The organism is Streptomyces sp. SID10853 (genome assembly GCF_010548145.1).
Taxonomy (GTDB): domain Bacteria; phylum Actinomycetota; class Actinomycetes; order Streptomycetales; family Streptomycetaceae; genus Streptomyces.
Map to the genome: position 1 here is coordinate 1 of NZ_JAAGLN010000028.1, position 46,371 is coordinate 46,371.

Here is a 46,371-nt window from a genome sequence, read left to right on the forward strand (position 1 = left end):
CGGCCCGGGGCGCGGCCGCGCCGGCCGGTGCGGCAAGCGGCAGGGTGAGCGTGGCGGCGCACGCGACGGCGATCGAGGCGGAGAGCACAGAGGCAGTCATAGGAGCACGCATAGCTACGATTTGGACATACCCTCCGGTCCCTGTCCATCCCGGAACTGACGCCGCATCGGCCCGGCGGGACGGCCGTCCCGCCCGGGAATCCGCGGCGGCGGCCGTCCCCGGCCGGGCCCGCGACGTACGCTTCCCGCATGACTGCCAGCGACCACACCCCCGCCGACCTGCTGCTATCCGCACTCGCCTTGGAACCGGCGCGTCCCCTTGTCACGTTCTACGACGACGCGACCGGCGAGCGCGTCGAACTTTCCGTGGCGACCTTCGCCAATTGGGTGGCCAAGACCGCGAATCTGCTCCAGGGCGAGCTGTCGGCCGAGCCGGGCGACCGGCTCGCTCTGCTGCTCCCGGCGCACTGGCAGAGCGCCGTGTGGCTGCTCGCCTGTTCCTCGGTCGGCGTGGTCGCCGACGTCGGCGGCGACCCGGCCGAGGCGGACCTGGTGGTGAGCGGCCCCGACACCCTGGAGCAGGCGCGTGCCTGCGGCGGGGAGCGGGTGGCACTGGCGCTGCGCCCCCTCGGCGGCCGCTTCCCGCAGCCGCCGGCCGGCTTCGCCGACTACGCGGTCGAGGTCCCGAGCCAGGGTGACCGCTTCGCACCGTACGCGCCGGTCGACCCGGACGCGCCCGCGCTCGCGGTCGGCGGGACCGAGCTGTCCGGCGCGCAGGTGGTGGAGCGGGCCATGCACGATGCGGCGGGCGTCGGACTCGCCCCGGGCGCACGGCTGCTGTCGGGGCGGCCGTACGACAGCTGGGACGGCCTGTCGACCGGGCTGTACGCCCCGCTGGCGGCCGGTGCCTCGGTGGTGCTCTGCCGCAATCTCGGCCTGCTGGCCGACGGCGGCCTCGAAAAGCGCGTCGAGAGTGAGCGGGTCACCCACTCCGTCACGCACTGATGGGCCACTCGTCTGGCCCACCCCAGGACGAGCCCCCGGGAACAGGCGCGCTCCGAGGTACATGATCGGGAGAAATCACCACCAAGCGCGCGGTTCAGTCGTCTGTCCGTTCCGGTCGGCGGCCCAGCGCGTCGCCGACTCCGTGAAGGATGGACGCAGACGTGACGGACAGTGCTGGCACTCCGGACGACGAGCCGCAGACGGGCGGCCCGGACGAGGATCCGTCGAAGTCCGCCCCCGAGCCGCCGGCCGGGCGCAAACGGCACTGGGTGCGCTGGACCGCACTGGGCGTCGCGTTCGTCGTGCTCGTCGCCGCGGGCGTCGGCTGGTGGCTCTACAACAAGCTCGACCACAACATCAGGACGGACAACACGGCGACCGCCGAACTGCGGGCGTACGAGAAGGAGCGCCCCCCGCCCGTCGCGAACGGCGCCGAGAACATCCTGCTCATCGGGTCCGACTCGCGGGCGGGCGACAACAAGAAGTACGGCAGGGACGAGGGTTCGCAGCGCTCCGACACCACGATCCTGCTGCATCTGTCCACCGACAAGAAGAGCGCGACGGCGGTCTCCCTGCCGCGTGACCTGATGTCGCACGTGCCGAGTTGCATGAAGGCGGACAAGAGCCGTACGAAGAAGCAGTTCGTGCAGTTCAACTGGGCGTTCGAGTACGGCGGCACCGCCTGCACCGTCCGCACCGTGGAGAACATGACGGGCATCCGGATCGACCACTACATGGTGGTCGACTTCGAGGGCTTCAAGGGCATGGTCGACGCGGTGGACGGCGTCCAGGTGTGCCTCAAGAAGCCGGTGAACGACAAGGACGCCCATCTCAAGCTGCCCGCGGGCCGGCAGACGCTCAACGGGGAGCAGGCCCTCGGTTACGTACGCGTCCGGCACTCCATCGGCAACGGCAGCGACACCGAACGCATGCAGCGCCAGCAGGAGTTCCTCGGTTCGCTGGTGAAGAAGGTGCAGAGCAACGGCGTTCTGCTGAACCCGACGCGGCTGTACCCGGTGCTGGACGCGGCGACCAAGTCGCTGACCACGGACCCCGGCCTTGACACGCTCAAGGACCTGTACAACCTGACGCGGCGGTTGCGGGACATCCCCACGCACAGGGTCCAGTTCCTGACGGTGCCGCGTGAGCCGTACGTCAACAACCGCAACCGCGACCAGCTCGTGCAGCCGGCCGCCGACCGGCTCTTCAAACGGCTCCGTGACGACGACCCGGTCACCGTGACGAAGGGCGGCACCGGGACCGCCGCCGGGGACCAGGGCACGCAGAGCGCGGGAGGCACGTCGGGTACCGGCGGAAAAGGCAAGCCGTCGCCCTCGCCGCAGGCCACTTTCCCGGGGACGAATGCGGCTTCGGCCGCCTGCGGGTAAAACAATTCTCAAACCCGTATCCGCAGGGCATGTGGATTGGGTGGTATGCCCAGTTGTAAGCGCCAAGGAATGTGTCCTGGACGTCGCTCGGCATTGATCCGGGCAGATAGTGTGACGCGATCCGGTGCATCCGGCCATGCGGCCGTGCACCGGAGGACGAAAGACCGAGCGCTCGGGGGGAGAGCGCCTCGCGTGGCACCGACGGAGGACACAGGCAACCGTGGACGCGCATAGCCGTGGGCGGGACGATATCGACCCCGCAGACCAGTGGGTGCTCAACCCGGAAACCGGCAATTACGAACTGCGACTGAACCCCTCCGGAACGCAGTCGGGAGACAGATCGCCTTCGGATTCCGCATCCGCTCCCGGCCGCTCACGGCGCAGGGACTCGGTGCCCGAACAGTCCGCCGGCAGACGCTCGCAGCAGCAGTCACCTCCGCAGTCACCGCGCCGTGACGTACCGGGCCAGCGCAGCCGCCGGGCGTCGGGCAACGGCCAGGACGGCCGCGCCGGGGGCGGGCCGCAGACGCAGGCCGGCCGCCGCAAGCGCAAGCAGCAGAAATCGCGCCGGAAGAAGGCGCTGATGTGGACCGGCGGTGCGGTGGCCTTCGTCCTGGTCGCCGGGTCCACCGGGGCGTATCTGCTCTACCAGCACTTCAACGGCAACATCAACAAGATCGATGTGGTCGGCGGCACGTCGGGATCCACCAAGGACCGGGCCGTGAACATCCTGTTGATCGGTACGGACAAGCGCACCGGCAAGGGCAACGAGGGCTACGGCGACAAGGGGAGTGTCGGCCATGCCGACACCAACATCCTCTTCCACGTCTCCAAGGACCGGACCAACGCGACCGCGCTGTCCATCCCCCGTGACCTGATCACCGACATCCCGGACTGCCAGGTCAAGGAGCCGGACGGATCGACGAAGACGATCCCCGGCACCCAGCAGGTCCGCTTCAACACCAGCCTGGGGCAGGACTCGCGCGACCCGGGCTGCACCATGAAGACGGTCAAGGAGATCACCGGCCTGACGGTCGATCACTTCATGATGGCCGACTTCAACGCCATCAAGACGCTCAGCACCGCGGTGGGCGGCGTCGATGTCTGTGTGGCGCACGCGGTGGACGACAAGGAGTCCCATCTCAAGCTCCCTGCCGGGAAGTCCAAGGTCGAGGGCGAGCAGGCGCTGGCCTTCGTCAGGACCCGGCACAGCTTCGGCAACCAGGGCGACCTGGACCGCATCAAGGTGCAGCAGCAGTTCCTGGCCTCGCTGATACGCAAGATGACCTCGGGTGACACGCTCACCAGCCCCACCAAGCTCTACAGCCTGGCGAATTCGGCGACCAAGGCGCTCACCGTCGACAGCGGCATCGGCAGCATCGACCGCCTCAAGAGCCTCGCGATGGACCTGAAGTCGGTGAACCCGAAGAACGTCACCTTCACCACGCTGCCGGTCCTCGACAACCCGGCGGAGAAAATACACGCCACGGTCGTCGTGAACCCCACCCAGGCCGACCCGCTGTTCTCGATGATGCGCGACGACGTCTCGCTCACCGAGGTCAAGAAGAAGAAGAGCGAGGCCGCGAGCAAGCAGGAGGCGCTCCTCAAGGGGAAGCAGGCGAACGCATCCGACGTGCGGGTGAAGGTGCTCAACGGCGGGGCCCAGGCAGGATCGGCGCAGACCACGCTGACCTGGCTGCAGAACACCGAGGGCGTACTGAAGTCGGAGAACGGCGGCAACTACAAGCCCGATCTGGCCAAGACGACCCTCACCTACGGGCCGAACCAGGCCGACCAGGCCCGCAAGCTCGCCGACATCATGGGCCTGCCCGCGTCGGCGCTCAAGCCGGGTACGAAGGACTCCGTCGGGCTCGCCCCGATGACCCTCGTCCTCGGTGCGGACTTCAAGGCCGCCGGCACACCCATCACGGCGCCGACCAAGGCGCCGGCCGATATCCAGAAGGTCGAAGCCGACAAGACCGTGTGCTCCAAGTGACACCAGGTCACCGGGGAATACGCATACCTGAGTAGCAGGGGGGACCTGGTGGGACAGAGCAGCACGCGAGGGGAGGGGACTCGGCCTCGCGTTCCGGGAGCGAGGCAACCCGGCCGGCACGACAGCGCGTCCACCGCGCCGTCGGGGGCCGGCCGGAGGGCCCCGGACAGCGCTCCGGGCGGCGGGCGCGGGAACCGCAGACAGCAGACGTCGCGGCGGCGGGCCCGGCGCGGGAAACGCCGAATACTCCGCTGGGTGGCGGGAACCGTGGCACTGCTGGTCATCGGCACCGCGGGCGCGGGATATCTCTACTACCGCCACCTGAACGGAAATCTGCAGAAGAGCGCCCTCAACCTCGGCTCCCACCAGGCCCCGAAGCCGACGGCCAACGCGGCGGGCCAGACCCCGCTGAACATCCTGCTGATCGGCTCGGACGCGCGGGACTCCAAGGAGAACCAGAAGCTCGGCGGCGCCAAGAACACCTTCGGCGGCGCCCCCCTGGCCGATGTGCAGATGCTGCTGCACGTCTCGGCCGACCGCACCAACATGTCGGTCGTCAGCCTGCCGCGCGACACCGTACTGAAGATCCCCCAGTGCACCGCCGAGGACGGCAAGACCTACCAGGCGACGGGCTGGACCCTCGCCAACGAGTCGCTCGGCCGCGGTGGCCCCGGCTGCACGGTGGCCACCTGGGAGTCCCTCACCGGCATCCACATCGACCACTTCATGAAGATCGATTTCTCCGGTGTGGTCTCCATGGCGGACGCGATCGGCGGGGTGCCGGTCTGTGTGGACGCCAATGTGTACTCGCACACCCATGACGGCCACGGCTCGGGGCTCAAGCTGAAGAAGGGCACCACGTCGGTCAAGGGGCAGCAGGCGCTCCAGTGGCTGCGGACACGGTACGGATTCTGGCCGGACACCGACGTCATACGGACCAAGGCCCAGCACGAGTACATGAATTCGATGGTCCGCCGGCTGCGCGAGGGCACCAAGCTCACCGACCCCGGTGAGCTCATGGACCTCGCCGAGTCGGCCACCAGAGCGCTCAAGGTCGACGACGGGATCGACACGGTCAAGAAGCTGTACGACCTGGCCGGGGAGCTCAAGAAGGTCCCGACGTCGCGGATGACCATGACGACCATGCCGAACGTGAACTCCACCCGGCCCGGGTTCGAGGAGAAGGTCGACCCGAAGCCGGGCGACGCGGAGAAGCTGTTCGCGATGGTCAGGAACGACACCCCGCTGGACGGCAAGGGGGCGAAGAAGAAGCCCGCCGAGAAGGTCTCCGACGACCCCGCCGCGCCCAAGGCCGACATCGGTGTCACGGTGCGGAACGGCACCGGGGGCGACGGCGGGCAGCCGGCGCCCGGCCGGGCCGGCTCGGTCGCGGCGCTGCTGACCGGGCAGGGCTTCACCCGGGCCGTCGCCGATCAGACGCTTGATCCGCAGAAGACGACCGAGGTGCTCTTCCCCAGCGCCGATCTGGAGGGTGACGCCCAGGCGGTGGCGAAGGCGCTGGGTGTGCCGCTGAAGTCCGTGAAGAAGTCCACCGATGTCAGCGGGGTCACGATGGTCGTGGGAAGCGACTGGCGTGAGGGCACGACGTACCCCAAGTCCACGGCGGACGACGGCAAGACACCGGACTCGGCCAACGCTCTCCACGGGGACGACAAGTCGGCGTGCATGCATGTCGACCCCGCCTACACCTGGACCTCGTAGGCCGGGAGCGCACACCGGAAAGGGCCGGACCTGCTGCCTCGCGGCGGCGGGTCCGGCCCTTTCCCGGAGTTTTGACGGTGTCGCCGGCCGGGACCGGGAAGGCCCGGCGGGCGACACCATGGCGGACCGGCATGATCGCAGAAACAGCGGGCGCGGCGCCCGTGGGACGGTGACGTTACCGCGAACGAGGGACACCGGGCGCGGCGGCCGGGCGGCCTGCCCGGGATGTTGATCACAGCGGCTTACCGTGGTCGCTTCCCCTGTCCGCCCCTCGCGGAGGTGTCCCAGTTTCCCCCGTGCCCCCGCCTCCCCGCCGCAGAAGGCCGCCGCCGCGCCGCCCGCCCCGCCCCCGCTGGGGCATGCGCATCACCACCGCCCTGTCCGTCCTGGTGCTCGGCGCCGGCGGGATCGGCCATGCCCTCATCGGTGAGCTGGACGGGATCGGGCGCATCGACCCGTTCAAGGACATGAAGAACCGGCCGGCGCCCGGCCGCGGCATGAATGTGCTCCTCGTCGGCACCGACGGCCGCGACAAGATCACGCCCGCGGAGAAGAAGAAGTACCACCTGGGCGGCGCCCCCTGTCACTGCACCGACACGGTGATGCTCGTCCATGTCTCGGCCGACCGCTCCAGGGTGAGCGTCGTGAGCCTGCCCCGGGACAGCTACGCGGTGGTGCCCGAGCACACCGACCCGGCCACCAGGAAGCGCGTCAGCGCCCATCCGGTCCGCCTCAACGCCGCGTACGCCCAGGGCGGGCCCCAGCTCACGGTGCAGACCGTGGAGAAGATGACCGGCGTGCAGATCAACCACTATCTGGAGGTCGACTTCACGAGCTTCATGAAGACGGTGGACGTGCTCGGCGGCGTCGACATCTGCACCGCCCGCCCGCTGAAGGACTCCTACACCGGGCTCGACCTGCCGGTGGGGACCAGCAAGCTCAACGGCGGCGAGGCCCTCCAGTACGTACGCTCCCGCCATCTCGACGCGGCGTCCGACCTGGGCCGGATGCAGCGCCAGCAGCGGTTCATGGCCTCGCTCATCGCCAAGACGACCAGCAGCGGTGTGCTGCTGAACCCGGTCAAGTTCCGCGATGTGGCGTCCACGGTCTTCGGCTCGGTCCGGGCGGACAAGGGGTTCGGCCCCGACGAGATGCTCTCGCTGGGGCAGGCGATGCGGGGCTTCAAGCCGTCGTCGTCGGAGTTCACCTCCGTACCCATCGGGCAGATGAACTACCGGGTGCCGGGCATCGGCTCCACGGTGAAGTGGGACCCGGCGAAGGCAGGGAAGCTCTTCAAGGAGATCCGCGAGGACGTGCCGATCGCCGTGCACAAGTCGGCCGGGACGAAGGCCCGGAAGGTCGACGTGCCCCCGAACCAGATCCGGGTGCAGGTCGTCAACGGCACATCGACCACCGGTCTTGCCGCCCGCGCGGACAAGAGCCTGCGTGCCACCGGCTTCCTCTCGTCGGTCGCGGCCGCGGTTCCCGGCAAGCCGGTGCCGTCGGACACCAAGCGCACGGTCATCGAGTACGACCCGCGCTGGAACCGGTCGGTGCGTTCGCTCGCCGCGGCGCTGCCGCACGCGGAGCTGCGCTCGGTCCCGGGGATCGGCTCCACGCTGAAGGTGACACTCGGCCCCGACTTCACGTCGGTGACGCCGGTACGGGCCGACGAACCGGATCCGAGCAGCGCCGGGGCGGTCACGGGCGACCAGGTGGTCTGCAAGTAGGCGGCCGCCCGCTCAGTCGTCGATGCCGTCGGCGACGCGCTGCTCGCGGAGCTCCTTGATCGCGCGGCGCCGGGCCAGCCGGTGGGTGCGGCGGATCTGTGCCTCCTCGTAGCGGCGCTTGTCGCGCTCGCTGCCGGGGACCACGGGCGGCACGGCCCGCGGCTTGCCGTCCGCGTCGACCGCGGCGAAGACGAGGTACGCGGTGCCGACCTGCTGGGCCGGGGACGACTCGTTCCACCGCTCGGCCAGGACCCGTACACCGACCTCCATCGAGGACCGGCCGGTCCAGTTCACCTGGGCCTTGACATGGACCAGGTCTCCGACGCGGACCGGCTCCAGGAAGACCATCTCGTCCATCGACGCGGTGACCGCGGGCCCGCCGGAGTGCCGCCCGGCCACGGCGCCCGCCGCGTCGTCCACCAGCTTCATGATCACACCACCGTGCACGGTACCGAGGAGGTTGGTGTCATTGCCCGTCATGATGTGACTCAGGGTGGTACGTGAGGCCGAGGTGGGCTTGCCCGGAAGATCTGTCATACGTGCCAGCTTAGAGCCGCCCCGCACCACGGCACTTTGCATCAGGTCTGCAACAGCACTGCCCCGATTCCACACCCGCCCTGTAATACATACGCACCGTGACGGCACACTGGTCCACATGGACGACAGGGACCGCTACGGACGTGGCAGCGAGAACGCACAGCCCGAGGGCGCTCGGGTCATGCGGCACGTGCAGCGTCCGACGCCACCTGCCCAGCGGCAGTACGGCGGACAGCAGCAGGGCCAGGGTTACGACGACGGCTACGGCGACGCGTACGACAGTGGCTACAACACCGGCCAGGTCTACGGGCAGGGTGGCCCCGGTGTGCCCGGCGCCCGCAGAGGCCAGGGCGGTCAGGGCACCGGAGGCCCGCGCCCCGCCACCCGCCCGGGCACCCCGCCGAACTGGGGCCGCCGCATCAGGATCGGTGCGCTGGTCCTGGTCATCGCGATCCTGGGCGTCTCCATCGGTACGTACTTCTGGGCCGACGGAAAGCTGCGCCGCGAGGTCGACCTGTCCAAGGTCATCGACCGCCCCGCCGCGGGCAAGGGCACGAACTACCTGATCGTCGGCTCGGACAGCCGCGACGGCATGTCCGCGGCCGACAAGAAGAAGCTGCACACCGGCTCCGCCGAGGGCAAGCGCACCGACTCCATGATCATCCTGCATGTCGGTGACCACGGGGACACGATGGTCTCGCTGCCCCGCGACTCGAACGTGACGATCCCTTCGTACAAGGGCTCCGACTCCGGGAAGCTCTACCCGAACACCGGCCGGCAGACGAAGCTGAACGCCGCGTACGCGGAGGACGGCCCGGAGCTGCTGGTGCGCACCATCGAGTACAACACCGGGCTGCACATCGACCACTACGCGGAGATCGGCTTCGACGGCTTCGCGAGCATCGTGGACGCGGTCGGCGGGGTCCAGCTGGACATTCCGCAGGCGTTCAAGGACAAGGACTCGGGCGCCGACTTCCCGGCGGGCAAGCAGACCCTCAACGGCAGCCAGGCCCTGGCCTTCGTCCGCACCCGGCACGCCTTCGCGGCCAGCGACCTGCAGCGCACGAAGAACCAGCAGAAGTTCCTGTCGGCCCTGGCCTCGCAGACGGCCACCCCGTCCACGGTCCTGAACCCGTTCAAGCTCTACCCGGTGATGGGCGCGGGCCTGGACACGGTGATCGTGGACAAGGACATGAGCCTGTGGAACCTGGCGTCCATGTTCTGGGCCATGAAGGGTGTGCAGGGCGGCGACGGCAAGCAGATGAACATGCCGATCTCGGGCTCCACCGGCGGCAACCTGGTCTGGGACAAGACCAAGGTCAAGCAGCTGGTGCAGGAGCTGAAGGACGACGACACGGTGACGGTCTCGGGCAACTGAGCCCCTCTCGTCCCGTCTCGTCCCGGACCGGAAGAGGCCCCCGGAGCTGCCGCCGAGCCCCGGGGGCCTCCGCTGTCCCCTGCCGCTGTCGGCGCCGCTACTCCGCGTGCGTGATGGTGCCCCACTCGTCCATGGTGGGGCGGATCTTCATGGGCTCCTGGATGTCCGTGTCCGACCGCCGCGGCGGCTCGGGGCCGTCAGGACCGATGCGCATCATGCGCTCCACCCGGACGATCTGGAAGCAGCGCCCCCGCACCCGCAGCTCATTGGGCCTGATCTGCTGGGTGAACCGCTCGGCCGCCCGCGCGTACACCGCGGCGTCCCGTTCGCCGATGTCCCCGAACATCGGCAGCGACTCGGTCAGATAGCTGACGAGCCGGCGCCGCGCCTCCTGCGGGGTGTCGCACTGCACGCCCACCATCGACCAGGACTGCTCCTTGTGCTCCATGATCCGGAAGGTGACGGGCAGCAGCACCAGACCGGGGTGGGTCGTCACCGCACGCCGGGAATCCGCCAGTACGTCGGGCGGGAAGCGCCGTGAGGTGTACGAGAGCGACAGCAGGCCGACCCGGTCCAGGCCCTCGGTCAGCCCGACCGCCGCGCTGTGGTCGATGACGAAGCCCCTGGTACGCGCCCCCTGGCGGACGGGCGTCTCGTCCCAGCCGTCCGTGTCGACGTCGGTGGGCCGCGGCGGCTCCAGCCGGCCCCCGCCGATCCTGGCGAACTCGTCGGCGCGCACGATGCGGTAGCGGGTGCCGCAGGCGGACACGGCGTTCACCGGTTCGGTCTCCAACCGGGCCACGGCGGCGAGGAGTTCGCGCCGCTCCAGGTGGTCGTCGGTCTCGTCCTTCGCCTTGAGCCAGAGGTGCGAGTTGAGCTCGTCCCTGGCGTCCTGCGGATACCCGGTGTCCATCCCGCCGAGCAGCCGCCACCGCGGCCGCTCACCGCGCCGCTGCTCCGCGAAGCCGAAGAGCGGCCCCCTGACCACGATCTCGCCGTAGGTGCGCGCCGCGGCTATCGCGTCCAGCTCGGTGACTTCGGAGACGGGGTCGTCCCGGCGCTGCACATTGATGAAGAACCGCCCGGGCGTCTGCGTCTGCTGCTCCTGCTCCTCCATGGCGACAGTGTGCAGGCGTCCGGTCACACCGGGCGAGCGAAATGCGGAAACCGGTCCGCTCCGGTGCGTGCTGCCGTATACCTGTACGTTTCGCGGCAGCGCGGACCGGGGCAGAACCGGGACAGCGCGAGGGGAGCCCCGGCGGCGGCCGGGGCTCCCCTCGTTCCGGGGTGGAACCGGTGGTGATTACGGCAGGTTGCGGGCCATCACGATCCGCTGGACCTGGTTCGTGCCCTCGTAGATCTGGGTGATCTTCGCGTCGCGCATCATGCGCTCCACGGGGTAGTCGCGCGTGTAGCCGTACCCGCCGAGGAGCTGGACCGCGTCCGTGGTGACCTCCATCGCGACGTCCGAGGCGAAGCACTTGGCGGCCGCGCCGAAGAACGTCAGGTCGCCGTCGAGGCGCTCGGACTTGGCGGCGGCCGAGTAGGTGAGCTGGCGGGCCGCCTCCAGCTTCATGGCCATGTCGGCGAGCATGAACTGGATGCCCTGGAAGTCACCGATCGGCTTGCCGAACTGCTTGCGCTCCTGGACGTACCCCTTGGCGTAGTCGAGCGCGCCCTGGGCGATGCCGATGGCCTGGGCGGCGATCGTGATGCGGGTGTGGTCCAGGGTCTTCATCGCCGTGGCGAAGCCGGTGCCCTCCTCGCCGATCATGCGGTCGGCGGGGATCCGGACGTTGTCCAGGTAGACCTCGCGGGTCGGGGAGCCCTTGATGCCGAGCTTCTTCTCGGGGGCGCCGAAGGAGACGCCCTCGTCGGACTTCTCGACCACGAAGGCGCTGATGCCCTTCGAGCGCTTGGTGGGGTCGGTGACCGCCATCACCGTGTAGTACTCGGAGACGCCCGCGTTGGTGATCCAGCGCTTCACACCGTTGAGCACCCAGAAGTCACCGTCGCGCACCGCCCTGGTCTTCATGCCCGCAGCGTCCGAACCGGCGTCGGGCTCACTCAGGCAGTACGAGAACATGCCCTCACCCTTGGCGAGGCGGCTCATGTACTTCTTCTTGAGGTCCTCGGAGCCGGAGAGGATCACCGGGAGCGAGCCCAGCTTGTTCACGGCCGGGATCAGCGAGGAGGAGGCGCAGACACGGGCGACCTCCTCGATGACGATGACCATGGCGAGGGCGTCGGCCCCGGCGCCGCCGTACTCCTCGGGCACATGGACGGCGTGCAGGTCGGCGGCGGTCAGCGCGTCCAGCGCCTCCTGCGGGAAGCGGGCCTCCTCGTCGACCGCGGCGGCGAAGGGTGCGATCTTCGCCTCGGCCAGGGCACGGACCGAGTCGCGGAGCATGTCGTGCTCTTCGGCCGGGCGGTACAGGTCGAAATCGGGCGAACCTGCCAAGGTCACTCACTCCCCAAGATGCTAACTACCGTTAAGTAACCCAATTTTAGGGGCTGCCCGCCCCCAGGGATACGTGAGGTTGGCGACAGGAGCGGGGCAGGGTGTCGAACAGCCCGACTATGCTCGGGCGCGCACCCGATCCCGCAGGCACCCTGGAGCTCCCCGATGGCCCTGAAAATCACCGTGATCGGTACCGGCTATCTCGGTGCCACCCACGCCGCGGCCATGGCTGAGCTGGGATTCGACGTGCTCGGTCTCGACATCGTCCCCGAGAAGATCGAGATGCTCTCGCAGGGCCGCGTCCCCATGTACGAGCCCGGTCTCGAAGAGATCCTGCACCGGCACGTCGCGGGGATCGAGGGGTCGACCGGGCGGCTGCGCTTCACCACATCGTGGGAGGAGGCCGGCGAGTTCGGCGATGTGCACTTCGTCTGCTGCAACACCCCGCAGAAGCACGGCGAGTACGCCTGCGACATGTCGTACGTCGACAACGCCTTCCGCTGGCTCGCACCGCATCTGAAGCGGGACGCGCTGGTCGTCGGCAAGTCGACCGTGCCGGTCGGCAGCGCGGCCAGGCTCGCGGGGATGCTCAGGGAGCTGGCCCCCGCCGGCGAGGGCGTGGAGCTGGCGTGGAACCCGGAGTTCCTGCGCGAGGGCTTCGCCGTCAAGGACACCCTGCACCCCGACCGGATCGTCGTCGGCGTGGAGAGTGAGCGCGCGGAGAAGCTGCTGCGCGAGGTGTACGCGGGACCGGTGGGTGAGGGGTCGCCGTTCGTGGTGACCGACTTCCCCACGGCCGAGCTGGTGAAGACCGCGGCGAACTCCTTCCTCGCCACGAAGATCTCCTTCATCAACGCGATGGCCGAGGTCTGTGAGGCCGCGGACGGCGATGTCGCGAAGCTGGCGGAGGCACTCGGGCACGACGAGCGCATCGGCAGGAAGTTCCTGCGGGCCGGGATCGGCTTCGGCGGCGGCTGTCTGCCCAAGGACATCAGGGCCTTCATGGCCCGCGCGGGCGAGCTGGGCGCCGACCAGGCGCTGACCTTCCTGCGCGAGGTGGACTCGATCAACATGCGCCGCCGCGGCCACATGGTGGAGCTGGCCCGGGAGGCCGTGGGCGGCGGCTCGTTCCTCGGCAAGCGGGTGGCCGTGCTGGGCGCGACCTTCAAGCCGGACTCGGACGACGTACGGGACTCCCCCGCGCTGAACGTCGCGGGCCAGATCCACCTCCAGGGCGGCCAGGTCACGGTCTACGACCCCAAGGGCATGGAGAACGCCCGCCGGCTCTTCCCGACGCTCGGTTACGCGGAGACCGCACTGGACGCGGTACGCGGCGCGGATGTCGTCCTGCACCTGACGGAGTGGCGCGAGTTCCGCGAGCTGGACCCGGCGGCACTGGGCGCGGCGGCATCCGAGCGGATACTGCTTGACGGCCGGAACGCCCTGGACCCGGCGGCGTGGCGCGAGGCCGGCTGGGTGTACCGGGCGATGGGACGCCCGCGGGCCTAAGGGCTGGCCGGCGGATCAGGCCGGGCTCGCGTCCGTACGGTCCGGGCCGGCCGGTGCGGTCGGGCTGTCCGTACGGCCTGCCGTTCTGCGGGCACGGTAGCTGCGCATCTTGGCGCGGCTGCCGCAGACCGCCATCGTGCACCAGCGGCTGCGGCCCGCCGGGCTGCGGTCGTAGTACGCCCAGTGGCAGTCCTCCGCCTCGCACGCCTTGAGCCGTTGCCAGGTGCCCTCCGTGACAGCTGTCGCGACAGCCACCGCGACACGGGAGGCGAGCGAGGCCGCGTCCGCGGGGACCAGGGCCGCCGTGCCTTTCTCGTCCACCGAGAGCAGCAGCGGCGCCCGGGACAGCAGACGGGTCAGGGTGACGCTCCGCCCGGGCGGCATGTCCCGGCCCGCGTGGGCGAGGCAGGCGGCCCGCAGCGCCTCCCGCAGCTCCTGGGCGTCGGCCAGCGCCGCTCCGCTCAGTCCGAACTCCGCGGCCAGCCGGTCCTCGCCCGTGTCGAGGCTCACCGTGTTCACCAGCGCCTCCACGAGCGCGAGACCCCCCGGCGCGACTGCTCTCTCACTCACCCTTGCGACGTTACCCCTCATGGGGGAGCATGAGGTAACCGTTACCGGTTGAAGCCATATACCGGTAATCAAACCGACCGGGGAGATCGCCATGGCCGTAGCCAAGCTCGGTGCCATCGTTCTGGACTGTCCCGACCCGCGCGCGCTTGCCGCCTTCTACGCGGGGATCATCGGCGGCGCGGCCGAGGACGGCGACCCGGACTGGGTGGACCTCAGGGGACACCAGGGCACACCGCTCGCGTTCCAGCGGGCGCCGGAGTTCGTGCCGCCGCGCTGGCCCGCGGGCGAAGGCTCGCAGCAGTTCCATCTGGACCTGGCCGTCGAGGATCTGGACGCGGCCGAGAAGGAGGTCCTGGCGCTCGGGGCGACGGTGCTCGACGCGGCGGACCGGACGCGGACCTTCCGGGTGTACGCGGATCCCGCGGGGCATCCGTTCTGCCTCTGCGCCTGCTGAGTACGGCTGCCGCGGCAGGTACGGGCCGGGTGACCCGGACCTGCCGCTTCCGGTACGGCTGTCAGCCGTCCAGCTCGGCCAGGGTCGCGTTGGACGGGCCGCGCCCGGCCTGGATCCCGCGGGCCGCGTCCTCCGCCGCGCGCAGCACCCGTACCGCGTTCTGCCAGGTCAGCTTGGCCAGGTCAGGCTTCGACCAGCCGCGGCCGATCAGCTCACCGATCAGGTTCGGGTAGCCCGCCACATCCTCCAGGCCCGCCGGGGTGAAGGCCGTGCCGTCGTAGTCGCCGCCGATACCGATGTGGTCGATGCCCGCGACCTCGCGCATATGGTCCAGGTGGTCGGCGACCGTCGACACGGTGGCCATCGGGCGGGGGTGCGCCTCCTCGAAGGCGCGCTGGACCTTCAGCCCCGCGGGCGTGGTGTTCAGGTGGTGCAGCCCGTGGGTGCGCATGTTCTCGTCCGCGCGGGCGGTCCAGGCGACCGCCTCGGGGAGGATGAACTTCGGGACGAACGTGGCCATCGCGACGCCACCGTTGGCGGGGAGCAGCGCCAGGACGTCGTCCGGGATGTTGCGCGGGTGGTCGCAGACCGCACGGGACGAGGAGTGCGAGAAGATCACCGGCGCCGTCGATGTCGCCAGCGCGTCACGCATCGTGGACGCCGCCACGTGCGAGAGGTCCACCAGCATGCCGGTGCGGTTCATCTCGCGGACGACCTCGTGGCCGAAGGCGGTCAGCCCATGGGCCTTCACGACGTCGGTCGCGGAGTCCGCCCAGGCGATGTTGTCGTTGTGCGTGAGCGTCATGTAGCGCACGCCCAGCGCGTACAGGGCGCGCAGCGTGCCCAGCGAGTTGTTGATGGAGTGGCCGCCCTCGGCACCCATCAGTGAGGCGATACGGCCCTGGCTCCTGGCCTTCTCCATGTCGTCGGCGGTCAGCGCGCGCACCAGGTCGTTGGGGTAGCGGGTGAGCAGCTGGTCCACGGCGTCGATCTGCTCAAGCGTCGCGCTGACGGCGTCCTCGCCCGCCATGTCGCTGCGGACGTAGACCGACCAGAACTGCGCGCCGACGCCGCCCTTGCGCAGCCGGTGCAGGTCGGTGTGGAGGTGGCCGGTCTGGTCGCGGGCGATGTCCAGCGCGTCGAGGTCGTACCGTACGTTCTCGCGCAGTGCCCAGGGCAGGTCGTTGTGGCCGTCCACGACCGGGTACTCGGCGAGCAGGTCCAGCGCTTCGGTGAGGTGATGGCTCATGACGACCGCCTACTTTCCGAATCCGAAGGTGTCCGCGCCCGATGCCCTGGCGCGCAGCCGGGTGCCCTTCTCCGTCGCTTCGTCGTTCAGCTTCTGCTGGAAGTCCCGCATCCTGTCCTGGAGTCCGGGGTCGGAGGCGGCCAGGATGCGGACGGCGAGCAGCCCCGCGTTGCGCGCGCCGGCCACCGAGACCGTCGCCACCGGGACGCCGGCCGGCATCTGCACGATGGAGAGCAGCGAGTCCATGCCGTCCAGGTACTTCAGCGGCACCGGGACGCCGATGACCGGCAGCGGGGTCACCGAGGCCAGCATGCCCGGCAGATGGGCGGCTCCCCCGGCGCCCGCGATGATCGCCCGCAGCCCCCGGCCCGCGGCCTGCTCGCCGTACGCGATCATCTCGCGCGGCATCCGGTGCGCGGAGACGACGTCCACCTCGTACGCCACCCCGAACTCGTCCAGGGCCTTGGCCGCTGCCTCCATGACGGGCCAGTCGGAGTCGGAGCCCATCACCAGGCCGACGGCGGGGGCCTCGGATGCTGCGGAAGCTGACGGAGAGGTCATTCGGTGATCGTCCCTCGCAGGTATCCGGCGGCGTGACGGGCGCGCTCCAGCGCTTCGTCGAGGTCGTCGCCGTAGGTGTTGACGTGGCCGACCTTGCGTCCCGGCTTCACGTCCTTGCCGTACATGTGGATCTTGAGCTGGGGGTCGCGGGCCATGCAGTGCAGATACGCCTGGTACATGTCCGGGTAGTCGCCGCCCAGGACGTTGCACATGACCGTCCAGCGGGCGCGCGGGCGCGGGTCGCCCAGCGGCAGGTCGAGGACCGCGCGCACGTGGTTGGCGAACTGCGAGGTGATCGCGCCGTCCTGGGTCCAGTGGCCCGAGTTGTGCGGGCGCATCGCCAGTTCGTTGACGAGGATGCCCGGTGTGCCGTCGGGGCCGCGGACCTCGAAGAGTTCGACGGCGAGGTGGCCGGTCACGTCCAGCTCGGCGGCGATCCGCAGGGCGAGCTGCTGGGCCTCGCCCGCCAGCTCCTCGGCGATGCCGGGCGCGGGGGCGATCACGGTGTCGCAGACGCCGTCGACCTGCTGGGACTCCACCACCGGATAGGCCACGGCCTGGCCGTGCGGGGAGCGTACGACGTTGGCCGCCAGCTCCCGTACGAAGTCGACCTTCTCCTCGGCCAGGACCGGGACGCCCGCCTTGAAGGGGGCTTCGGCGTCCGCGAGGGAGCGTACGAACCAGACGCCCTTGCCGTCGTAGCCGCCCCGGACCGTCTTGAGGATGACGGGGAAGCCGCCCACCTCTCCGGCGAAGGCGACCGCGTCGGCCGGGTCGGAGACGATGCGGTGGCGGGGGCAGGGGGCGCCGATCGCCGTGAGTTTCTCGCGCATCACCCCCTTGTCCTGGGCATGCACCAGCGCGTGCGGGCCGGGGCGTACGGGGATACCGTCCGCCTCCAGGGCGCGCAGATGCTCGGTGGGCACATGCTCGTGGTCGAAGGTGATCACGTCGCAGCCGCGCGCGAACGCGCGCAGCGTGTCCAGGTCGCGGTAGTCGCCGACGACGACATCGCTGACCACCTGGGCCGCCGAGTCCTGCGGGGTGTCACTGAGCAACTTGAATCTGAGGCCGAGGGGGATACCCGCCTCGTGGGTCATCCGGGCGAGCTGTCCGCCACCGACCATGCCGACTACGGGGAACGTCACGTACCCCAGGGTATCCGCAGGCCCGTAGCCCGCATGCCAGCACGTCACGGCCTTGACCGGGCACCCGAACGGAGCACTGGCTAGCATGGTCGCGTTGACTCACCGAAGCGATCCGAACCAGACCGAAGCGAACGCCGGCCAACCAGAGCGAACGGGGCTATCGACCACCATGAGCGATTCCGGCGGGATGCGGACGCGGGTGCAGCGGCTCTGGCGCGAGGTCGCCAAGTTCGGCGCGGTGGGGGCGCTGGGCCTGCTGGTCAACATGGCGGCGTTCAACCTGCTCCGCCACACGACCTCCCTGCAGGTGGTACGGGCCAGTGTGCTGGCGACCGTCATCGCCGTCGTCTTCAACTACATCGGCCTGCGCTACTTCGCCTACCGGGACCGCGAGAAGAGCGGACGGGCCAGGGAGATGGGGCTGTTCCTGCTGTTCAGCCTGGTCGGCGCGGTGATCGAGAACGGGATCCTCTACGCGGCGACCTACGGCGCCGACTGGAACTCCCCGCTGCAGAGCAACTTCTTCAAGTTCCTCGGTATCGCCGTCGCGACGCTCTTCCGCTTCTGGTCCTACCGCACCTGGGTGTTCCGGACGCTGCCGGCGTCGGACCCCGCCCCGGCACCGACGCTGGTGGAGGCGGGCCCGGAGTAGGGCCCGCCCGGGACCCACGCCCCCCCCGGTCACCGGATGGTCGGCTGCGGCGGCTCCTCCGGGCCGGGCAGGCTGTTCTGCTTCAGCGGGTCCTTCGACACCCGGCTCAGGAAGAGCGCGAAGACCGGCGGGTGCTGCTGGAGCATTTCGAGCCGCCCGCCGTCCGCCTCCGCCAGATCGCGGGCCACCGCGAGACCGATACCGGTGGAGTTGCGCCCGCTGATGGTCCGCTCGAAGATCCGGGCCCCGAGGTCGGGCGGCACACCCGGCCCCTCGTCCGTCACCTCGACGACCGTCTGGGTACCGGTGACCCGGGAACGGACCGCGACGGTGCCGCCACCGTGCATCAGCGAGTTCTCGATCAGCGCCGCCATCACCTGGGCCACCGCGCCCGGTGTGCCGATGGCCCGCAGCCCGCGCTTCCCCGACCGTACGATCGCCCGCCCCGCGCTGCGGTACGCCGGGCGCCACTCCTGGAGCTGCTGGGTGACGACCTCGTCCAGGTCGAAGGTGACGGCGGAGCCGGTGCGCGGGTCGCGGGAGTTGGTCAGCAGCCGCTCCACGACGTCCGTCAGCCGCTCGACCTGGGTCAGCGCGATGGTCGCCTCCTCCTTCACCGTGTCCAGATCCTCGGTGAGGGTGATCTCCTCCAGCCGCATGGAGAGCGCGGTCAGCGGCGTACGGAGCTGGTGCGAGGCGTCGGCGGCCAGCCGGCGCTCGGCGGTCAGCATCCGGGTGATCCGCTCGGCCGACGCGTCCAGCACATCGGCGACCCGGTCCAGCTCCGGCACCGCGTACCGCTTGTGCCGGGGACGCGGGTCGCCGGAGCCGAGACGTTCGGCGGTCTCGGCGAGGTCGGTGAGCGGCGAGGTGAGCTTGTTGGCCTGGCGTACGGCGAGGAGCACCGCCGAGACGATCGCGAGGAGCGCCACCCCACCGATGATGAGCAGGGTCCGGCCGACCTCGCGGGTCACCGTGGAGCCCGCTTCCTCGACGGTGACCTGCTCACCGTCGGCGCCGGTCGCCTTGCCCCTGATGACGCTGCCCTGCGGCTCGGTGCCGAGCCTGATGGTGTCCCGGCCGGGGATCTTGATCACCGAGTAGCGGTGGGCGTCGACCTGGTCGTGCAGGATCGACTCGGTGACCCGTTCGTCGCCGAGGATCCGGCTCTCGACGATGCTCGCGAGGCGCAGCGCCTCGGAGTCCACGCTCTCCTGGGCACTGCTGCTGATGGTGCGTGTCTCGACGATGACGAGCGAGACGCCGAAGACGGCGATCACGACGAGTACGACGGCGAGCGTGGAGTTGATGAGTCGGCGGCGCATGCGGCAAGTGTCGCAGTCGCGCCGCGGGCCTCAGCTCTTCTCGAAGCGGAAGCCGACACCCCGCACGGTGGCGATGTAGCGCGGGTTCGCCGCGTCGTCACCGAGCTTCTTGCGCAGCCAGGAGATGTGCATGTCGAGGGTCTTGGTGGACGACCACCAGGTGGTGTCCCAGACCTCGCGCATCAGCTGGTCCCGGGTGACGACCCGGCCCGCGTCCCTGACCAGGACCCGCAGCAGGTCGAACTCCTTCGCGGTGAGCTGGAGTTCCTCGTCGCCCATCCAGGCGCGGTGCGACTCGACGTCGATCCGCACGCCGTGGGTGGCGGGCTGCGGGGCGGTCTCGGCGGCGCCGCGCCGCAGCAGCGCCCGTACGCGCGCCAGCAGCTCGGCGAGCCGGAACGGCTTGGTGACGTAGTCGTCGGCGCCGGCGTCCAGGCCGACCACCGTGTCGACCTCGTCGGCGCGGGCGGTGAGCACCAGGACCGGCACCGTGTGCCCGTCGGCGCGCAGCCGCCTGGCCACCTCGAGACCGTCCATGCCGGGCAGCCCCAGGTCCAGGACGACCAGGTCGATCCCTCCTTGAAGGCCGGCGTCGAGCGCGGTCGGTCCGTCTTCCCGCACCTCGACCTCGTAACCCTCCCGACGCAGTGCGCGGGCCAGCGGCTCCGAGATGGATGCGTCGTCCTCGGCGAGCAGTACACGGGTCATGAAGGTGATGGTAGACCGCGACGGGTCATGCTCGTGAGGTGATCGCCAAGGGCTACAGGTCTGGGTGGCTATCGGGATTACCGCCTTCGAATACAGTGGCCAGTTCCGGCATTCACCTGTGATCCATGTCTCAACCCCTTTCAAATGCCGCAGCTGCCTCTTTATGGTGGCGATACGCCTGTAGCAGTACTTGGGGTCCTTTGGCCTGCCTTGATGCGCCAAAGACCCTTTATCTGTGCGCGGTTGGTACCCCGGCCGCGCGGACAGTGAATGACCTAGCGGCCGGGCCCTGTGCGCGAGGAAGCGCACGGAGCGTGGATCCCGGCGTGGTCTCCCCCCTCGGTACGGAACCCATCCGGCTGGCCCCTCTGGCGTGGGGCGGGGACGGACCACGCCGGTGCCGGCCACCCCCCACCGGGCGCGTCACCGATCTGCGGCGCGTCCCGAAAAGCAAGGAACGACCATGGCGTCAAGCCTGACGAAGGCTCCGGACACCCCGGAAAAGACCTTCTTCGGCCACCCCCGCGGCCTGGCACCGCTCTTCATGACGGAGATGTGGGAGCGTTTCAGCTTCTACGGCATGAGGGCTCTGCTCCCGCTGTACCTGGTGTCCAGCGACGGTCCGCATCTGAGCATGGCCACCGCGACGGCGATCTACTCGATCTACCTGGCGATGGTCTACCTCCTCACCATGCCGGGCGGCTGGTTCGGCGACCGCGTCTGGGGGGCCCGCAAAACGGTCACCATCGCGGCCTCGGTCATCATGGTCGGGCATCTCACACTGGCGCTGCCCGGTACGGGCTCGTTCTTCGCGGGTCTGGCGCTCGTCGCGTTCGGTTCCGGACTGCTGAAGGCCAACATCTCGACGATGGTCGGGCATCTGTACAAGGGCCCCGACGACCCGCGCCGTGACGGTGGCTTCACCGTCTTCTACATGGGCATCAACATAGGTTCCTTCTTCGCGCCGCTGGTCATCGGTACGGTCGGCGAGAACGTGAACTGGCACCTCGGCTTCGCCCTCGCGGCGGTCGGCATGGCGCTCGGTCTGCTGCAGTTCCTCATCGGCACCCGCCACCTGAACGAGCGCAGCAGCATCGTCCCGAAGCCGCTGTCGGCGCAGGAGCGCAGCTCGGTCCTGACCAAGGGCCTGATCTGCCTGATCATCGCCGCGGTCTTCTACGGCATCGTGGTCTTCAGCGGCGCCTTCACCCAGAACTGGGCGCTCTACCCGATCACCGTGCTCGGTCTGCTCATCCCGATCGGTGTCCTGGTGCGCATGAAGCGCGACCGGGAGCTGTCCGGCCTGGAGCAGAAGAAGATCTCCGGGTACATCTGGTTCTTCGTGGCCGCGGCCGTCTTCTGGATGATCTACGACCAGGGCGGCTCCACGATGTCGCTCTTCGGCGAGAACTCCACGACGAACAGCCTGCTCGGCTTCCACTTCCCGACGTCCTGGTACCAGTCGGTGAACCCGGTCTTCGTCATGGCGCTGGCCCCGGTCGTCGCCTGGATATGGCTGGCTCTCAACAAGAGGGGCAAGGAGCCGAGCACGGTCGTCAAGTTCGTCTCGGGTCTCTTCCTGATAGGCGTCTCCTTCTTCGTCTTCATGCTGCCGCTGATGTCGACGACGGACGGCTCGCGGGTCAGCCCGATGTGGCTGGTGGCGATCTACTTCGTCCAGACCGTCGGTGAGCTGTGCCTCTCGCCGGTCGGCCTCTCGGTGACCACGAAGATGGCTCCGGCGAAGTACGCCAGCCAGATGATGGGTGTCTGGTTCCTCGCCGTCACGGCCGGTGACTGCGTCACCAGCCTGATGTCGCTCTCGGGCGTCAACCTCAACAAGTCCGGCATGGTCGGGCTCGAAGCGGCGCTCGCCGTGGTCGCGGCCGTGGCGATCTGGATGTACCGCGGCAAGGTCAGGGAGCTCATGGGCGACGTCCGCTGACGCCGTTCCCGCCTGCTGTACGACGAGGGCCCCGCCGCACCGGTCAGGTGCGGCGGGGCCTTTCTCGTAGGCGTTCTCGTGCGGGTTCCCGTAGGCGTTCTCGTGCGGGTTCCCGTACGCGCTCCCGTACGCGCCGGGAGCCTGCCGGGGGTGTGCGCCCGGGGCAGGGGTCAGCGGGTGCCGCGCAGCCTCCTCCACGGGGTGAAGGTGAACACGGCGCCGCCCAGCAGGATCACGGTGCCGGCCACCAGGCCGAGCGCCCGCAGACCGCCGTTGTCGCTCGCGCCGGTCTCGGCGAGCCCGCCGCTGCTGCTGGTGCTGCCGCCCGCGCCGCCGGCCGCCGTACCGCCGGTGGTGCCACCGGTCGATGTGCCGCCGGACGCGCCGCCCGGCTGGGCCGATGTGTCGAGCTGCAGGGAGACCGCGACGTTCGCCGGCGGGGTGCAGGTGGTAGTCGTACCGAGCGCCTTGACCGTCAGTACGCCGGGGCTGAGCGTCGCCTTGCCGTCCGCGCCCGGCTTGTACGTACCGGTGAGGTCGGGGATCTCGATCGGTGCGCCCGACTTGATGGCCGACTTGTTGGCCGGGCCCACCACATGGACCGTTCCCTTGTCGGCGCCGCCGAGCTTGACCTCCATGGACGGGACGACCGAACCCGCGGGGATGTCGGCCGGGCTGTCCATCACGGACTTGCTGAACTTCACGTCGAGGCCGTAGTCCCCGCCGCTCTTCTTCGCGTTGATCTGCACCGGAGATGTGGCGTTCTTGTCGCCGATGGGCGTCTTGCAGGCGTAGGCGACGGAGACCTGCTTGCCGGTGAAGTCCGTCGCGCCCCCGGTGCCGCCCGTGGTGGTCCCACCGGTGCTGGTGCCGCCCGTGGTGGTCCCGCCGGTGGTCGTCCCTGCGGTCGTGCCGCCGGTGGTGGTGCCCCCGGTCGTGGTGCCGGCCGTCGTGCCGCCGGTGGTGGTGCCGCCCGTGGTCGTACCGGCCGTCGTGCCCCCCGTGGTGGTGCCGCCGGTGGTCGTACCGCCGCCGTCCGTGACCTTGATGGTGGCCGACGACTTCACCGTCTCCTTCGGCGAGCACTTGGTGTCCGTGGAGATCGGCTTGCTGACGTTGATGTTGTACTTGTCGGCCGTCAGCGTGACGTCACCGGCCTTGGTGAGCTTCAGCTTGCCCGTCATGTCCGAGAGGATCATGGGGGCGCCCTTGGGGATGGCCGGATTGGTCCTGGGCCCCTGCATGTCCAGGTCCGCGGTCTGCGCGCCCGCCACCTTGACCGTGCCGGTCGGCTGCACGGTGTTGGCGTCCAGATCGAGGATGTCCGGGTTCTTGGAAGCGGCCGAGACCGTCTTCCACACGACGTCGACCTCGTCGCCCACCTTCGCCGTGGCGGGCGCCGTGATCGCCACCTCGGTCGTGCCCTCGATGGCCGGCAGGCCGGAAATCGCGGGCGGTATGCACTCGGTCTTGTACGAGACGTCCGCGGCCTGGGCGGGGCCCGCGGCCAGCATGATTCCCGCACCGCCGAGCATCAGCGCCAATCCCGCCGCGCTCATCCTCCGTTGTCTGATCACGAGTTTCCCTTCGTCGTCGGGTGCTTCTCGGCCGGGTGGTGCTCAGACGGTGCGGTGTCCGGGGTGAACCACGGCAGAGCCGTGGCCGTCGGGGGCTGCGGCCCGTCGGCGGGCGGCGCCGCCCGCTCGGGCCTGCGGAGCGAGGGCATGCGCACGGCGAGTCCTGGCAGCAGCGCGTTCCGGTGGCGGCCGGCGCCACCGGCCGTACCGCGCGCGGACCGGGGCCTGACCTTGTCGACGACGGCCATGCCGATACGGAACACGGCGGCCGGCACGACCACGCACAGCAGCAGCCAGAAGAACGTGACACCCCAGGGGCGCCCCACCCCCCAGGGCTGCTCGATCAGCACCTTGCCCGCGTACTTGACCGCGATCTGGTAGTCGCCGTGTGCCCCCGTGGTCAGTTCGGCGTCCAGCTTGATCCGCGCCTTCTTGCCGGGTGCGATCGTGCCGTGCCACTGCCGGTCCTCCCACTGCGGGGCGAACACGCCGTGCGAGGTGCCGAGGGAGAAGAGCGGGTCCTTGACCGGCGTCGAGCCGAGATTGCCCACGGTGAAGACGACGGTCCTGCCGGGCGGCGCCCCGAACCAGGTGAGCACTCCGCTCGACCCTTCGAGGCGGGCGCCGGACAGCACCGCGAGCCGGCCGCCGGGCGGCGGCTTCGGCAGCGCCGCGACCGGATGGCCCGCGACCTTGAACTCGACGTCGGTGGCCGCCTGTTCACCGGTCACCGTGGCGATGTGCACCACGCACGGGCAGGGTTTGGGCGGCTCGGCGACCGGCAGCTTCTTGCTGAAGGCGCCCTTGGAGTCGGTGGTGACGGCGCGCCCCTCGGAGTTGGCGCAGGCGTTGGTGCCGCCGATCACGCCGCGGGCCGGGCTGGACTGACCGCAGATCAGCATCATGAGCAGCGCGTCGGGGCGCCAGCCGGTGCCCTTGACGGTGATGTCGCCGCCCTTGCCCGCCTGTTGCTGGGAGAGCGTGGCGCCCGGCTTGCCGGCCGCGACCGCGGCGGCGCCGGTGGCCGGGGCCGGCGCCAGGGCGGGGACGAGCGCGAGGAGGAAGGCCAGTGCCGCTCCCCGGCTGCCGATGGCCCGCAGCCACCGGGCGGGTTCGATCTTCACGTTGCCGCTCCCGCCGTCGCCGGTTCGCTGTCGGTGTGCCTGGTGTCGGTGTGCCTGGTGTCGCCGCTGTGTCCGGTGTCGCTGTCCCTCATGTGCGGGTCAGGTCCCGCCCCGGTCCCCCGGGCGCGTCTGCGCCGTACGGCGAACCAGCCGGCCGTACCGGCCGACACCAGGGCCAGGAGCCCGGCCATCCGCCACCACGGCACGAACACCGCCGAAGCGGAGCCCGTCCCGCGCGCTCCGCCCCCGGCCGTCACCACGAGGTGCACGGACGCCGAATCGAGCGCCGGCGCATGCGGCCACTTCTCCGTGAGCTGTACGCGCCGCCCCGGCAGCAGTTCCACCGGCAGCGTGCGCCCCGCGATGTGGTGGGCGCCGCTGACGAGCCCGTCGGCGCGTACGTCGAGGTGCGGGGTGAGGGTGGTGTTGCCGCGGTTCACGAGTGTGTAGCGGATCAGCCCCGGCCCCTTGTCGACCCGGACGTCCTCCACGGTCAGCGCCGAGAGTGTCGGCCCGCTGACCCGCAACTGCACCCGTACCCCGGCCTGGTGCCCGCCGGACGACGCCACGATCGCGGCCGGGTGGTCGCCCGGTTCTGCGGTGGCGGGGACCGTGACGCTGAAGGGCACCCGGGCGCTGGTGCGCGCCGGGACCTTCACCGTGCGGGCGGCCGGCGTGATCCAGGTGTTGTCCGCGGCGCGGAGCGCGGACCCGCCCGACGCCGTGTTGTACGCCTCGGCGCCCCGCAGCCGTACGGTCACCGCCTTCCTGCCCGGATTGGTCAGCGCCAGGGTGTCCTCCAGGACGGTGCCCGGCGCCCCCTCCAGATAGAAGTACGGCCGGCCGTCCGCGCTGGGCCTGGTCCCGCCGCCGGTCGCGGGCGCGGCCGTCCACCCCGGCCCGCCGGACGCCGGCTCCGCCGCGGACGCGGGTACGAGCGCGGGTCCGGCGGAGCAGAGCAGTACGGCAGCCGTGAGCACGGCGGAACGGATGGTGCGCGTGAGCATGAAAGGACTCCCTGTTGCCCTGTGGCCCTGGTGTTCAGCCCGCCTGCCTGTTTCCGGCAGGTCTCACGCGGACCGCTGGCCCCGCCTGGTCAGCCACAGCACCCCCGCGGCCCCGCTGAGCAGCACGGTCCCGCCGAGCGTGCCGAGCGCCATCGTCGAGTCGAGCGGCCCGGTCTTCGGCAGGCTGCCGCCCGATGTGCTCGACGTACCGGAGCCACCGCTCGTACTGCCGCCGGCGGATCCGCCGGTGGAGCCGCTGCCTCCGCTCGTACCGCCGCCGCCCGATCCGGCGACCGTCAGCTCCAGTGAGGGCTTGGGGCTGTTGGACGGGGTGCAGGTGGTGGTCGTACCGAGCGCCTTGATGGTCAGCGTCGACGCGGTGAAGGTGACCTTGCCGCTCTTCTTGGGCGTGTAGGTGCCCGACAGGTCGCTGATCTTGATGGGTGAGTTGGCGGGTATGGCCGCCGAGTTGGTCGCGCCCGAGACCGGGACCGTCCCGCTCTCGGCGCCGCCCAGCTTGATGAGCGCGCTGGGCTTCATGGCTCCCTTGCCCAGTTCGACCGGGCTGGACGAGACGCCCTTCTGGAAGGACATGGTGAGGGTGTAGCCGCTGCCGCTCTTGACGCCCTTGATGTCGATGGGCGAGACGGCTCCCTTGTTCCCGATCGGCGTTTTGCACTGGTAGTTGACGTCCACTACGTCGGCCTGGGCTGCCGGTGCGGTCATCAGCACCACCGAGCCCGCGACGGCCGCCGCCAGCGCAAACGCTGTCCGCTTCTGGTACGACACCTCGAAACCCCTTATGCCGGATGCCGCCGCTAAGTTACTGACGACACATCAGATTGGGCGCTCAAGGTACGCCGGAGCCCTTGCCGAGGGAAGACAAAGAGCGCACCGGATCGGTGCGCTCTGGGGAAGGGGGAAGAGAAGGGGTACGGAGGGAGAGCGGACGGGGCGTCGCCGCCGTCCCTACGCCGGTGCGGCCAGCTCGGCCCAGACCATCTTGCCGGGTGTGCCCGGGGTGCGGACCACGCCCCAGTCGAGGCAGAGCCGCTCCACGATGAACATGCCGTGCCCGCCGGGCCGGCCCGCCCGGTGCGGGCTGCGCGGTGCGGGCTGGCCCGCGCCGCGGTCGACGACTTCGAGGCGGAGCACCTTCTGCCCGTACGAGACGCGGAGTTCCTCGGGGCCCTCGGCGTGCAGGCACGCGTTGGTGACCAGCTCGGACACGACCAGCAGGACGTCCTCCGCCGCGGCACGGCGGTCGGCGCTCTCAGCGGGCAGCCAGGCCCAGTCGTAGAGCGCCTGGCGCGTGAAATCACGCGCCAGCGGAACGATGCCGCTCGCGCTCAGCAGGGAGAGCGTGCGACTGCGGCCTTCGGCGGACACGGTAAAGGCTGGTCCGGCGCCGTCGCGCTCGGGGCCGAGGTCCCCCGGCGGCTGCTGCCGGGTGGTGCTCATCAGCGCTTCACCTCACCGATTCACCAGTTCAAAAAAGTCAGCGGTACAGAGATTGCGGAGGGACTCCTGCCCTGCTTAATGGTGACAACACTCATTTCTTTCTACAGAGTGTGCGGATCAGTCGCGCAGCGCATCTTCAAGAGAATCGTGCACGGTGAAGACCGCCTCGGCACCTGTGATCTCGAACACCCTGGCCACCACGGGAAGCATCCCGGCCAGATGAACCCCTCCCCCGGCGGCCTCCGCCTTGAGGCGGGCCCCGAGGAGCACATTCAGCCCCGTCGAGTCGCAGAACTCCAGCTGGGAGCAGTCGATGACCAGCCTCGACCGGCCCTGCTCCAGCGCCTTGTCCAGCGGCTCACTCAGCAATCCGGCCGTGTGGTGATCCAGCTCACCCGCCGGAGTCACGACCTCGCTCGGGCCCGCGGACCTGACTTCGACCCGAAGCCGGCCCCGGTTCGTGCTGCCGACCGTCCCGCGGTCCATGTCCGTCCCTCTTCGCCGTGTTGGAGATGTCGCTGACGTGCGACGAAGACTACGCCTTCCGCACGCCGACCGGTAGCCGAACAACCCCAACGAACCGTAATAATACGGACATTTAACACTTGCGCTTGTGCATCCCGAGCCGATAGGGGTAGTAGCGACAACATTCGAACATGGCCGGCTTTGGAGGCGCCGCTACACCGCTGAACACAGGCATCGGCAGCCATATGCCGAGAACCATGGAGGACACCATGTCACCCCAGCTCGACGAATCCCGCAGCGATACGTCGACTGCACGTCCTACCCCGTCCGACCCGATCGAGTCCGGGATCGAGGATTTTCCTGAGATCCCGCCGTACGGCGAAGTGGGTCCGCTGGACGCCAGGGCACTGTCGAAGACGCTGTTCTCGCGGCTGGAGTCCCTCGAAGAGGGAACGCACGAGTACGCGTATGTCCGCAACACGCTCGTCGAGCTCAACCTGGCCCTGGTCAAGTTCGCCGCCTCCCGGTTCCGCTCGCGCAGCGAACCGATGGAAGACATCATCCAGGTCGGCACGATCGGCCTGATCAAGGCGATAGACCGCTTCGAGCTCAGCAGGGGCGTGGAATTCCCCACGTTCGCGATGCCGACGATCATCGGCGAGATCAAGCGGTTCTTCCGCGACACGTCCTGGTCGGTGCGGGTGCCGCGGCGTCTCCAGGAGCTCCGCCTCGACCTCGCCAAGGCGGGCGACGAGCTCGCTCAGCAGCTCGACCGCGCCCCGACCGTGGCGGAGCTCGCCGCGCGCCTCGACCTGACCAAGGAAGAGGTCGTCGAGGGCATGGCGGCGAGCAACGCGTACACCGCGAGCTCGCTCGACGCCCAGCCCGAGGAGGACGAGTCCGAGGGCGCGCTGGCCGACCGGATCGGCTACGAGGACCACGACCTCGAAGGCGTCGAGTACATCGAGTCGCTCAAGCCCCTCATAGCCGGGCTCCCCGCGCGCGACCGGCAGATCCTGTCGCTGCGCTTCGTCGCCAACATGACGCAGTCGGAGATCGGCGACGAGCTGGGTATCTCGCAGATGCATGTGTCGCGGCTGCTGTCGCGCACCCTGGTGAAGCTGCGCAAGGGGCTGACCCTGGAGCAGTGAAGCGCCGCCGCGAGGAGCGTACGTCCGGCACACCGGCCGGACAGCGCCTCGGCGGAAGAGCCGGTCCCGCTCGTCGGGACCGGCTCTTCCGCGTCCGGCACCCGCACGCGGGCGCGCATGCGTGAGCCCCGGCCGCCGCGTGCGGCCGGGGCTCACGGACGACGGGTTCAGACCACCCGGGCTCCGCGCTGCCACACGCCCGAGACCAGGGGTACGCCCGGCCGGTAGGCGAGGTGGACGTGGGAAGGGGCGTCGAGCAGGGTCAGGTCGGCCCTGGCGCCCGGTACGAGCCGGCCGATGTCCGTACGGCGCAGGGCCCGCGCGCCGCCCGCTGTGGCCGCCCAGAGCGCCTCGTCCGGGGTCATCCCCATGTCACGTACCGCCAGGGCGATACAGAACGGCATGGAGGACGTGAACGACGAGCCCGGGTTGCAGTCCGTGGAGAGCGCGACGGTCGCTCCGGCGTCCAGGAGACGGCGGGCGTCCGGCCAGGCGGCGCGGGTGGAGAACTCGGCGCCGGGCAGCAGCGTGGCGACGGTGTCGCCGTCGGCCAGCGCCGTGACGTCCTCGTCGGTGAGATGGGTGCAGTGGTCGGCCGACGCGGCGTCCAGCTCGACGGCGAGCTGGACCCCCGGGCCGTAGCTGAGCTGGTTGGCGTGGACGCGCGGGTGCAGGCCCCTGGCCATGCCGGCGGTGAGGATCGCGCGGGCCTGGTCGCCGTCGAAGGCGCCCTTCTCGCAGAACACGTCGACCCAGCGGGCGTGCGGGGCGCAGGCGTCCAGCATCGGACCGGTGACCAGACCGACGTATCCGGCCGGGTCGTCGGCGTACTCGGGCGCCACGATGTGCGCGCCCAGGTAGGTGACCTCGTCGGTGTGGCGGGCCGCGACCCGCAGGGCCCGCGCCTCGTCCTCGACGGTCAGGCCGTAGCCGGACTTCGTCTCCAGGGTCGTGGTGCCCTGGCGGAGCGCCTCGTGGAGGTACGCCGCGACGTTCGCCGAGAGCTGCTCGTCGGTGGCCGTGCGGGTGGCGGCGACCGTGGTGCGGATACCGCCCGCCGAGTAACTGCGGCCCGACATGCGCGCGTTGAACTCGGCCGTCCGGTCGCCCGCGAAGACCAGGTGGGAGTGCGAGTCGACGAACCCCGGGATCACCGCCCGGCCGCCCGCGTCGACCGCGTTGTCAGTGGCGGGTGCTTTGCTGGATTCACCGACCCAGGCAATGCGGTCGCCGTCGATGACGAGCGCCGCGTCCTGGATCAGACCGAGCGGGGATCCGTCCCCGAGGGAGGGGTCGTTGGTGACCAGACTGCCGATGTGGGTGAGGGCGGTGGCGGGGTTCGTCATCGCGTTGTGCTCCTCCGGATACGGGTTCGGGGTCAGGGGCGCAGCGCCGCGATGGACTCGGCCAGCGCGTGCGGGACGTCCGGCACCAGGGCGTGGACTCCGTCGCGTACGACATGGCGGCCGCCCACGACCGTGTGGCGTACGTCGGCCGCGGAGCCGGCGAATACGGCGGTCTCCGCTCCGAGGTGCGGTACGGGGCCCGCTGTTCTGACCGTGTCGAGCGCGATCGTCGTGAGGTCGGCGAGCGCGCCGGTCTCGATGGCACCGCCGTCGGACCAGCCGAGCGCGTTGTAGCCGTCCGCGGTGGCCGCGCGCAGCAGGGCCGCCGCCGTCCAGTGGCCACGGGTGCGCGAGCGCAGCCGTTCGTCGAGCTCCATGGCGCGCGCCTCTTCGAGGATGTCGATCACGGCATGGCTGTCGCTGCCCAGGGAGAGCGGGCTGCCCGCGTGCTGCAGCCGGACGGCGGGGCCGATGCCGTCGGCGAGGTCGCGTTCGGTGGTGGGGCACATACAGGTGCCGGTCTCCGAGGAGCCCAGCAGACTGATGTCCTCGTCGGTGAGATGGGTGTTGTGGACGCCGACGGTGCGGGGGCCGAGCACTCCGTGGTCGGCGAGCAGCCGGGTGGGGGTACAGCCGTGCGCCGCCAGACAGGATTCGTTCTCGGCGGTCTGCTCCGAGAGGTGGACGTGCAGCGGGGCCTGCCGTTCCTCGGCCCAGGCGGCGACGGTGGCGAGCTGGTTGGCCGGGACGGCGCGTACGGAGTGGACGGCCGCGCCGATCCTTGCGTGGTCGCGGTCCTTGAGCAGGGAGGCCCGCTCGGCCCAGCTCTGCGCCGAGCCGTCGGAGAAACGCCGCTGGTGCTTCTCGGGCTCCGCGCTGCGGTATTTGTCGATCATCCCGGACGCCAGGTAGGCGGTGTCGAGGAGTGTGATGCGGACGCCCGCGTCGGCCGCAGCGGCGATCAGTGCCTCGCCCATCGCGTTCGGGTCGTCGTAGGGGGCGCCGCCCGGCGTGTGGTGCACATAGTGGAATTCGCCGACCACGGTGATCCCGGCCATCGCCATCTCGGCGTACACGGCGCGGGCGAGCGCGTGGTAGGTGTCCGGGGTCAGCCGGCAGGCCACGCCGTACATCACGTCGCGCCAGGTCCAGAAGGTGCCGGAGCCGACCTGGGCCGCGGACCGCAGGGCGCGGTGGAAGGCGTGGCTGTGGGCGTTCGCCAGGCCGGGGAGGGTCAGGCCGCGCAGGGCGGTCGCACCGGGCGGCGGCGCCGGTACCTCCTTGCGGACGGCTGTGATCCGGCCCTGGTCGGTCTCCAGGACGACGCCCGGCTCGACATGTGTGCCGAGCCAGGCGTGCTCCAGCCAGTACGTCACCTGCACGCCAGGCCCTCCAGTACATCGGCGAGTGCGGTCACCCCGGCCAGGCAGTCGTCCTCACCGGCGGTCTCCGCCGGTGAGTGCGAGACACCCGTGGGGTTGCGTACGAACAGCATGGCGGTCGGGACGGACGCGGAGAGGATCCCGGCGTCGTGTCCCGCGCCCGTTCCGAGAACGGGCACCGTACTGCCGTCACCGCCGAGGATCTTGGCGAGCTCGTCACGCAGGGCGTGCTCGAACTCGACGACGGGGGTGAAGGACTCCCGGGTGACGCGTACGTCCACGCCGTCCCGCTCGCCCCGTTCCCTGGCCGCCTGCTCGATACCGGCGATGACCGTGTCCAGGGTGGACTGGTCGGCGGCGCGCGAGTCGAGCCAGCCGCGCACCAGGGAGGGGATCGCATTGACACCGTTCGGCTCGACGGAGACCTTGCCGAAGGTGGCCACGGCGCCCGCGAGTTCCGCCTGGCGGCGGGCGGCGATGACCGTCTCGGCGTACGTCAGCATCGGGTCGCGGCGGTCCACCAGACGGGTCGTGCCCGCGTGGTTGGCCTCGCCGTGGAAGTCGTACCGCCAGCGGCCGTGCGGCCAGATCGCGGAGGCGATACCGACCGGGGCGCCGCTGAGGTCGAGGGCGCGCCCCTGCTCCACATGGAGCTCGACGAAGGCCCCGATACGGGCGAGCCGCTGCGGGTCGGCGCCGATGGCCGCCGGGTCGTACCCGGCCTGCTCCATGGCGTCGGGCAGCGAGACACCCGCGCCGTCCTTCAGCTGGTGGGCCCGGTCGACGGTGAGCTGCCCCGCGGTGAGCCGGGAGCCGACGCAGGCGAGCCCGAAGCGTGCGCCTTCCTCGTCACCGAAGTTGCTGATCGCCAGCGGCCTGGTGAACTCGGCTCCCCTGCTGCGGAGTTCGTCCAGCGCCGCGAAGGAGGAGACCACACCGAGGGGGCCGTCGAAGGCGCCGCCGTCCGGTACGGAGTCCAGGTGCGAGCCGGTGACGACGGCGTCGGTGCCCAGCGGGTCGCCGAGCCAGGCCCACTGGTTGCCGTTGCGGTCGAGTTCGTAGCTGAGGCCGCGGGCCAGCGCCTGGTCCTTGAACCAGGCGCGGCAGTCGGCGTCGGCAGCGGTCCAGGCGTACCTGCGGTACCCGCCGGAGTCGGAGCTGCGGCCGATGGGCAGCAGCTCCGCCCACATCTCGTGGAACGAGGAGGTCACTGCTGCCCGCCCTCGCGCATCGGCACCCGGACGCCGCGCTCGTCGGCCACCCGCTCGGCGATGTCGTATCCGGCGTCGACGTGGCGGATGACGCCCATGCCCGGGTCGTTGGTGAGCACCCGGCGGATCTTCTCGCCCGCGAGTGCGGTGCCGTCGGCGACCGAGACCTGTCCGGCGTGGATGGAGCGGCCCATGCCGACCCCGCCGCCGTGGTGGATGGAGACCCAGGAGGCACCGGAGGCGACGTTGACCATGGCGTTGAGCAGCGGCCAGTCGGCGATGGCGTCGGAGCCGTCGAGCATGGCCTCGGTCTCGCGGTACGGAGAGGCGACGGAGCCGCAGTCGAGGTGGTCGCGGCCGATGGCCAGCGGGGCGGCGAGGGTGCCGTCGGCGACCATGTCGTTGAAGCGGGCACCGGCCTTGTCGCGCTCGCCCTGGCCGAGCCAGCAGATGCGGGCGGGCAGGCCCTGGAAGTGGACGCGCTCACCGGCCATCTTGATCCAGCGGTGCAGCGACTCGTTCTCGGGGAAGAGCTCCAGGAGCGCCTTGTCGGTCTTGTGGATGTCCGAGGCTTCGCCGGAGAGCGCGGCCCAGCGGAACGGGCCCTTGCCCTCGCAGAAGAGCGGGCGGATATAGGCGGGCACGAAGCCGGGGAAGTCGAACGCCCGGGCGTATCCGGCCAGCTGGGCCTCACCGCGGATGGAGTTGCCGTAGTCGAAGACCTCGGCTCCGGCGTCCATGAAGCCGACCATCGCCTCGACGTGCCGGGCCATCGACTCACGGGCGCGCTGGGTGAAGTCGGCGGGCTTCTCGGCGGCGTACGCGGCCATGTCGTCGAAGTCGACGCCGACCGGGAGGTAGGCGAGCGGGTCGTGGGCGGAGGTCTGGTCCGTCACGATGTCGACCGGCGCGCCTTCGGCGAGCATCCGGGGCAGCAGCTCAGCTGCGTTGCCCAGGAGGCCGATGGAGAGCGGCTTACGGGCGTCGCGTGCCTCGACGGCGAGCTGGAGCGCGTGCTCCAGCGAGTTCGCCCGGACGTCCAGGAAGCGGTGCTCGATACGGCGCTCGATGGCGCGCGGGTCGACGTCGATGCAGATCGCGACGCCGTCGTTCATCGTCACGGCGAGCGGCTGGGCGCCGCCCATGCCGCCGAGTCCCGCGGTGAGCGTGATGGTCCCGGCGAGCGTGCCGTTGAAGCGCTTGGCCGCGACGGCGGCGAAGGTCTCGTAGGTGCCCTGGAGGATGCCCTGGGTGCCGATGTAGATCCAGGAGCCGGCCGTCATCTGGCCGTACATGGTGAGCCCGAGTGCTTCGAGCCGCCGGAACTCCTCCCAGTTGGCCCAGTCGCCCACCAGGTTGGAGTTGGCGATCAGCACCCGCGGTGCCCACTCGTGGGTCTGCATCACGCCGACCGGGCGCCCGGACTGGACGAGCATCGTCTCGTCCTGCTTGAGGGTCTGCAGGGTGCGCACCATGGCGTCGAAGGAGCGCCAGTCGCGGGCCGCCTTGCCGGTGCCGCCGTAGACGACGAGCTTGTCGGGGTGCTCGGCGACCTCCGGGTCCAGGTTGTTCTGGAGCATGCGCAGGGCGGCCTCCTGCTGCCATCCCAGGGCGCTCAGCTCCGTACCGCGCGGTGCCCGTACCGGCCGGGGTCCTGACATGGTTGCCTCCTCGATCCCACACTATTGCATGAACTATTCACATCCTGACGCTCTGAATAGAGCTAGTCAATACGCTCGGGCACCCCGCCTCGCCCCGGGGACCGGAATGGCTGGATCGCGCACCCCCGGGACGGCTGGATCACCCGGCCTCCGGAAAGGGGGCGCGGACTCTAATCCCGCCGGGCATGTTCCGCTGGAAAATGCCAGAACTCCCCTCAGGGGGCTGAACGTTGCGTAACTTGGCCGTCACTGCCGCACGGCCGCCCCCGCGGCCACGCGCACCACGCTGGGAGGGGAGTTCCGCGTGCCCGGAATCGACGAGTGTCTGCTGGAAGCCATGCGGCTGCCCGGCTCCCGCGGTGCCGCCGTGGTCGACTGGACCAGCGGGCTCGCACTCGGCACCATCGGCGAGTCGCCGAACAACGACCACGAGGCGACCGCGGCCGAGACCGCGGAGCTGGCCCGGATGGCCGCGGAGCACCAGGCATTCGCCCCGGACCCCACCACCACTGCGGCGGACGTACCGGCGGACGGGCCGGCGAACGTAGCGGCGGACGTACCGGCCGGCGGCGACGAACCACCCGGCGCATCGGCTCCCGCCGTCGCAACTCCCGCCGCACCAGCGGGCCTTCCGGTCGAGGACGTCATCGTCACCAACCGCACCGGCTACCACATCCTGCGCTTCGTCGAGACGACCTTCGACAGCAGCGTCTTCCTGCACCTCTGGCTCGACCGCGACGAGGGAAATCTGGCGCTCGCCCGATTACGGCTGCGGGACCTGGCCGAGCGACTGGTGCTGTGATGACCGCCGCGGGCGGTCCCAGACCCCCGGCCGGACCTCCCGGCGTCTCGCCGATGCTCGTCCGGCTCGCGGGCGAACGCGCCACCGGCGCGCTGCTGCGGGACCGCGGCACCCTCTATCTGGTCGACGGGCAGGTGGTGCACGCCGAGAGCCCGGCCGCCCCCGGCATAGACGTCCTGCTGACCACATCGGGGCTGCTGCGCCCCGAAGGGTGGCGGCAGGCCCTGGACCGGGCCGGGGCCCACGGCCGGGTCGGCCGGTTCCTGGTCGAGAGCGGCCAGGTCGCGGACGGTGAGCTGGAGATCTGCCATCTCGGCGCCCTGCACGACGCGGCGTACTTCGCACTCGCCCCCAGCAGCGGCCCCACCCGCTTCCGCTACGGCGTCGCCCACTGGATCGGCCCCGTGCACCCGGTACCGGCCGACGCCGTGGGGCGGGAGGCCGCCCGCCGCCGGGAACTGCTCGACCGGCTCTGGCCGTACCCGGACATCGACACCGCCCCGGTCGTACGGGCCCCGAGCCACCCCGACACCCCGGTCACCCCGCGCCAGCGCGCCGTGCTCGACCTGGCGGACGGGGTCCGTACCCCGCCCGGCATCGCACGGGCGCTGGGCCGCCCGGCCTTCCACACCCTCGTCGACGTCCGCAGGCTGGCAGCCGCCGGTGCCGTCGAGACCCCGCGCGCGCCCGCACCGCGGACGTCCGCGGTGCCAGCCCGGTTCGCCGACGCGGTCGCCGGTGTGTCGCCCGACCCGGATGTCGCCCTGCTCCGCCGGCTGCGCGACGCATTGGAGGCCACGCTGTGATCCGCGCTCTGCGGCAGCGCGCCGAGAGGAGACAACTGATGTCCGCGGAGGCCGAAGTGCTGGACGAGCTGCGCCGGCTGAGAGCCCGGGTGCCCCTGATCAGCGGAGCGCTCGCGGCCAGCGCCGACGGTCTCGTGCTGGCGCAGGACACCACGTCGGCCGAGGGCGAGTCCGTCGCCGCGCTCACCGCTGCGGCGCTCGGCGTCGCACAGCGGCTGACCGAGACGACGGGCCAGGGCGCCTTCCGTGAGCTGCTGGTCCGCGGCGAGCACGGCTATGTGGCGACGTACGCGGCAGGCCCGTCCGCCGTGCTCACCCTGCTCGCCCAGCCCCGTATCAACGTGGGCCGGCTGCATCTGGAGGCCCGCAGGTCGAGCACCCGGATCGGTGAGCTGGTCGACGGCGCCCTCGACCGGACGGAGAGCCCACGGCCGCAGAGCCCACGAGCGGAGAGCCCATGACCGGCAAGCCTCCCTCCCGTACCCGTACCCGTACGACACCGCGAACGACCCGTTCCGCCACCCACAGGAAGAAAGGAAGTGCGCCTCCCATGGCGAACACCGAAACCGCACTCAAGGACGCGATGAGCTCGATCGAGGGCACCATCGGCGTGGCCCTCGTCGACTACACCAGCGGCATGGCCCTCGGCACGCTCGGCGGCGGCAAGGACCTCGATCTGGCCGTGGCCGCCGCCGGGAACACGGATGTGGTGCGTGCCAAGGTGCGGACCATGGAACACCTCGGGCTCAAGGACGAGATCGAGGACATCCTGATCACACTGGGCGGGCAGTACCACCTGATCCGGCTGCTCAAGGGGCGCGGGAACAACGGCCTGTTCCTCTATCTGGCGCTGGACAAGTCCCGGTCGAACCTCGCGATGGCCCGTCACCAGCTGAAGAAGATCGAAGCCGATCTGGAGGTGTGAGCCGGCCGCGTCAGCGGCGCCGTGCCCCGCCGGGTGCGGCGTCGCCCGCGAGGACGCCCGTCGAGCTGTAGCCCTTGACCGGCTTCCCCGCGGGGCCCCGCGCGATCCAGTCGGTACGGACCCAGAAGAGGACGTCGTCCGCGCGTTCGCGGCGGCCGAGCCGTACCGCCTTGAGCCAGAGCCCGGCGCCCGCTCCGGCGAGCGTCAGCCCGCCGGCGGCCGGGAGGGCGAACGACGAGCCGAGCGCCGCGACGAAGGCCACGAGCAGCCACCAGCGGTGGGCGCGCCGCCAGTTCCGTACGGTCACGGCGCGGTCCTGGAGGAAGTCCGACCGGCCCGCCCGCGAGGGCGACTTCGACAGATGGACGAAGCGGCGGCCACGGACCAGGGCGACCACCGCGCAGGTGAACAGTGCGAGCGCCGCCCCGGCCAGGAGGCCGATCCTGCGCCCGGTCAGCCCTGGGAGCAGCGCCCCGGCCGCCGCGGCCACCAGCCCCAGCCACCACAGCGGCGCGGCCCCGGCGCGTACCAGCACCGCGACCCGCGCCACGGTCCGCGGCCGGCCCTTCCCCGGCCGGCCGGGCCGCCCCGACCGCCGGTCCTGATCCTGTGTCCGCCCCTGTGCCTGATCCTGCGCCCGCCGCCGCGTCTGCGCCTGTCCCCGCGTCTGCGTCTGCGCTCTGCCGCGCCCCACGTCCGTACTCCTTCCGCACGCCTGCTCCGGACCGAGCGGAGATTAGCGACGGTTTCTGAGTACGCCGTGAGAAGCCGCAGAGCGCCGGGCCCGCAGCCCCGCCCCGCGCTCCGGTGCGTCCCCTGCTCCCCTACTCCCCTGCTCCACGAACAGACCCTGCTGCTCCACGAACAGCCCCCGCTACTCCACGAACAGCCCCCGCGCCGCCGCCCGTGTGTCGAACTCCTCCAGGCGCGACTGTGCCTCCGGCAGGTCGTCGCACATCGCCTCCAGGAGTACCCGCCCCAGCAGCATCGGCCCGCACACCGTGTCGAAGGCCAGGCCGGTGCCGACGGCGGCCGGTACCAGGATGTCGCTGTGCCGGGCGACCGGTGCGAAGGCCGAGTCGGCGACCGTCACGACGGTCAGCCCGGCCGACTGCGCGTACGCGAGCGCGTCGACCACCTCACGCGGGTGGCGGGGCAGCGCGAAGCAGAGCAGCACCGTGGCCCCGGCCCGTACCGCGGCGTCGATACGGTCGGCCAGCATCGTGCCGCCCTCGTCGAGCAGCCGGACGTCCCTGTGGACCTTGGCGGCGAAGTACGCGAACCCCCTGGCCTGCGACGATGCGGCGCGCAGCCCCAGTACCGGCAGGGTCGGAGACTGCGCGAGCAGCCGGCCGGCCCGCTCGACCAGCGAGGGATCGGCCAGGACTTCGGCGAGTTGGCGCAGATTCTCCATCTCGGCGTGGACGGCCTGCTGGTACTCGTTGAGGCTGTCGTCGTCCGCCTCGCGCCCGGCCGGTGCGACCTCCCGCAGATGGCGGCGGAGCGCCGGGTAGCCGTCGAAGCCGAGCGCCACCGCGAACCGGGTGACGGACGGCTGGCTGACCCCGGCCAGCTCGGCCAGTTCGACGGAGGAGAGGAAGGGCGCCTCGGCGGCCTGCCGCACCATGCAGTGGGCGATGCGCCGCTGGGTCGGTGTCAGCCGGTGCCCTTCGAAGAGCTGTTGCAGCCGTGCGGCCGGGCTGTCGCTCATGCCGTCGTCCCCCTCAAGTTCCACATCCACATCAGAGTTCATTGAACCGCCCGCGCCGGAGAGCCCTGCACTCCGGCCCCGGGGAACCCCCTCAGAGGTCATTGAACCGGTCGAGCAGCGCGGCCGCGGTCTCGACGTCGTCGGTGAGCGGCCGGTCCGCGACGTCCGGGTCGAGCACCTCGTCCGCCAGGGCGAAGGCGCGGCCGACCGGCAGACCGGGGTCGATCCGCAGCTCGCGCAGGCGCAACGCCCTTATCACGGCGACCAGTTCGCAGCCCACCACATAGCGGTAGACCCGGGCGGCCCGCAGCGCCTGCCGGGCCGCGAGCGACGCGAAGCTGGCCTGCTCCTCGACGCCCCGGGAGAGGACGGCGTGCCCGAGCGAGGCCGGCGCGGACAGGGCGCTCAGCTCACCGAGCGCCGCGCCTGCCGCGTACTCCAGGATCATCACGCCCGACGACGCGGCCTCGCCGTCGGCGAGGAAGGGCCTGAGCCGGGTGAACCCGGGCTCGTTCAGCGCGGAGAGCCGGGAGGTGGAGAGCCGGGCGGTCTGCGTGAGGGCCAGCCTGAAATGGTCGAGCGCCAGGGCGAGTTGGGCCATGTAGAAGCCGCCGTGGTGGTAGGCGGCCGGGCTTTGATTGAGCGCAGTGTCCGCGCGGATCAGCGGGTTCTCGGCCGCCGCGTTGATCTCGACGGCGATGGTGCGCTCCAGCAGGTCGGCCGCGTCCTGTGCGGGTCCGTGGATCTGCGGGACACAGCGGAAGCCGTACGGGTCCTGGATGCGGCCCAGCGGCGGGGTGGGCCGCTCGGGTGCGCCGAGCAAGCGGCGGCTGCGGGCTGCGACGGCGTACGAACCGGGGTGCGGGCGGGCCGCGTGCACCGGCTCCGCGTACGCCTCGAACGAGCCGTCCACGGCGAGCAGCGACAGCGCGGCCACCATCTGTGTGGCGTCGACCAGGCCGCGCAGTTCGTCGAGCGCGAGGGCGGCCTGGCCGAGGGTGAGGGCGTTGCTGCTGATCAGGGCGAGGGCGTCGTTGTTGTCGAGGCGCAGCGCCGCGGGCGGCGGGCCGCCCTGCCAGGGGTGCTCGCCGGCCAGGGCGAGGCCCATCTGGGCGAGGGCCGCGATGTCGCCGGTCCCGACCGAGCCGAACGCGTTGACCACGGGGTGGGCGCCGGACTCCAGGGCTTCGCAGAGCGCGGTGACGACGGTGGGCCGCAGTCCGGCCCCGCCGGCGAGCAGCTGGTTGGCGCGTACGGCGAGCATGGCCCTGACCTCGTGGCCCGGCAGCGGATCCCCGATGGCCCCGGCGTGCGAGCGCAGCAGCCGCAGTCCGTGGTCGGCGGCTGCGCCGGACGGCACCGACTCGTTACGGTTGGCGCCGACACCCGTGGAGCGGCCGTACACCCGGCCCGACGCGGCGAGCTCACGTGCCGCGTCCCACGACTGTTCAGTACGCTTCATCGCCTCGGTCCCGGGTACGGGCCTGGCCGTGCCGCGGGCGAGCCGGACCACATCGGCGACCGGAAGGGACTCACCGTCGAGGACCACGATGCCGGTCTGGGTATCCACCGTGCGGTACGGCATCATGCGCGAACGCCTCCTTATTCCGACATTCGGTCTTGCCTGCTGGACCTACGTCATCAGTGTTTTAGCGCAGCCCATTGACAAATTATTCAGACACCAAGAACTCTGCATGACCATATGCAGCCGGGCAAGGGATGACCGATGATCAAATTCGACTCCGTGCACAAACGCTTCCCGAACGGCACCACAGCGGTCCACGACCTCAACCTGGACATGCCCGAAGGACAGATCACGGTCCTGGTCGGCTCGTCCGGGTGCGGCAAGACCACCACCCTCCGCATGATCAACCGCATGGTCGACCCGTCGTCGGGGACCATCCGCCTCGCGGACAAGGACATCCTGGAGGCGGACGCCGCCGAGCTGCGGCGCGGCATCGGCTACGTCATCCAGCAGTCCGGGCTGTTCCCGCACCGGACGATCCTGGACAACGTGGCCACCGTCCCGCTGCTGCTCGGCTGGGGCCGCAAGAAGTCCCGCGCCCGCGCGGCGGAGCTGCTGGAGACGGTCGGGCTGACCGCCGACACCGGCAAGCGCTACCCGCACCAGCTCTCCGGCGGGCAGCAGCAGCGCGTCGGCGTGGCCCGCGCGCTCGCGGCCGACCCGCCGGTGCTGCTCATGGACGAGCCGTTCGGCGCGGTGGACCCGGTGGTCCGCACCCAGCTCCAGGACGAGCTGCTGCGGCTGCAGAAGGACCTCAACAAGACCATCGTCTTCGTCACCCACGACATAGACGAGGCCGTCCGGCTCGGCGACCGCATCGCGGTCTTCCGTACCGGCGGCCATCTCGTCCAGTGCGCCGAGCCCGCCGAGCTGCTCGCCCGGCCCGCCGACGACTTCGTGGCGGACTTCCTGGGCGCCGAGCGCGGGCTGAAGCTCCTGTCGCTCTCCACGCTCGCCGGGATACCCCAGACCTCCGCGCCCGTCGTCCGCGCCGACGAGCGAATAACCGCGGCGAAGCGGACCGGCCGCTGGCAGCTGGTGACATCGGCCGACAACAGGCCGCTCGGCTGGCTCGACGCGGACGCGGCCCCGGCGGCCGGGACCGCGGGCGACGCCCCGCTGCTGCCCGTCCGGGCGCTGCGCGACACCGACTCGCTGCTCTCGGCGCTCAACGAGTCCGTCTCGTCCCCGGCCGGGCTCGTGGCCCGGGTGGACGCCGACGGCGCACTGACCGGCGTCACCTCACGCGACGCCATCCACGACCGTGCGGGCGAGGCCCACACGAGCGCCGGAGCCGGCGAAGCCCCCGCGCAGACCGGCGCCACACAGACCGGGACCACGAAGACCGACGCCACGAAGACCGGCACCACCGCATGACCATCGACTGGGGCTGGTTCCCCGACCACACCGGTGAGATGGCCCACCTCACCGCCGACCATCTCTCCACCGCGGTGCCCGCCGTCCTCATCGGCCTGCTGATCGCGCTCCCGCTGGCGGTCATCGCCCACCGGATACGGGCGCTGCGCGGCTTCGTACTCGGCCTCTCGAACATCCTCTACACGATCCCCTCGCTGGCCTTCTTCGTCCTGCTGCTGCCCATCACCGGGCTCACCAGGACCACGGCGATCACCGGACTGACCGCGTACACGCTGGTCGTACTCGTACGGAACACCGTCGAGGGCCTGGACGCGGTGCCCGCCAGGGTGCGCGAGGCGTCCACCGCCATGGGCACCAGGCCGCTGCGCACCCTGCTCACCGTGGAACTGCCGCTGGCGCTCCCGGTGATCATGGCCGGGATCCGGGTCTCCACCGTGATGTCGATCTCGCTGGTGAGCGTCGCCAGCTACATCGGGTACGGCGGCCTCGGCCAGCTCTTCACCGACGGCTTCCAGCGCAACTACCCCACCCCGGTCATCGCCGGTGTGATCCTGACCCTGCTGCTCGCGCTGGTCGCGGACGCGCTGCTCGTCACCGTCCAGTGGCTGTGCACGCCCTGGACCAGGCAGCGCCATTCCATGAAGAGGGGCGCCTGACCCATGCTGGAACTCCTCAAGAACCTCACGTCCTGGCTGACCAGCTCCGCCCAGTGGTCCGGCGACGAAGGCATCGCGCACCGGCTGGTCGAGCACCTCCAGTACTCGCTGCTCGCCACGGTCATCGCGGCCGTCATCGCGCTGCCCATCGGCATGCTGATCGGCCACACCGGGCGCGGCGCCTTCATCGCGGTCAACCTGGCGTCGTTCGGCCGCGCGCTGCCCACCGTCGGCCTGGTGACCCTGGTCTTCCTCGCGGGCGGGCTCTCGATCTGGCCGGTGTACATCTCACTGGTCGCCCTCGCCGTACCGGTGATCATCACCAATACGTACGCGGGCATGGCCGCCGTCGACCCGGAGGTCAAGGACGCGGCGAAGGGCGTGGGGCTCCGCGGCCACCAGGTCCTCTGGCAGGTCGAACTCCCGCTCGCGCTGCCCCTGATCATGACCGGCATCCGGCTGGCGACCGTGCAGGTCGTGGCCACCGCCACCATCGCCGCCTACGTCAGCTTCGGCGGCCTGGGCCGGTACGTATTCGACGGGCTCGCCCAGCGCGATCTGGTGCAGGTGCTCGGCGGCGCGGTGCTCGTCGCCGTCCTGGCCGTCCTCGCCGACCTCGCCCTGGGCGGGGTGCAGCGGCTGCTGCTGCGCGGCCGACCCGACACCGCCCGCTGACTTCCTGGAGACCGAGATGAACCGACGTACCGCACTCACCGCCCTGCTGGCCGGCGCTTCCGCGCCCGTGCTCGCCGCCTGCTCGTCCGGCATCACCTCCCTCAACGGGGACAGCTCGGGCGGCGACGCCGGGAGCAGCTCGGGCGGGCTGGTCATCGGCACCGCCAACTTCACCGAGAACCAGATACTCGGCTACCTCTACGCGGGGGTGCTCAAGTCCGCGGGCATCAAGTCCACGGTCAAACCGAACCTGGGCTCCCGCGAGATCATCGTCCCCGCGCTGAAGGGGGGCGACATCGATCTGCTCCCTGAGTACCAGGGCAGTCTGCTGCTCTATCTGGACAAGAAGGCCACCGAGACGGAGGCGGGCGCGATGCAGAACGCGCTGGCCGCCGTGCTGCCCGCGAGCCTGGAGGTCCTGCCGTACGCGGCGGCCGAGGACCGCGACAGCTTCGCGGTGACGCGTGAGACGGCCGACAAGTACGGGCTGAAGACCCTCGCCGATCTGAAGAAGGCCAACGGGAAGCTGGTGTTCGGGGCTGCGGCCGAGATGAAGAAGCGGGTCGTGGGGGTGGTCGGCCTCAAGGACCAGTACGGCGTGGAGTTCAAGGAGTTCAAGGCGCTGGACTCGTCGGGGCCGCTGGTCAAGGGCGCGCTGAAGAAGGGCGATGTGGACGTCGCCAACGTCTTCACCACGGACGTGGATGTCGCGGCGAACAAGTGGGTCGTCCTGGAGGACCCGAAGCACCTGGTGCCCGCGCAGCACATCGTCCCGCTGATCGCCGCCCGCAAGGCGGACGGCAAGGTCCGCAAGGCACTGGCCCTGCTGGGCAACACGCTGACGACGGACGAGCTGACGAAGCTGAACCGGCTGGTCGACAAGGACAAGAAGGACCCGGACCGGGTCGCGGACGCGTGGCTGAAGCAGCACAGGCTGATGGCGTAACGGGGGCTGCTTCTGCTCGGGGGCGCTGTCCCCGGGCCCCCGGTCCTCAAGCGCCGGACGGGCTTGGTTTTCGAGCCGGGCCGGCGCTTGAGGGCACCGTCGAGCCCGGCCGGCACTTGACGCCACCGTCGAGCCCGGCCGGCGCTTGAGGCCACCGTCAGCCGGGTCGGCGCTTGTGGCCACCATCAAGCCCGGCCGGCGCTTGACGCCACCATCAAGCCCGGCCGGCGCTTGACGCCACCGTCAAGCCCGGCCGGCGCTTAACGCCACCGTCAAGCCGGGCCCGACGGGAGCGCCCCCGCAGCCGACCCGCGCTCCACCAGCCGCGGCGCACACAGGATCCGCTTGCGCCGCACCCGCCGCCCCTCGATCGCCGCCACCGCCAGCCGCGCCGCCTCCGCCGCGATCTCCGCGAGGCCCCAGTCCAGCGTCGTCAGCGGGGGCGTCAGGACCCGGGAGACCGGGTGGTCGTCGAAGCCGACCACCGACAGATCCCGGCCGATCGCGAGGCCCGCTTCGGCGGCCGCCGCGTACACGCCGTAAGCGATCGAGTCCGAGAAGCAGAAGACCGCGGTGGAGCGGCCGCCCACCACCCCGCGCGCGACCCCGGTCGCCTCCCCCAACTCCTGTGCGCACGGCACCACTTCGACATCGAGGCCGAGCCGGTCGGCGGCCTCGCGCACATAGACGTCGGCCGGGCGGTCGGGGGTGCTGGGGCCCGTCGGGGTCAGCACCGTCACCCGGCGGTGGCCGAGCCGCGCCAGATACGTGAGCACCGCGTCGATCCCCGCGCGGTTGTCGAAGAGCACCTCCCCCGCCGTCCTGGCCTGCTGGAGGGAGTCACCGATGGAGACCACCGGCACCGCGTCGGCGATCTTCGCCCAGCCCTCGGCCGAGGGGTCGACGGGCGAGACGAGCAGACCGTCCACCCGCTGGTCGCGGAGCTGCTTGGCGAGGACCAGCTCCCGCGCGGGGTCGCCGCCCGCGTCGAGGATCAGCGCATAGCGGTCCCCCGCGAGCAGTTCGCGCCCTATCGCCGCCATCAGCTGCTGCTGCCAGAGGTCCTGGAGGTCGCCCGCGAGGACGCCGACCATGCTCGTGCGGCCGCTGGCGAGGGCGCGGGCGATCGGGTCCGCCTCATACCCCAGCTCGGCGGCGGCCTTGCGGACCCGCTCCTCGGTCTCCTTGGAGACCTGCTTGCCGCGCAGCGCGTACGAGACGGCGGCAGTGGAGAGGCCGGTGGCCTCTGCCACCTCGCGGAGGGTGGTGCGCTTGCTCGGCCTGGCCATGACGGGAAGCCTACCGGCCGCGTCCGACAGCCCGCCGTGCCAATGGGCACACCGGTGACGCCCGTTCCGGGCCCGTCACGAGCCCCTGCCGGGCCCGCCCGCGGCCCACGCCGGACCGCGTCCCGGCATCCGGCGTTGACACACACCCTCGTTAAGCGTTTCACTGAAGCGCATCACTTAATCGCTTAACAGGCGCGGAGCGGACCGCTCGACAGACCGACCGTCCGACCGTCCGACCGTCCGGCAGACCGCAGACCGCAGACCGCAGACCGCAGACCGCAGACCGCAGACCGCAGACCGCAGACCGCACGACAGAAGGGTGAGCCTTGCTCGCAGACGTCCACCAGCACCTCTGGCCACCGGCCTTCACCGAGCTGCTGCGCGCCCGCACCGCCGCCCCGTACCTCGACGGCTGGACGCTCCACCTGCGAGGAGAGCCGCCGTACGCGGTCGACCCGGCCGATCACGACATCGCGGCCCGCACCGCCCTGGCCCACACCGACGGACTCGGCCTGGCGCTCGTCTCGCTCTCCAGCCCGCTCGGCATCGAATACCTGCCGCCCGCCGAGGCCGGCCCCCTGCTGGCCGCCTTCCACGACGGCGCACTGGCCCTGCCCGCACCCTTCGGGGTCTGGGCATCCGCAGGGCTCGTCGCCCCGGACCCCGAAGCGCTGGCCCGCACCCTGGACCAGGGCTGCGCCGGGCTCCAACTGCCCGCCACCGCACTGCTGGACGAGGCGGGCTGGGCACACTGCGCGCCACTGCTCGACACCCTCGCCCGCGCCGGCAAGCCGCTCTTCGTCCATCCCGGCGCCGCTCCGCCGAGCGACCCCGGCGCCCCGCCGTGGTGGCCTGCGCTGGTGCCGTACGTCCAGCAGCTTCACGCCTCCTGGTTCGCCTTCCGCGCGTTCGGCCGGCCGCGCCATCCCCGGCTGC

The 46,371-nt window shown here is 70.8% G+C and carries 42 protein-coding genes and 1 pseudogene; 20 read left to right on the forward strand and 23 right to left on the reverse strand.

Annotated elements, in window-relative coordinates:
• Positions 1–249: 249 nt before the first annotated feature.
• The 5 genes from G3I19_RS08495 (at position 250) to G3I19_RS08515 (ending at position 7,841) form a co-directional block, all read left to right on the forward strand.
• Entirely contained in the window at positions 250–1,005 is a 756-nt protein-coding gene (locus G3I19_RS08495; protein WP_164261468.1) for a TIGR03089 family protein, read from the forward strand.
• Between the two features lie 149 nt (positions 1,006–1,154).
• Positions 1,155–2,393: an LCP family protein gene (locus tag G3I19_RS08500; protein WP_164261471.1), complete on the forward strand. Its 1,239-nt coding sequence runs from the start codon at positions 1,155–1,157 to the stop codon at positions 2,391–2,393.
• A gap of 220 nt (positions 2,394–2,613) precedes the next feature.
• Positions 2,614–4,389 carry an LCP family protein gene (locus tag G3I19_RS08505; protein WP_164261474.1) on the forward strand — a complete coding sequence of 592 codons (1,776 nt, stop codon included), beginning with the start codon at positions 2,614–2,616 and terminating at the stop codon, positions 4,387–4,389.
• A 48-nt stretch (positions 4,390–4,437) separates the two neighbouring features.
• Positions 4,438–6,111 (forward strand): LCP family protein, encoded by a 1,674-nt coding sequence (locus G3I19_RS08510; protein WP_164261477.1) that lies wholly within the window; start codon positions 4,438–4,440, stop codon positions 6,109–6,111.
• Positions 6,112–6,470: 359 nt separating this feature from the next.
• Positions 6,471–7,841: an LCP family protein gene (locus G3I19_RS08515; RefSeq protein WP_164261480.1), complete on the forward strand. Its 1,371-nt coding sequence runs from the start codon at positions 6,471–6,473 to the stop codon at positions 7,839–7,841.
• Positions 7,842–7,853: 12 nt separating this feature from the next.
• Here the strand turns inward: G3I19_RS08515 and G3I19_RS08520 are convergent, their stop codons facing one another.
• A complete protein-coding gene (locus tag G3I19_RS08520; RefSeq protein ID WP_164261483.1) occupies positions 7,854–8,378 on the reverse strand; it encodes an acyl-CoA thioesterase in 525 nt (174 codons plus the stop codon).
• 118 nt (positions 8,379–8,496) lie between these two features.
• Between G3I19_RS08520 and G3I19_RS08525 the strand changes: the two genes are divergently transcribed.
• A complete protein-coding gene (locus G3I19_RS08525) occupies positions 8,497–9,756 on the forward strand; it encodes an LCP family protein (protein WP_164261485.1) in 1,260 nt (419 codons plus the stop codon).
• A gap of 97 nt (positions 9,757–9,853) precedes the next feature.
• Here G3I19_RS08525 and G3I19_RS08530 read toward each other — a convergent pair whose 3' ends face one another.
• Together G3I19_RS08530 and G3I19_RS08535 are read right to left on the reverse strand one after the other, a co-directional pair.
• Positions 9,854–10,873 carry a DUF5954 family protein gene (locus tag G3I19_RS08530; protein ID WP_164261489.1) on the reverse strand — a complete coding sequence of 340 codons (1,020 nt, stop codon included), beginning with the start codon at positions 10,871–10,873 and terminating at the stop codon, positions 9,854–9,856.
• Positions 10,874–11,059: 186 nt separating this feature from the next.
• Positions 11,060–12,217 carry an acyl-CoA dehydrogenase family protein gene (locus G3I19_RS08535; RefSeq protein WP_164261492.1) on the reverse strand — a complete coding sequence of 386 codons (1,158 nt, stop codon included), beginning with the start codon at positions 12,215–12,217 and terminating at the stop codon, positions 11,060–11,062.
• Between the two features lie 165 nt (positions 12,218–12,382).
• Between G3I19_RS08535 and G3I19_RS08540 the strand changes: the two genes are divergently transcribed.
• Positions 12,383–13,726 (forward strand): UDP-glucose/GDP-mannose dehydrogenase family protein, encoded by a 1,344-nt coding sequence (locus tag G3I19_RS08540; RefSeq protein WP_164261495.1) that lies wholly within the window; start codon positions 12,383–12,385, stop codon positions 13,724–13,726.
• 15 nt (positions 13,727–13,741) lie between these two features.
• Here G3I19_RS08540 and G3I19_RS08545 read toward each other — a convergent pair whose 3' ends face one another.
• On the reverse strand, positions 13,742–14,296 hold the full coding sequence (locus tag G3I19_RS08545; RefSeq protein WP_164261498.1) for a CGNR zinc finger domain-containing protein: 555 nt from the start codon (positions 14,294–14,296) through the stop codon (positions 13,742–13,744).
• Positions 14,297–14,387: 91 nt separating this feature from the next.
• On the opposite strand from G3I19_RS08545, the gene G3I19_RS08550 reads away from it, so the two are divergent.
• Complete coding sequence (locus G3I19_RS08550) at positions 14,388–14,750, forward strand: VOC family protein (protein WP_164261501.1); 363 nt, start codon at positions 14,388–14,390, stop codon at positions 14,748–14,750.
• Positions 14,751–14,811: 61 nt separating this feature from the next.
• Here the strand turns inward: G3I19_RS08550 and G3I19_RS08555 are convergent, their stop codons facing one another.
• The 3 genes from G3I19_RS08555 to G3I19_RS08565 are packed head-to-tail and all read right to left on the reverse strand — an operon-like array spanning position 14,812 to position 17,708.
• The gene (locus G3I19_RS08555; protein WP_164261504.1) at positions 14,812–15,999 is read right to left on the reverse strand and encodes a dipeptidase; all 1,188 of its coding nucleotides are present in this window, start codon (positions 15,997–15,999) and stop codon (positions 14,812–14,814) included.
• A 9-nt stretch (positions 16,000–16,008) separates the two neighbouring features.
• Positions 16,009–16,560: a 5-(carboxyamino)imidazole ribonucleotide mutase gene (gene purE / locus G3I19_RS08560; RefSeq protein WP_164261507.1), complete on the reverse strand. Its 552-nt coding sequence runs from the start codon at positions 16,558–16,560 to the stop codon at positions 16,009–16,011.
• On the reverse strand, positions 16,557–17,708 hold the full coding sequence (locus tag G3I19_RS08565; protein ID WP_164261509.1) for a 5-(carboxyamino)imidazole ribonucleotide synthase: 1,152 nt from the start codon (positions 17,706–17,708) through the stop codon (positions 16,557–16,559). Before G3I19_RS08565 ends, purE begins: the two co-directional genes overlap by 4 nt.
• A gap of 169 nt (positions 17,709–17,877) precedes the next feature.
• On the opposite strand from G3I19_RS08565, the gene G3I19_RS08570 reads away from it, so the two are divergent.
• The gene (locus G3I19_RS08570; protein WP_164261512.1) at positions 17,878–18,360 is read left to right on the forward strand and encodes a GtrA family protein; all 483 of its coding nucleotides are present in this window, start codon (positions 17,878–17,880) and stop codon (positions 18,358–18,360) included.
• Positions 18,361–18,389: 29 nt separating this feature from the next.
• Here G3I19_RS08570 and G3I19_RS08575 read toward each other — a convergent pair whose 3' ends face one another.
• A complete protein-coding gene (locus G3I19_RS08575; protein WP_164261515.1) occupies positions 18,390–19,685 on the reverse strand; it encodes an ATP-binding protein in 1,296 nt (431 codons plus the stop codon).
• 30 nt (positions 19,686–19,715) lie between these two features.
• A complete protein-coding gene (locus G3I19_RS08580; protein ID WP_164261518.1) occupies positions 19,716–20,393 on the reverse strand; it encodes a response regulator transcription factor in 678 nt (225 codons plus the stop codon).
• Positions 20,394–20,856: 463 nt separating this feature from the next.
• Here G3I19_RS08580 and G3I19_RS08585 point away from each other — a divergent pair, with 463 nt between their 5' ends.
• Positions 20,857–22,338, forward strand: a complete 1,482-nt coding sequence (locus G3I19_RS08585; RefSeq protein ID WP_164261520.1) for an oligopeptide:H+ symporter — start codon at positions 20,857–20,859, stop codon at positions 22,336–22,338.
• A gap of 170 nt (positions 22,339–22,508) precedes the next feature.
• On the opposite strand, the gene G3I19_RS08590 is transcribed toward G3I19_RS08585, so the two are convergent.
• The 6 genes from G3I19_RS08590 to G3I19_RS08615 form a co-directional block, all read right to left on the reverse strand.
• Positions 22,509–23,897 carry a hypothetical protein gene (locus G3I19_RS08590; RefSeq protein WP_164261523.1) on the reverse strand — a complete coding sequence of 463 codons (1,389 nt, stop codon included), beginning with the start codon at positions 23,895–23,897 and terminating at the stop codon, positions 22,509–22,511.
• A gap of 14 nt (positions 23,898–23,911) precedes the next feature.
• Positions 23,912–25,033 carry a hypothetical protein gene (locus G3I19_RS08595; protein ID WP_164261572.1) on the reverse strand — a complete coding sequence of 374 codons (1,122 nt, stop codon included), beginning with the start codon at positions 25,031–25,033 and terminating at the stop codon, positions 23,912–23,914.
• A 2-nt stretch (positions 25,034–25,035) separates the two neighbouring features.
• A complete protein-coding gene (locus G3I19_RS08600) occupies positions 25,036–26,046 on the reverse strand; it encodes a hypothetical protein (RefSeq protein ID WP_203599336.1) in 1,011 nt (336 codons plus the stop codon).
• 63 nt (positions 26,047–26,109) lie between these two features.
• Positions 26,110–26,835 (reverse strand): peptidase, encoded by a 726-nt coding sequence (locus G3I19_RS08605; RefSeq protein WP_164261526.1) that lies wholly within the window; start codon positions 26,833–26,835, stop codon positions 26,110–26,112.
• A 180-nt stretch (positions 26,836–27,015) separates the two neighbouring features.
• On the reverse strand, positions 27,016–27,507 hold the full coding sequence (locus G3I19_RS08610) for an ATP-binding protein (protein ID WP_164261528.1): 492 nt from the start codon (positions 27,505–27,507) through the stop codon (positions 27,016–27,018).
• 117 nt (positions 27,508–27,624) lie between these two features.
• Positions 27,625–27,993 (reverse strand): STAS domain-containing protein, encoded by a 369-nt coding sequence (locus G3I19_RS08615; RefSeq protein ID WP_164261531.1) that lies wholly within the window; start codon positions 27,991–27,993, stop codon positions 27,625–27,627.
• 236 nt (positions 27,994–28,229) lie between these two features.
• On the opposite strand from G3I19_RS08615, the gene G3I19_RS08620 reads away from it, so the two are divergent.
• On the forward strand, positions 28,230–29,123 hold the full coding sequence (locus G3I19_RS08620) for an RNA polymerase sigma factor SigF (RefSeq protein ID WP_203599341.1): 894 nt from the start codon (positions 28,230–28,232) through the stop codon (positions 29,121–29,123).
• A gap of 167 nt (positions 29,124–29,290) precedes the next feature.
• Here G3I19_RS08620 and hutI read toward each other — a convergent pair whose 3' ends face one another.
• Genes hutI through hutU form a run of 4 tightly spaced genes read right to left on the reverse strand, consistent with a single transcriptional unit; the run spans position 29,291 to position 34,723 of the window.
• A complete protein-coding gene (gene hutI, locus G3I19_RS08625) occupies positions 29,291–30,469 on the reverse strand; it encodes an imidazolonepropionase (RefSeq protein WP_164261534.1) in 1,179 nt (392 codons plus the stop codon).
• 32 nt (positions 30,470–30,501) lie between these two features.
• Positions 30,502–31,851 (reverse strand): formimidoylglutamate deiminase, encoded by a 1,350-nt coding sequence (locus tag G3I19_RS08630; protein ID WP_164261536.1) that lies wholly within the window; start codon positions 31,849–31,851, stop codon positions 30,502–30,504.
• Positions 31,842–33,041: an allantoate amidohydrolase gene (locus tag G3I19_RS08635; protein ID WP_203599342.1), complete on the reverse strand. Its 1,200-nt coding sequence runs from the start codon at positions 33,039–33,041 to the stop codon at positions 31,842–31,844. Before G3I19_RS08635 ends, G3I19_RS08630 begins: the two co-directional genes overlap by 10 nt.
• A gap of 17 nt (positions 33,042–33,058) precedes the next feature.
• Positions 33,059–34,723 carry a urocanate hydratase gene (gene hutU / locus G3I19_RS08640; RefSeq protein ID WP_164261539.1) on the reverse strand — a complete coding sequence of 555 codons (1,665 nt, stop codon included), beginning with the start codon at positions 34,721–34,723 and terminating at the stop codon, positions 33,059–33,061.
• 304 nt (positions 34,724–35,027) lie between these two features.
• Here hutU and G3I19_RS08645 point away from each other — a divergent pair, with 304 nt between their 5' ends.
• From G3I19_RS08645 to G3I19_RS08660, 4 genes are all read left to right on the forward strand, one after another.
• Positions 35,028–35,525, forward strand: a complete 498-nt coding sequence (locus G3I19_RS08645) for a hypothetical protein (RefSeq protein ID WP_164261541.1) — start codon at positions 35,028–35,030, stop codon at positions 35,523–35,525.
• Positions 35,525–36,331: a DUF4388 domain-containing protein gene (locus tag G3I19_RS08650; protein WP_164261543.1), complete on the forward strand. Its 807-nt coding sequence runs from the start codon at positions 35,525–35,527 to the stop codon at positions 36,329–36,331. The genes G3I19_RS08645 and G3I19_RS08650 overlap by 1 nt, the downstream gene beginning before the upstream one ends.
• 38 nt (positions 36,332–36,369) lie before the next feature.
• The gene (locus G3I19_RS08655) at positions 36,370–36,792 is read left to right on the forward strand and encodes a roadblock/LC7 domain-containing protein (protein WP_164261546.1); all 423 of its coding nucleotides are present in this window, start codon (positions 36,370–36,372) and stop codon (positions 36,790–36,792) included.
• An 89-nt stretch (positions 36,793–36,881) separates the two neighbouring features.
• Positions 36,882–37,256: a hypothetical protein gene (locus tag G3I19_RS08660; protein ID WP_164261549.1), complete on the forward strand. Its 375-nt coding sequence runs from the start codon at positions 36,882–36,884 to the stop codon at positions 37,254–37,256.
• 10 nt (positions 37,257–37,266) lie between these two features.
• Here the strand turns inward: G3I19_RS08660 and G3I19_RS08665 are convergent, their stop codons facing one another.
• The 3 genes from G3I19_RS08665 to G3I19_RS08675 all read right to left on the reverse strand — a co-directional run bounded on the left by G3I19_RS08665 (position 37,267) and on the right by G3I19_RS08675 (position 40,555).
• Positions 37,267–37,806, reverse strand: coding sequence for a hypothetical protein (locus G3I19_RS08665; protein WP_164261552.1), 540 nt, complete (start codon positions 37,804–37,806; stop codon positions 37,267–37,269).
• Between the two features lie 324 nt (positions 37,807–38,130).
• Positions 38,131–38,967, reverse strand: coding sequence for a MurR/RpiR family transcriptional regulator (locus G3I19_RS08670; RefSeq protein WP_164261580.1), 837 nt, complete (start codon positions 38,965–38,967; stop codon positions 38,131–38,133).
• 91 nt (positions 38,968–39,058) lie between these two features.
• Positions 39,059–40,555, reverse strand: coding sequence for an aromatic amino acid ammonia-lyase (locus G3I19_RS08675; protein ID WP_164261554.1), 1,497 nt, complete (start codon positions 40,553–40,555; stop codon positions 39,059–39,061).
• 138 nt (positions 40,556–40,693) lie between these two features.
• On the opposite strand from G3I19_RS08675, the gene G3I19_RS08680 reads away from it, so the two are divergent.
• Genes G3I19_RS08680 through G3I19_RS08695 form a run of 4 tightly spaced genes read left to right on the forward strand, consistent with a single transcriptional unit; the run spans position 40,694 to position 44,146 of the window.
• Positions 40,694–41,869, forward strand: coding sequence for an ABC transporter ATP-binding protein (locus tag G3I19_RS08680; RefSeq protein WP_164261558.1), 1,176 nt, complete (start codon positions 40,694–40,696; stop codon positions 41,867–41,869).
• Entirely contained in the window at positions 41,866–42,525 is a 660-nt protein-coding gene (locus tag G3I19_RS08685) for an ABC transporter permease (RefSeq protein WP_164261560.1), read from the forward strand. Before G3I19_RS08680 ends, G3I19_RS08685 begins: the two co-directional genes overlap by 4 nt.
• A 3-nt stretch (positions 42,526–42,528) precedes the next feature.
• The gene (locus tag G3I19_RS08690) at positions 42,529–43,200 is read left to right on the forward strand and encodes an ABC transporter permease (RefSeq protein ID WP_164261564.1); all 672 of its coding nucleotides are present in this window, start codon (positions 42,529–42,531) and stop codon (positions 43,198–43,200) included.
• Between the two features lie 16 nt (positions 43,201–43,216).
• Entirely contained in the window at positions 43,217–44,146 is a 930-nt protein-coding gene (locus tag G3I19_RS08695; protein WP_164261566.1) for an ABC transporter substrate-binding protein, read from the forward strand.
• 272 nt (positions 44,147–44,418) lie between these two features.
• Here G3I19_RS08695 and G3I19_RS08700 read toward each other — a convergent pair whose 3' ends face one another.
• Positions 44,419–45,435, reverse strand: a complete 1,017-nt coding sequence (locus G3I19_RS08700; RefSeq protein ID WP_164261568.1) for a LacI family DNA-binding transcriptional regulator — start codon at positions 45,433–45,435, stop codon at positions 44,419–44,421.
• 326 nt (positions 45,436–45,761) lie between these two features.
• On the opposite strand from G3I19_RS08700, the pseudogene G3I19_RS08705 reads away from it, so the two are divergent.
• Positions 45,762–46,371 (forward strand): annotated as a pseudogene (locus tag G3I19_RS08705) (amidohydrolase); the annotation flags it as partial.

Excerpts from the sequence above, each read along its gene's own strand:
- G3I19_RS08495 (WP_164261468.1), top strand. The coding sequence starts at position 250 with ATGACTGCCAGCGACCACACCCCCGCCGACCTGCTGCTATCCGCACTC.
- G3I19_RS08500 (WP_164261471.1), top strand. The coding sequence starts at position 1,155 with ATGGACGCAGACGTGACGGACAGTGCTGGCACTCCGGACGACGAGCCG.
- G3I19_RS08515 (WP_164261480.1), top strand. The coding sequence starts at position 6,471 with ATGCGCATCACCACCGCCCTGTCCGTCCTGGTGCTCGGCGCCGGCGGG.
- G3I19_RS08520 (WP_164261483.1), bottom strand. The coding sequence starts at position 8,378 with ATGACAGATCTTCCGGGCAAGCCCACCTCGGCCTCACGTACCACCCTG.
- G3I19_RS08525 (WP_164261485.1), top strand. The coding sequence starts at position 8,497 with ATGGACGACAGGGACCGCTACGGACGTGGCAGCGAGAACGCACAGCCC.
- G3I19_RS08530 (WP_164261489.1), bottom strand. The coding sequence starts at position 10,873 with ATGGAGGAGCAGGAGCAGCAGACGCAGACGCCCGGGCGGTTCTTCATC.
- G3I19_RS08540 (WP_164261495.1), top strand. The coding sequence starts at position 12,383 with ATGGCCCTGAAAATCACCGTGATCGGTACCGGCTATCTCGGTGCCACC.
- G3I19_RS08550 (WP_164261501.1), top strand. The coding sequence starts at position 14,388 with ATGGCCGTAGCCAAGCTCGGTGCCATCGTTCTGGACTGTCCCGACCCG.
- G3I19_RS08555 (WP_164261504.1), bottom strand. The coding sequence starts at position 15,999 with ATGAGCCATCACCTCACCGAAGCGCTGGACCTGCTCGCCGAGTACCCG.
- purE (WP_164261507.1), bottom strand. The coding sequence starts at position 16,560 with ATGACCTCTCCGTCAGCTTCCGCAGCATCCGAGGCCCCCGCCGTCGGC.
- G3I19_RS08570 (WP_164261512.1), top strand. The coding sequence starts at position 17,878 with ATGAGCGATTCCGGCGGGATGCGGACGCGGGTGCAGCGGCTCTGGCGC.
- G3I19_RS08575 (WP_164261515.1), bottom strand. The coding sequence starts at position 19,685 with ATGCGCCGCCGACTCATCAACTCCACGCTCGCCGTCGTACTCGTCGTG.
- G3I19_RS08580 (WP_164261518.1), bottom strand. The coding sequence starts at position 20,393 with ATGACCCGTGTACTGCTCGCCGAGGACGACGCATCCATCTCGGAGCCG.
- G3I19_RS08585 (WP_164261520.1), top strand. The coding sequence starts at position 20,857 with ATGGCGTCAAGCCTGACGAAGGCTCCGGACACCCCGGAAAAGACCTTC.
- G3I19_RS08590 (WP_164261523.1), bottom strand. The coding sequence starts at position 23,897 with ATGAGCGCGGCGGGATTGGCGCTGATGCTCGGCGGTGCGGGAATCATG.
- G3I19_RS08600 (WP_203599336.1), bottom strand. The coding sequence starts at position 26,046 with ATGCTCACGCGCACCATCCGTTCCGCCGTGCTCACGGCTGCCGTACTG.
- G3I19_RS08610 (WP_164261528.1), bottom strand. The coding sequence starts at position 27,507 with ATGAGCACCACCCGGCAGCAGCCGCCGGGGGACCTCGGCCCCGAGCGC.
- G3I19_RS08615 (WP_164261531.1), bottom strand. The coding sequence starts at position 27,993 with ATGGACCGCGGGACGGTCGGCAGCACGAACCGGGGCCGGCTTCGGGTC.
- G3I19_RS08620 (WP_203599341.1), top strand. The coding sequence starts at position 28,230 with ATGGAGGACACCATGTCACCCCAGCTCGACGAATCCCGCAGCGATACG.
- hutI (WP_164261534.1), bottom strand. The coding sequence starts at position 30,469 with ATGACGAACCCCGCCACCGCCCTCACCCACATCGGCAGTCTGGTCACC.
- G3I19_RS08635 (WP_203599342.1), bottom strand. The coding sequence starts at position 33,041 with ATGTGGGCGGAGCTGCTGCCCATCGGCCGCAGCTCCGACTCCGGCGGG.
- hutU (WP_164261539.1), bottom strand. The coding sequence starts at position 34,723 with ATGTCAGGACCCCGGCCGGTACGGGCACCGCGCGGTACGGAGCTGAGC.
- G3I19_RS08650 (WP_164261543.1), top strand. The coding sequence starts at position 35,525 with ATGACCGCCGCGGGCGGTCCCAGACCCCCGGCCGGACCTCCCGGCGTC.
- G3I19_RS08655 (WP_164261546.1), top strand. The coding sequence starts at position 36,370 with ATGTCCGCGGAGGCCGAAGTGCTGGACGAGCTGCGCCGGCTGAGAGCC.
- G3I19_RS08660 (WP_164261549.1), top strand. The coding sequence starts at position 36,882 with ATGGCGAACACCGAAACCGCACTCAAGGACGCGATGAGCTCGATCGAG.
- G3I19_RS08670 (WP_164261580.1), bottom strand. The coding sequence starts at position 38,967 with ATGAGCGACAGCCCGGCCGCACGGCTGCAACAGCTCTTCGAAGGGCAC.
- G3I19_RS08675 (WP_164261554.1), bottom strand. The coding sequence starts at position 40,555 with ATGATGCCGTACCGCACGGTGGATACCCAGACCGGCATCGTGGTCCTC.
- G3I19_RS08680 (WP_164261558.1), top strand. The coding sequence starts at position 40,694 with ATGATCAAATTCGACTCCGTGCACAAACGCTTCCCGAACGGCACCACA.
- G3I19_RS08685 (WP_164261560.1), top strand. The coding sequence starts at position 41,866 with ATGACCATCGACTGGGGCTGGTTCCCCGACCACACCGGTGAGATGGCC.
- G3I19_RS08690 (WP_164261564.1), top strand. The coding sequence starts at position 42,529 with ATGCTGGAACTCCTCAAGAACCTCACGTCCTGGCTGACCAGCTCCGCC.
- G3I19_RS08695 (WP_164261566.1), top strand. The coding sequence starts at position 43,217 with ATGAACCGACGTACCGCACTCACCGCCCTGCTGGCCGGCGCTTCCGCG.
- G3I19_RS08700 (WP_164261568.1), bottom strand. The coding sequence starts at position 45,435 with ATGGCCAGGCCGAGCAAGCGCACCACCCTCCGCGAGGTGGCAGAGGCC.